The sequence below is a fragment of the Collinsella sp. AM38-1BH genome (genome assembly GCF_003467545.1).
Taxonomy (GTDB): domain Bacteria; phylum Actinomycetota; class Coriobacteriia; order Coriobacteriales; family Coriobacteriaceae; genus Collinsella.
The window spans coordinates 41093-98763 of record NZ_QSHC01000004.1 but is presented as its reverse complement, the minus strand read 5'-3'; the positions used below and the strand labels follow the sequence as shown (position 1 = coordinate 98763).

At 60.1% G+C, this 57671-nt stretch carries 55 protein-coding genes and 1 tRNA gene (1 of these 56 cut by a window edge); 17 read left to right on the top strand and 39 right to left on the bottom strand.

The genetic code is table 11. The annotated features are described in order from the left end of the window. On the top strand, positions 1-485 hold the 3' end of the coding sequence (lacG, locus tag DW870_RS03285; protein WP_117735483.1) for a 6-phospho-beta-galactosidase. 955 nt of this gene lie to the left of the window's left edge; only the last 485 of its 1440 coding nucleotides appear in the window; its start codon lies beyond the left edge, outside the window; its stop codon occupies positions 483-485. A 344-nt stretch (positions 486-829) separates the two neighbouring features. Here lacG (DW870_RS03285) and DW870_RS03280 read toward each other — a convergent pair whose 3' ends face one another. Then, complete coding sequence (locus DW870_RS03280; RefSeq protein ID WP_158564795.1) at positions 830-1831, bottom strand: LacI family DNA-binding transcriptional regulator; 1002 nt, start codon at positions 1829-1831, stop codon at positions 830-832. A gap of 285 nt (positions 1832-2116) precedes the next feature. Between DW870_RS03280 and DW870_RS03275 the strand changes: the two genes are divergently transcribed. The 5 genes from DW870_RS03275 to DW870_RS03255 all read left to right on the top strand — a co-directional run bounded on the left by DW870_RS03275 (position 2117) and on the right by DW870_RS03255 (position 7673). Further along, a complete protein-coding gene (locus DW870_RS03275) occupies positions 2117-3895 on the top strand; it encodes a PTS lactose transporter subunit IIBC (protein WP_117876860.1) in 1779 nt (592 codons plus the stop codon). 75 nt (positions 3896-3970) lie between these two features. Beyond that, positions 3971-5392 (top strand): 6-phospho-beta-galactosidase, encoded by a 1422-nt coding sequence (lacG, locus tag DW870_RS03270; RefSeq protein WP_199573584.1) that lies wholly within the window; start codon positions 3971-3973, stop codon positions 5390-5392. A 293-nt stretch (positions 5393-5685) separates the two neighbouring features. After that, entirely contained in the window at positions 5686-5952 is a 267-nt protein-coding gene (locus DW870_RS03265) for a type II toxin-antitoxin system Phd/YefM family antitoxin (RefSeq protein WP_117735487.1), read from the top strand. Beyond that, positions 5942-6247, top strand: a complete 306-nt coding sequence (locus DW870_RS03260; RefSeq protein WP_117735488.1) for a type II toxin-antitoxin system RelE/ParE family toxin — start codon at positions 5942-5944, stop codon at positions 6245-6247. Before DW870_RS03265 ends, DW870_RS03260 begins: the two co-directional genes overlap by 11 nt. A 169-nt stretch (positions 6248-6416) precedes the next feature. Further along, positions 6417-7673 carry an ATP-binding protein gene (locus DW870_RS03255; protein ID WP_117735489.1) on the top strand — a complete coding sequence of 419 codons (1257 nt, stop codon included), beginning with the start codon at positions 6417-6419 and terminating at the stop codon, positions 7671-7673. Here DW870_RS03255 and DW870_RS03250 read toward each other — a convergent pair whose 3' ends face one another. Then, complete coding sequence (locus DW870_RS03250; protein ID WP_233502252.1) at positions 7674-8438, bottom strand: DeoR/GlpR family DNA-binding transcription regulator; 765 nt, start codon at positions 8436-8438, stop codon at positions 7674-7676. A gap of 206 nt (positions 8439-8644) precedes the next feature. On the opposite strand from DW870_RS03250, the gene DW870_RS03245 reads away from it, so the two are divergent. Continuing rightward, complete coding sequence (locus tag DW870_RS03245; RefSeq protein WP_117876858.1) at positions 8645-9697, top strand: aldose epimerase family protein; 1053 nt, start codon at positions 8645-8647, stop codon at positions 9695-9697. Positions 9698-9885: 188 nt separating this feature from the next. Here the strand turns inward: DW870_RS03245 and DW870_RS03240 are convergent, their stop codons facing one another. Continuing rightward, positions 9886-10368 (bottom strand): PTS sugar transporter subunit IIB, encoded by a 483-nt coding sequence (locus DW870_RS03240; protein ID WP_117876856.1) that lies wholly within the window; start codon positions 10366-10368, stop codon positions 9886-9888. A gap of 157 nt (positions 10369-10525) precedes the next feature. Here DW870_RS03240 and DW870_RS03235 point away from each other — a divergent pair. Then, positions 10526-10601: transfer RNA gene (locus tag DW870_RS03235), tRNA-Thr, on the top strand. A 209-nt stretch (positions 10602-10810) separates the two neighbouring features. Here the strand turns inward: DW870_RS03235 and DW870_RS03230 are convergent. From DW870_RS03230 to DW870_RS03215, 3 genes are all read right to left on the bottom strand, one after another. Continuing rightward, positions 10811-11284 carry a YhcH/YjgK/YiaL family protein gene (locus DW870_RS03230; protein ID WP_117743267.1) on the bottom strand — a complete coding sequence of 158 codons (474 nt, stop codon included), beginning with the start codon at positions 11282-11284 and terminating at the stop codon, positions 10811-10813. 197 nt (positions 11285-11481) lie between these two features. After that, entirely contained in the window at positions 11482-12417 is a 936-nt protein-coding gene (locus DW870_RS03220) for a hexose kinase (protein WP_117763430.1), read from the bottom strand. 59 nt (positions 12418-12476) lie between these two features. Continuing rightward, positions 12477-13358: an aldose 1-epimerase family protein gene (locus tag DW870_RS03215; protein ID WP_117763429.1), complete on the bottom strand. Its 882-nt coding sequence runs from the start codon at positions 13356-13358 to the stop codon at positions 12477-12479. 157 nt (positions 13359-13515) lie between these two features. Between DW870_RS03215 and DW870_RS03210 the strand changes: the two genes are divergently transcribed. After that, a complete protein-coding gene (locus tag DW870_RS03210; RefSeq protein ID WP_233505087.1) occupies positions 13516-14100 on the top strand; it encodes a flavodoxin domain-containing protein in 585 nt (194 codons plus the stop codon). A gap of 75 nt (positions 14101-14175) precedes the next feature. On the opposite strand, the gene nagA is transcribed toward DW870_RS03210, so the two are convergent. The 8 genes from nagA to DW870_RS03170 all read right to left on the bottom strand — a co-directional run bounded on the left by nagA (position 14176) and on the right by DW870_RS03170 (position 20869). Then, the gene (gene nagA, locus DW870_RS03205) at positions 14176-15345 is read right to left on the bottom strand and encodes an N-acetylglucosamine-6-phosphate deacetylase (protein ID WP_117735494.1); all 1170 of its coding nucleotides are present in this window, start codon (positions 15343-15345) and stop codon (positions 14176-14178) included. Between the two features lie 119 nt (positions 15346-15464). Then, a complete protein-coding gene (locus DW870_RS03200; RefSeq protein WP_117743270.1) occupies positions 15465-16631 on the bottom strand; it encodes an SIS domain-containing protein in 1167 nt (388 codons plus the stop codon). A gap of 114 nt (positions 16632-16745) precedes the next feature. Continuing rightward, positions 16746-17477, bottom strand: a complete 732-nt coding sequence (locus DW870_RS03195; protein ID WP_117735495.1) for a GntR family transcriptional regulator — start codon at positions 17475-17477, stop codon at positions 16746-16748. Between the two features lie 185 nt (positions 17478-17662). After that, a complete protein-coding gene (locus tag DW870_RS03190; RefSeq protein ID WP_055251210.1) occupies positions 17663-18745 on the bottom strand; it encodes a PTS system mannose/fructose/sorbose family transporter subunit IID in 1083 nt (360 codons plus the stop codon). After that, positions 18735-19535, bottom strand: a complete 801-nt coding sequence (locus tag DW870_RS03185; RefSeq protein ID WP_117735496.1) for a PTS sugar transporter subunit IIC — start codon at positions 19533-19535, stop codon at positions 18735-18737. The genes DW870_RS03190 and DW870_RS03185 overlap by 11 nt, the downstream gene beginning before the upstream one ends. A 90-nt stretch (positions 19536-19625) precedes the next feature. Next, entirely contained in the window at positions 19626-20108 is a 483-nt protein-coding gene (gene agaV, locus DW870_RS03180; protein WP_089572404.1) for a PTS N-acetylgalactosamine transporter subunit IIB, read from the bottom strand. 36 nt (positions 20109-20144) lie between these two features. Then, the gene (gene yajC / locus DW870_RS03175) at positions 20145-20426 is read right to left on the bottom strand and encodes a preprotein translocase subunit YajC (protein ID WP_117735497.1); all 282 of its coding nucleotides are present in this window, start codon (positions 20424-20426) and stop codon (positions 20145-20147) included. Continuing rightward, positions 20426-20869 (bottom strand): PTS fructose transporter subunit IIA, encoded by a 444-nt coding sequence (locus tag DW870_RS03170; protein WP_117735498.1) that lies wholly within the window; start codon positions 20867-20869, stop codon positions 20426-20428. Before DW870_RS03170 ends, yajC begins: the two co-directional genes overlap by 1 nt. A gap of 821 nt (positions 20870-21690) precedes the next feature. Here DW870_RS03170 and DW870_RS03165 point away from each other — a divergent pair. The 3 genes from DW870_RS03165 (at position 21691) to DW870_RS03155 (ending at position 23996) form a co-directional block, all read left to right on the top strand. Beyond that, positions 21691-22848 (top strand): IS110 family transposase, encoded by a 1158-nt coding sequence (locus DW870_RS03165; RefSeq protein WP_233547384.1) that lies wholly within the window; start codon positions 21691-21693, stop codon positions 22846-22848. A 263-nt stretch (positions 22849-23111) separates the two neighbouring features. Next, positions 23112-23750 carry a DUF2975 domain-containing protein gene (locus tag DW870_RS03160; protein WP_117735499.1) on the top strand — a complete coding sequence of 213 codons (639 nt, stop codon included), beginning with the start codon at positions 23112-23114 and terminating at the stop codon, positions 23748-23750. Positions 23751-23759: 9 nt separating this feature from the next. Continuing rightward, a complete protein-coding gene (locus DW870_RS03155) occupies positions 23760-23996 on the top strand; it encodes a helix-turn-helix transcriptional regulator (protein ID WP_117564746.1) in 237 nt (78 codons plus the stop codon). Positions 23997-24107: 111 nt separating this feature from the next. Here the strand turns inward: DW870_RS03155 and DW870_RS03150 are convergent, their stop codons facing one another. From DW870_RS03150 to tmk, 13 genes are all read right to left on the bottom strand, one after another. Beyond that, entirely contained in the window at positions 24108-25190 is a 1083-nt protein-coding gene (locus DW870_RS03150; RefSeq protein ID WP_117735500.1) for a hypothetical protein, read from the bottom strand. 126 nt (positions 25191-25316) lie between these two features. Next, complete coding sequence (locus tag DW870_RS03145; protein WP_117876852.1) at positions 25317-26402, bottom strand: isocitrate/isopropylmalate dehydrogenase family protein; 1086 nt, start codon at positions 26400-26402, stop codon at positions 25317-25319. Positions 26403-26408: 6 nt separating this feature from the next. Continuing rightward, complete coding sequence (locus DW870_RS03140) at positions 26409-27107, bottom strand: hypothetical protein (protein WP_006236252.1); 699 nt, start codon at positions 27105-27107, stop codon at positions 26409-26411. Between the two features lie 15 nt (positions 27108-27122). Beyond that, the gene (locus tag DW870_RS03135) at positions 27123-27551 is read right to left on the bottom strand and encodes a hypothetical protein (RefSeq protein ID WP_055310425.1); all 429 of its coding nucleotides are present in this window, start codon (positions 27549-27551) and stop codon (positions 27123-27125) included. A gap of 5 nt (positions 27552-27556) precedes the next feature. Further along, positions 27557-28636: an NAD(P)-dependent oxidoreductase gene (locus tag DW870_RS03130; RefSeq protein ID WP_117847901.1), complete on the bottom strand. Its 1080-nt coding sequence runs from the start codon at positions 28634-28636 to the stop codon at positions 27557-27559. Between the two features lie 98 nt (positions 28637-28734). Then, entirely contained in the window at positions 28735-29688 is a 954-nt protein-coding gene (locus tag DW870_RS03125) for a DegV family protein (protein WP_055310423.1), read from the bottom strand. A gap of 79 nt (positions 29689-29767) precedes the next feature. Then, positions 29768-30352 carry a ribosome hibernation-promoting factor, HPF/YfiA family gene (gene hpf / locus DW870_RS03120; RefSeq protein WP_035137685.1) on the bottom strand — a complete coding sequence of 195 codons (585 nt, stop codon included), beginning with the start codon at positions 30350-30352 and terminating at the stop codon, positions 29768-29770. 317 nt (positions 30353-30669) lie between these two features. Next, a complete protein-coding gene (locus DW870_RS03115) occupies positions 30670-31677 on the bottom strand; it encodes an ABC transporter substrate-binding protein (protein WP_158556900.1) in 1008 nt (335 codons plus the stop codon). Between the two features lie 751 nt (positions 31678-32428). Then, positions 32429-33538 (bottom strand): hypothetical protein, encoded by a 1110-nt coding sequence (locus DW870_RS03110; RefSeq protein WP_117769912.1) that lies wholly within the window; start codon positions 33536-33538, stop codon positions 32429-32431. A 10-nt stretch (positions 33539-33548) separates the two neighbouring features. Further along, positions 33549-34355 (bottom strand): ComF family protein, encoded by an 807-nt coding sequence (locus DW870_RS03105; protein ID WP_233504615.1) that lies wholly within the window; start codon positions 34353-34355, stop codon positions 33549-33551. A gap of 102 nt (positions 34356-34457) precedes the next feature. Beyond that, entirely contained in the window at positions 34458-36158 is a 1701-nt protein-coding gene (locus DW870_RS03100) for a regulatory iron-sulfur-containing complex subunit RicT (protein ID WP_117769913.1), read from the bottom strand. Beyond that, positions 36149-37276: an ATP-binding protein gene (locus tag DW870_RS03095; RefSeq protein WP_117769914.1), complete on the bottom strand. Its 1128-nt coding sequence runs from the start codon at positions 37274-37276 to the stop codon at positions 36149-36151. The genes DW870_RS03100 and DW870_RS03095 overlap by 10 nt, the downstream gene beginning before the upstream one ends. A gap of 1 nt (position 37277) precedes the next feature. Next, on the bottom strand, positions 37278-37961 hold the full coding sequence (gene tmk / locus DW870_RS03090) for a dTMP kinase (RefSeq protein ID WP_117769915.1): 684 nt from the start codon (positions 37959-37961) through the stop codon (positions 37278-37280). Between the two features lie 225 nt (positions 37962-38186). On the opposite strand from tmk, the gene DW870_RS03085 reads away from it, so the two are divergent. Next, complete coding sequence (locus DW870_RS03085; protein ID WP_117769916.1) at positions 38187-39170, top strand: zinc-ribbon domain-containing protein; 984 nt, start codon at positions 38187-38189, stop codon at positions 39168-39170. 141 nt (positions 39171-39311) lie between these two features. Here DW870_RS03085 and DW870_RS03080 read toward each other — a convergent pair whose 3' ends face one another. The 7 genes from DW870_RS03080 to DW870_RS03050 form a co-directional block, all read right to left on the bottom strand. After that, positions 39312-41906, bottom strand: a complete 2595-nt coding sequence (locus tag DW870_RS03080) for a DNA topoisomerase I (protein ID WP_117847898.1) — start codon at positions 41904-41906, stop codon at positions 39312-39314. A gap of 54 nt (positions 41907-41960) precedes the next feature. Continuing rightward, complete coding sequence (hypB, locus tag DW870_RS03075; protein ID WP_006235936.1) at positions 41961-42644, bottom strand: hydrogenase nickel incorporation protein HypB; 684 nt, start codon at positions 42642-42644, stop codon at positions 41961-41963. A 55-nt stretch (positions 42645-42699) separates the two neighbouring features. After that, complete coding sequence (locus tag DW870_RS03070) at positions 42700-43056, bottom strand: hydrogenase maturation nickel metallochaperone HypA (protein ID WP_117847896.1); 357 nt, start codon at positions 43054-43056, stop codon at positions 42700-42702. Between the two features lie 6 nt (positions 43057-43062). Next, a complete protein-coding gene (tatC, locus tag DW870_RS03065) occupies positions 43063-43854 on the bottom strand; it encodes a twin-arginine translocase subunit TatC (RefSeq protein ID WP_022093860.1) in 792 nt (263 codons plus the stop codon). Beyond that, positions 43854-44441, bottom strand: a complete 588-nt coding sequence (locus tag DW870_RS03060) for a twin-arginine translocase TatA/TatE family subunit (protein ID WP_158556976.1) — start codon at positions 44439-44441, stop codon at positions 43854-43856. Before DW870_RS03060 ends, tatC begins: the two co-directional genes overlap by 1 nt. Before the next feature lie 153 nt (positions 44442-44594). Next, positions 44595-44909, bottom strand: a complete 315-nt coding sequence (locus DW870_RS03055) for an STAS domain-containing protein (RefSeq protein ID WP_117769921.1) — start codon at positions 44907-44909, stop codon at positions 44595-44597. 51 nt (positions 44910-44960) lie between these two features. Next, positions 44961-46265 carry an aminotransferase class I/II-fold pyridoxal phosphate-dependent enzyme gene (locus tag DW870_RS03050; RefSeq protein ID WP_117847893.1) on the bottom strand — a complete coding sequence of 435 codons (1305 nt, stop codon included), beginning with the start codon at positions 46263-46265 and terminating at the stop codon, positions 44961-44963. A 149-nt stretch (positions 46266-46414) separates the two neighbouring features. On the opposite strand from DW870_RS03050, the gene DW870_RS03045 reads away from it, so the two are divergent. Beyond that, entirely contained in the window at positions 46415-46669 is a 255-nt protein-coding gene (locus DW870_RS03045; protein ID WP_117847892.1) for a hypothetical protein, read from the top strand. An 86-nt stretch (positions 46670-46755) separates the two neighbouring features. On the opposite strand, the gene nhaA is transcribed toward DW870_RS03045, so the two are convergent. From nhaA to DW870_RS03030, 3 genes are all read right to left on the bottom strand, one after another. Next, positions 46756-48114 carry a Na+/H+ antiporter NhaA gene (gene nhaA / locus DW870_RS03040; RefSeq protein WP_117847890.1) on the bottom strand — a complete coding sequence of 453 codons (1359 nt, stop codon included), beginning with the start codon at positions 48112-48114 and terminating at the stop codon, positions 46756-46758. A 267-nt stretch (positions 48115-48381) separates the two neighbouring features. After that, entirely contained in the window at positions 48382-49305 is a 924-nt protein-coding gene (locus tag DW870_RS03035; RefSeq protein ID WP_117840131.1) for a manganese-dependent inorganic pyrophosphatase, read from the bottom strand. Between the two features lie 121 nt (positions 49306-49426). Further along, complete coding sequence (locus DW870_RS03030; RefSeq protein WP_231500764.1) at positions 49427-50380, bottom strand: ROK family protein; 954 nt, start codon at positions 50378-50380, stop codon at positions 49427-49429. Positions 50381-50662: 282 nt separating this feature from the next. Here DW870_RS03030 and DW870_RS03025 point away from each other — a divergent pair, with 282 nt between their 5' ends. Both DW870_RS03025 and DW870_RS03020 read left to right on the top strand, forming a co-directional pair. Continuing rightward, entirely contained in the window at positions 50663-51382 is a 720-nt protein-coding gene (locus DW870_RS03025; protein WP_117840133.1) for a GntR family transcriptional regulator, read from the top strand. Between the two features lie 68 nt (positions 51383-51450). Then, entirely contained in the window at positions 51451-52389 is a 939-nt protein-coding gene (locus DW870_RS03020) for a type I phosphomannose isomerase catalytic subunit (RefSeq protein WP_117840134.1), read from the top strand. Positions 52390-52667: 278 nt separating this feature from the next. Here the strand turns inward: DW870_RS03020 and DW870_RS03015 are convergent, their stop codons facing one another. After that, a complete protein-coding gene (locus DW870_RS03015; RefSeq protein ID WP_117847888.1) occupies positions 52668-55568 on the bottom strand; it encodes an ATP-dependent helicase in 2901 nt (966 codons plus the stop codon). Positions 55569-55863: 295 nt separating this feature from the next. Further along, complete coding sequence (locus tag DW870_RS03010; protein ID WP_117847886.1) at positions 55864-56844, bottom strand: undecaprenyl-diphosphate phosphatase; 981 nt, start codon at positions 56842-56844, stop codon at positions 55864-55866. A 247-nt stretch (positions 56845-57091) separates the two neighbouring features. Between DW870_RS03010 and DW870_RS03005 the strand changes: the two genes are divergently transcribed. Further along, positions 57092-57529 carry a universal stress protein gene (locus DW870_RS03005; RefSeq protein ID WP_006235921.1) on the top strand — a complete coding sequence of 146 codons (438 nt, stop codon included), beginning with the start codon at positions 57092-57094 and terminating at the stop codon, positions 57527-57529. Positions 57530-57671 lie beyond the last annotated feature (142 nt).

Below are 57671 nucleotides of genomic sequence, written 5' to 3'. Positions count from 1 at the left end.
ATGGCGAGAACGACCTGCACCACAACGGTACGGGCGAGAAGGGCACCGGTCGCTGGCGCGTCAAGGGCATTGGCGAGCATGTGAACAAGCCCGGCATCCCCACCACCGACTGGGACTGGATCATCTATCCCGAGGGTCTGTTCGATCTGCTCGTCTACATTAAGCAGCGCTACCCCAACTACAAGCAGATCTTCATCACCGAGAACGGCATGGGCTACAAGGACCCCTACAAGGACGGTTTTGTGGACGACCAGCCGCGCATCGACTACATCGAGCAGCACCTGCGCTGGCTGCTTAAGGCCATGGAGGTGGGCGTCAACGTGGGTGGCTACTTCCTGTGGAGCCTGCAGGATCAGTTCTCCTGGACCAATGGCTACAACAAGCGCTATGGCTTCTTCTACGTTGACTTTGAAACCCAGAAGCGCACGCCCAAGGCAAGCGCCTACTGGTACAAGCACGTAGCGCAGACCCGCCGTCTGGACTAGCGGCTGACGGGGTTACCCGCCCACATAACCTGTCCCCATTTCTCAGCCGGGGGCGGCACGTCACACGACGCGCTGCCCCCGGCCCTTTTGTGCAGGTCGAAAGCCGTTTATCTCAATCTGTAACATCTAACCGAGTTTTTGGTCCCTAGCTGTTACAAATCAAGACAAACCGGGGAGACCGGGTCGAATTGTCTAAATCTGTAACACTAGAACCGGTTTTGGACGTCTAGTTGTTACAAATTGAGATAAACGCACAGGACAATCCTCTCAATCTCAACCTGTAACATCTAGCCGAGTATTTCGGCCCTAACTGTTACAGGTTGAGATGAACGAGCCGAGCACGTCTACGCCCGCAGATCCCGCACGCTCGCGCGCTCGACCAACACGCCCGAGACGAGCGTACGGCTTCTGGAGCTCGGGGCTTCCAGACCTGCGACGACCTCATTGAGCGCACGGATGCCCAGCTCGCGGTGACGAAACTTCACCGACGTCAGAATCGAGTTGGGAATCGTCTTATAAAGCTCATCGTCGAAGCCGATCACGGACACGTCGTCGGGCACACCGAGCCCTTTGTCACGTAGAGCCATCATCACGCCGTTTGCCATGCAGTCGTTAGCAGCGAGGACCGCCGTGCAATCGGGCTTATCGGCAAGCACAAGGCCCGCGGCATAGCCACTATCCGCATTCCAATCGCCTTGCAGAGGCTCGGGCGGCTCAATGCCACGCGCCTCGAGTGCCGCTCGCCAACCTTTCATACGGCACTGGCTCGACAGTGACTCTTTTTTACCAGAAACGAAGTACACGCTCTTGTGCCCGTGATTCAAGAAGTACTCGCACGCCATGCGCGCGCCGCCCTCTTGGTCGTCACTGACGGTGGAGCAGGTAGGATGCTCCATCGGCGTAATAATCACCGTCTTGAGGTCCTTCGGTGCCTCAAAGGCATCAAAGTCATCGACCATCTGACGCAGGTTGAAAATCATGCCGTCGACGGGAAGCTGCGACATTCTGTGCGCCGCATCGGCAAGGGTCATCTTCTCCCCCGCCCGCTTTTTGATCATCGTGAGAGCAAAGCCCCGCTCTTCGGCGGCATCGGCAATACCGTCAATCATGTCCACGGCGCCGCCCGACAAGTGAAACAGCACCACGCCGATACACCCGTAACGGCCCAACTTGAGCGAACGCGCGGCAAAGTTGGTTCGAAACCCGAGCGCCTCCATTGCGGAATGGACCTTATCGCGTGTCGACTCTCGCACGCTATCGGGCTCGTTGATCACGCGCGACACCGTCTTGAGAGAAACACCCGCGGCAATCGCCACATCGTTCATCGAGACGTTTTTCTTGTCCATCGTTGCCACTGCTTCTCCACTCGGTTCTCTATCGCTTGTTTTTTTGCGTTCTAGCATACACTACCTGCCTGACTGATAAATCAACCATTCACCGGACAATATCGACCGCTCGCCCGTATATCCTTGTTGCTCTTCCAAAAATGTCTTACGTTGTCATTAACGAAATGACAACGTTGTCATTTCGCAATGCCTTCCTTAAGCAGGAAGGTTTCCGGGCAGTCCTGACCATCCATCGACGACCAGTTCCATCCACATGCATCGCGCATCAAGTAGCAAAGGAGCTTTATGGACGCCATCGTAAAGATGCTCGAAAAGCATCAACCGTTCTTCGAGAAGATCTCGAGAAACATCTACCTCCAGGCCATCAAAGACGGATTCCTTGGGTGCATGCCCATCGTCCTTACCTCTTCGATCTTTCTGCTGATCGCCACGCTTCCCGGCGTAGTTGGCATTACGCTGCCCCAGCCGCTCATCGACTGGTGCAACAAGCTGTATAACTTCACCATGGGCGTCATGGGCATCATGGTCGCCGGCACCACTGCCAAGAACTTTACGGCTTCCATGAACCGTCGCATGCCCGCCGGCAAGGTGCTCAACGACGGTTCCACCATGGTGGCCGCCCAGTGCAGCATGCTGCTGCTCGCAGTCACGCAGTTCACCACCAAGCTCAACGGCTCCGAACTTTCGGTCTTCGACTGCACCAGCATGGGCACGCGTGGTCTGTTCTCGGCCTATATCGCCGCGTTCATTACCGTTTGGGTCTATAAGTTCTGTGTCTCGCGCGATCTGACCATTAAGCTGCCCAAGGAGGTCCCGGGCGCCATCGCTCAGAACTTCCGCGACATCATCCCCTTTGGCGGCGCCGTCATCATCTGCGGCATCATCGATGTTGTCGTGCGCAACCTCATGGGCGTTCCGTTCTCCGAGCTGCTTATCAAACTGCTCTCCCCGCTCTTTACCGCCGCAGAAACCTATCCTGGCCTTATCCTTATCCAGGCAGCCACCGCGTTCTTCTGGTTCATCGGCGTCCACGGCCCCTCGATTGTCCAGCCGGGCATCGACCCCATCCGTCTTGCCAACCAGGCCGAGAACCTGCAGGTTCTGCTGGCAGGCGGCCACCCCGCCCACTCCCTCACCTTTAACATGTCGCTCGTGGGTGAGTTCGGCGGCACCGGCGCCACGTTCATCGTGCCGCTTCTGCTGATTCTCTTTATGAAGTCCAAGCAGCTCAAAGCCGTCGGTAAGGCCTCGATTGTTCCTGTTGCCTTCGCCGTCAACGAGCCGCTGCTCTTTGGCGCGCCGATGATCCTTAACCCCTACATGCTCATCCCCTTTGTTGCCGCCGGCTGCGTCAACGTGAGTGTTGCCAAGTTCTTTATCGATAACGTGGGCATGAACGGCTTCTCCTTCGTGGTGCCTTGGGCCACCCCCGCCCCCATCGGCATCTTCATCACCACGAACTTCCAGCTTATCGCCCTGGTATTTGTCGCGATTATCATCTTGCTGGACGCCATCATCTACCTGCCGTTCTTGAAGGCATACGATAAGCTGCTCTGCGACCAGGAGGCCGAGCGCGCCGCCGAGCTGGGTCTCGAGTCCGATGGTGCCGCTGCCATCGCCGCCAACGCCTCTGCGCCCGCTGTCGAGCAGACTACCGCTTCCGTCGAGCCGACCGCCGCTGCCGCCGACAGCAAGCCTGTTGCCGACCAGTCCGAGCCCGCTGCCGATGCATCCGCCAAGAAGGATGTCGACGGTCTGAAGGTCCTCGTCCTGTGCGCCGGCGCCGGCACCTCTGCCATGCTTGCCAACGCCATCAAGGAAGGTGCTGCGCAGACCGGAGAGAACATCGCCTCCTCCGCAGGCGCCTATGGTCAGCACACTGCCATCATGGATCAGTACGACGTCATCGTGCTCGCCCCGCAGGTTCGTAGCTACTACAACGACATGAAGGCCGACACCGATCGCCTGGGCATTAAGCTGCTCGCTCCCCGCGGTAAGGAATATATCGACCTTACTCGCGACCCCGCTGGCGCCATCAAGTGGCTCCGCGAGAACCTCGACTAGTTCCTCCCTCTGTTGGTGCCCGGATTCCCGGTTCGGGCACCTCTCCCTATTCGTATCCCACAGAAAGGATGACTCATGACCAACCCCATGCAGTTCCCCGACGGCTTTGTGTTTGGCGGCGCCACCGCTGCTTACCAGGTTGAGGGCGAGACCCGTACACACGGCAAGGGCAAAGTGCCCTGGGACGATTTCCTGGCTGCTCAGGGCCGGTTCTCCCCCGACCCCGCAAGCGATTTCTACAACAAGTACCCGGTCGATATCGACCTGTGCCAGCGCTTCGGCATCAACGGCATTCGTGTCTCCATCGCTTGGAGCCGTATCTTCCCCAGCGGCACTGGTGAGATTAACCCCGAGGGTGTTGCCTTCTATCACGAGCTCTTTGCCACCTGCAATAAAGCCGGCGTTATCCCCTATGTCACGCTCGATCACTTTGATACGCCCGAGGCCTTTTACCAGAACGGCGGCGAGGGCTTCCTGACGCGCACGACGATCGACGCCTTTGTCGAGTACGCCAAGTTCTGCTTTGCCGAGTTCACCGAGGTCAAGCACTGGTTTACCTTTAACGAGATTCCCGCGACCGCCGAGGGCAGCTTTATCGTCGGCAACTGGCCGCACGGCGAGAAGTATCGCCTGGATAAGGCCTTCCAGCTCATGCACAACATGATGGTGGCCCATGCCAAGGCCGTCGTCGCCTTCCACGAGGGCGGCTTTGAGGGCGAGATCGGCATTGTCCAGAACTTGGAGCCCAAGTATCCCCTCGACCCCAACAACGCCACCGACTGCGAGGCAGCTCGCATGGCCGACGTCATCAACAACCGCTGGGTACTCGACGCCACCTTCCGCGGCCACTATGCAGCCGACACCATGGAGGCTGCGACCAAGCTGGCCCATATCGCCGGCGGCGAGCTCGACGTCCGCGACGAGGACATCGCCGCGCTGACCGCCGCGCTCCCCTACAACGATTGCCTGGGCGTCAACACCTACAAGTGCCAGTTCCTGCGTGCCGCCGAGGGCGAAAACGACATCAACCACAATGGCACCGGTGACAAGGGCTCCTCGCGCTGGTTCCTCAAGGGCGTGGGCGAGTCATGCGTGCGCGAAGGCGTACCCACCACCGATTGGGACTGGATTATCTATCCCGAAGGCCTCTACGACCTGCTGCTCCGCATTAAGAACGATTACCCCAACTACAAGAAAATCTACATCACCGAGAACGGCATGGGCTATAAGGACGACTTCGAGGACGGCTTTATCGACGACGCCCCTCGCATCGACTACATGCGTCAGCATCTCGCATGGATCCTCAAGGCGATTGACGGCGGCGTGAACGTCGACGGCTACTTTGTGTGGTCGCTGCAGGACCAGTTCTCCTGGACCAACGGCTATAACAAGCGCTATGGCCTGTTCTACGTCGACTTTGAGACCCAGAAGCGCTATCCCAAGGCGAGCGCGTACTGGTACAAGAACGTCGCGGAGACCGGCCTGCTCATGGCCTAACTTTTGCCGCATCCCCCCTGTCGGCCGCATACGAATCCCTCCATGGGTTCGCATGCGGCCTTTTTCGTTTTGAGCGGCCCGAACTTGAAGATCTCGATCTGTAACACGTAACCGAGTATTCCGGCCCTACCTGTTACAGATCGAGACAAACGGGTAGCCCGAAGCAGAATATCTCGATCTGTAACATCTAACCCGGTTTTCTACTTCCAACTGTTATAGATTGAGATAATTCGACGAAGCCGATGTTTTATTATACCGTGGTACAATTGTGTCCCAACGCAAAGGAGGTACCCATGTCCGCTTGTGTGCCCGTCCGAGACATGAAGGACACCGCCACATTCACCGCACTTGTTGAGTCTGAGCGCGACGTTACCGTAACCAAGAACGGCTACGAGGCCATGCACTGCATCAGCAGCGACCAGTATCGCCTCATGCAAGAAGAAATCGCCAAGGCAAAACTGCTGTCTCGTATGATGTTGGCAGAAGACGAAATATCGCAAGGCGACTACAGCGATTACGAATCCTTCGCGGCTTCGATACGAGACAAATATGACCTATAACGTCGTCATACTCAAAAGCGCGCGATATGAGTACGAGAGTATCGTCGGATACCTTGCCCAAATCCTCAAGAATCCGCGCGCAGCAGGCAATTTTGTCGCTGAGTTTGAATATCAGCTTGATCTGCTTCGCGAGCAGCCGCTCCTACGTCCCCTTTCGCACATGCAAGAGCTGGCGGCACGTAATTACCAATCGTTTCCCGTCAACAACTACGTGTGCCTCTACAAGTTTGAGCACGAAACAATCTATATCGCCCACATCTTTCATCAATCACAGGACTACGCCCGCCTGATCTAATTTGCAAGCTGAACGGTTGGCCCGAGCGCATTTGCGCGTCATTTCGCGTCACGTTGACGCGTAAAATGGCGCGCAAATTTTTTCGTGTCATAATTTTGACGTGCAAAATGCCATGTAAAATTTTACGTGTCATTTTGCACGTCAAGTTAAAGCGAAACGGAGCACTACGATGCAAGAGACAAAGGATCTTGAGTTCAAGGAAAGCGTCACCAATTCGTTCCTCAAAACCGTCTCCGCTTATGCAAACAACACGGGTGGGCGTGTCCTATTTGGAATTAACGACGCCGGAAAAATCGTTGGCCTCGATGACCCCAAGCAGACCTGCTTGGATATCGAAAACAAGATTAACGATTCGATCATCCCCCAGCCCGATTACTCCCTAAAAATCAACGAGCCCGATGCAACCGTTGAGCTTACGGTCTTTCCCGGCAGATCGAAGCCTTATCTATACCGCTCGAAGGCGTACAAGCGCAATGACACAGCGACTATACCAGTTGATACCCTAGGTCTTTCGCGCCTTGTGCTCGAGGGCCAGAATCTCTCCTTTGAACAGCTCCCGGCAAGCAAGCAAGATCTATCTTTCACCGTTTTAGAGAATCGTCTAACTGCAAAGTTAGCGCTTCAGTCGTTCACAACCGACACTCTCAAAACCCTCGGCCTGCTCGATGAGACCGGGACCTACAATAATGCAGCAGAGCTGCTCGCGGACGAGAACGGCTTCCCAGGCATCGACATTGCAGTGTTTGGTGACACTATCAACCTCATTAAGCAGCGCAAGACCCTTGAGCATGCATCAGTTTTAACTGAAATTGACAGTGCTCTTGAGCTATTCGAAGCTCAGTACTGCTACGAAGAGATCAAGGGAATGGAACGAATCCGCAAGGAGCCCATTCCACTTGAGGCGTTCCGTGAGGCAATAACCAACGCAATCGTTCATAGGACCTGGGATGTACCAGCGCACATCCGCATCTCGATGTTCGACGACCGGGTAGAAGTCGCCTCACCCGGCGGATTACCGGCAAGCATGACTGTCGATGAGTACCTGTCCGATATGCTGTCCGTTAGGCGTAACCGCATTCTTGCCGAAGTCTTTTTGCGCCTGGGCCTTATCGAGGCATTCGGTACGGGCATTATGCGAATTCGAGACACCTATAAAGACAGCATCAAAAAGCCTCGTTTTCAAGTTTCGGACAACGCTATTGTGGTCACACTTCCCCTACTCATGGATAACCCCGGGCTCGAAGGCGACGATCTTACCGTATTTGAACTGCTGAGTGAAGTGCATCCCCAATCGACAAGTGCGCTTGCGGCCAAAGTTACCTTTAGCCGCTCGAAGCTACTTCGCATCCTCAAAAAACTCGTTGAGACGGGCCTGGCTACAGTTGAAGGCGCCGGCAGGGGGCAGAAGTATCGCCTGCTGCGTTAGCTAGCAAATGATCTGCGTGTGCTCCTCGATGGCGGCACGATTCTCGGCGGTAATACCCGGTTCGCACACCACGGCGTCCAAATTGTCCAGGCGGCAGAAGGTGTAGAAGTCGCGCTTGCCGATCTTGCTGGAGTCGGCGATCAGATAGCGCGAGTCGGCCTTGCTAAAGGCGAGCTGCTGGATACGGCCCTCGTCCATGTTGGACGTAGATACGTCACCGTCCAAGATGCCGTTGGCACCGATAAACGCCGCGTCGATGCCCAGCGCACGCAGGGTATCCTCGGCCGTCGGCCCCACAAAAGCGGCGGTGCGGCGACGGTACATGCCGCCCACGAGACACAGGTCGCAGTCTTCGCGCGCCTCGAGCAGGTTAAACACCGAAAGCGAATTGGTCACAATGCGCAGGCGGCACGCCGGCAGCATCGAGGCCATCTGCTCAACCGTGGTGCCCGTACCCAAAAAGATGGTCGAGCCTTCCTCGATAAGCTCCACAGCGCGGCGCGCGATCTGCAGCTTTTCCTCGGCATGCTTAGTGCGCTTTTCGCTGTGCGAATACTCGTGGCGCAACATAGCGTGAGGGCGGCCCTGTGCACTGCGGGCTCCGCCGTGCACGCGCTCGATCTCGCCCAGGCTCGCAAGCTCCTCAAGGTCACGACGAATCGTCATATCCGAGACACCTAACGCATCTGAGATCTCCTTAACCGAGACCGTGCCCTGCTCTTCGAGCAGCTGACGAACCCTATCCTGTCGCTCTGCCTTAATCACGATGAATCCTCGCCGTTCTTTGCGCGCATATCATTCAAACAGTAACGAACAAATTGTATCAGACTCGTGCGCGTCAAAAATGAACGCCCGCACAGCTCCAATCATCACTTTTTTGAGAAAAATACCCCCTGCTTTAGTGGGGTGTAGTGATAATCTCGCCTGTTCGCGCTACAGTTTGTCCGAAATATCTCGATGTTAGGAACCAAATGATCACTTCCGAGCTTTTCGGCACCGCGCCGTGCGGTACCCCCGTTCATCGTTACACCCTCAACGGGCCCGAGATCTGCGTTCGCATTATGGACTATGGCGCCACCGTGTTGGGCATCGACGTGCCCGACATCCCCGGCAACGTGCGCGATGTGGTGCTGGGCTTCGATAAGCTCGAGGATTACTTTGACAACCCCGCTTGCTTTGGCGCGACTATCGGCCCCGTGGCCAACCGCACCGCGGGCGCCACGATCACCATCGACGGCACGGACTGGCATATGCCCGCCAACGAGGGCGCCAACAACCTGCACAGCGATCTTGAGCATGGTCTGCACAAACGCGTATGGGATGTTGAACTCGACGAGGCCCACAATGCTGTGCGCATGACCACCTCGCTTAAGGATGGCGAGCTTGGCCTGCCCGGCAACCGAACCTTTACGGCCGTGTTTACCGTTACACGCACCGGCGTCTTTCGCATCGAGTATGGCTGCGAGAGCGACCGCGCCACCTACGTGTCCATGACCAACCACACGTACTTTAACCTTGCCGGCCATAACGCCGGCATGGACTGTGAGCACTTCTTTGTTGCCAACGCTGCCAACTACCTGCCCATCAACGAGCAGAACATCCCCACCGGCGAGATCACTCCGGTCGAGGGCACGCCGTTTGATTTCCGTGAGCTGCGCCCCGTCGCGCCCGGCATGGAAGCCGACGATCCGCAGATTAAGCAGGCACGCGGCTACGACCACTGCTTGTGTATCGATGGCTATCAGTACGGTCGCAACCTGCGCCGCGCGATGCACGTCGAGGAGATGTGGACCGGCCGCGAGCTGGACTACTACACCACCGCCCCGGGTGTGCAGCTCTACACCGGCAACTGGCTGGGCGACGAGCACGCCAAGGACGATGCCAACTATGGCTGGGGCGCCGGCTTTGCCCTCGAGGCAGAGATGTACCCCGACACGCCGCACCAGCCGCTGTTCCCGCAGGGCATTGTGGGCCCGGGTCACCCCTACAGCAATGTGATCGAATACCACTTTATGAGGCACTAAGCCCACAACGCTACATATCGCACACCAGCGCCCGCCGGCACCGCCGACGGGCGCTTTGCTACCTAGTCATTGGAGACAGTCTTCACTGCCAGACGAGAAGGACTGTCCCAATCTGCCGGCACTTGGGGACGTTCCTAAAAGGCCGGCACAAAAGGAACGTCCCCAAGTGCCAAGGGTGTCCCCACTGACTAGTTGAACAGATTGCCGATGGGGTCGGGGTCGGAGCTGGGGAGGTAGCGAATTTCTAGCTCTATGCCGACCTTTTGCAGCTCTTTGAAGGCAGCGACGTCCTCCTCGCCCACGGCAACTGCGGACGTCACGGGGCGTCTACCCTCCCCTGCCTGCATATGACCAATGCTGATCTTGCTGATCGGCACACCGCCCTTAACCAGCGCGAGCGCATCGGCGGGTGAGGCCACCATAATCAGAATCCATTGGCGCGGCGTTGCGGTATGAATGATGTCGATGGTCCTTTGCACCGAGAAAAACCGCGTCCACACACCCTCGGGCGCCGCGACCCTCATAGGCGCCCACTTGCGCGAATCAGCCGCAATCTCGTCGTTGACGATTAGGACGAGGTTGGAACCCACAGCCTCGTTCCACAGCTCAACGTCTTGCCCGTAAATAAACCGATCATCGATACGTGTAAGAAGGATCCTGGGTTGAGCCATGGCAGCCCCATTCTGTTTGAGACCCGTAAGAGCAAGACATCGCGTTTCCAATATTAGTGCATTTAAAGTGAGAAAAGCCGTCAGAACACTTGCGCGGATGTGCGATGTCCCGTATCATAGACAGCCGTTGACGCCTCAGTTGCGTCATCACATGGCCGCCAGCGTAGCTCAGTTGGTAGAGCACCGCTCTCGTAAAGCGGGGGTCACCGGTTCGAGCCCGGTCGCTGGCTCCATTGCACAAGATAGCCGCCTACGGGCGGCTTTTTTGTTGCCGATTTCGGACGCACATCCGCCAATCCAAGCACAACGCTGCCGGCAACTCCCCTACTCAACAAAAAGCCCCGCCAACCGCAATCCCCAAAGGAACCGCGATCAGCGGGGCTCAAGCGCGCTCCCCCAAGGGAGTCACGCCATCAGACGAACGGCTCAGCCGAACAGTTCGCTACTCCTCCCAGTAAGCATCTGCAAGCAGCTTAAAGCAGATCTTCTTGACCGGCTGTGCGCCATCGCCCGGGAACTCAAGCGTGGGCATGTGAGGCTCGCCGGCAACGAACAGCGCGAACTTGTCGTCGGCAAGATCGCCGGCGATCGAAGCGTCGGAATCGACCAGATCGTAGTCGTCCTTCTCGTCAAACTCCTGGACCAGCGTCAGGCTGCCCGTGGCAACCTTAAAGGCCTCGCGACCCTCGACATCGATCTGCAGGTCGTGATAGCGCTGATGCGTCTCGTAGTGAGCCTCGGCCTCGGGACGCGTCGTGGGAGCCATGACGTTCGCATAGACCTTGTCGCCCAGAATCGGATGGCTGCCGACCTCGAGCTGCGCCGGGTCGTTCTCCTCGAGCCAGTCGATCAGCACGTCGAGGCCCTTGAGCATTCCGCGATACTCCTCGATATCGCCCAATGCACCGTAAATCATCTAAATCCCCTCTCGGATCGTTTCCTTGGCGGCTACTCGGCAAACGCATTACCAAAGCTGTTGCCGCCCACATACGTCTCGACCAGGGTAAGGTCGGGACTGAACACGACAAAGTCGGAGTCGTGCCCCGGCATAATGCTACTGCACTTGTCGTCGACATGAGCTAGCAAGCGATGCCGGGGCCGCAGCACAAGCTCTTACAGCTCGGTCACCGTAACGCCGTTGTAGACCTCGTCCCAACGATCCATAACCAAGTGGCCAGTCATGGGATCCATGGCGTTGAGCTTGCCACAGGTATTGGCGGTACGCAGCACCGTCTCATCATCCGCGCCGGCTGCGATGGCGTGCGCGAAGCCGGCAATGGTAGAATCGCCAGAGCCCGTAGCGTTAACGGCGGGGATATCGGGGGTCTTGGCGCGGAACGCGCGGCCGTTATGGAAGCCCACGGAACCGGCGGCACCCATGGACACGACGACCCAGGGGATATCGGAGAAGCGGGCATCAGAGGCGAGCGCGGCGCGAAGCTCGTCCACATCGTCGGTGGTAAAGCTCGTGCCCAGAAGGCCGTTAATTTCGGTCAGGTTAGGCTTAACCAGCTCAGGCTTGACCTCGGACTTGAGCGCAGCCTCAAGCGAAGCACCCGAGGTATCGAGCAGCACCTTGGCGCCGGCGTTCTCGGCAATGCCCGTGATCTTGGCGTAGTAGTCCGCCTCGACACCACGGGGCAGCGAACCCGAGATGGTAACGACAGCGGCCTTGCTCGCAAGCTCGGCGAACTTGGCGGTAAAGGCATCAAGCTCCTCGGGGGCAATCGTCGGGCCGCTCTCGAGCAGCTCGGTCTGGTTGCCGGCGTGGAGGATGTTGAGGCAAATGCGAGTCTCGCCCTTGATGGGTACAAAATCATTCTTAATGCCGTTGGCATCCATGAGCTCGGCCATGTAGGCGCCCATGTGGCCGCCAAGCAAACCGGTTGCCACAACGTCGTCGCCCAGCTGACCCAGTACACGGGCCACGTTGAGACCCTTGCCGCCGGCGGTCTTTTCGGGCGTCACACGGTTAACGTCGTCGATAATGAGCTCATCGAGCTGATAGCGTGTATCGACGGACGGGTTCATCGTAACGGTGAGGATCATTTTTAGCTCCTTATCTCGCAGGCTCCTTGTGCCTCGCGATACGAGTCGACAAAACGGAATTACAGAATCTCAATCGTGAACGAGCGAACGACGGTCTCCTTGGGCTTGGCGATAAGGCAGCCGCGCTTATGCTCAAGCACGTCGTCCTCATCGGAACAGGTCGAAAGGCCACCCCAGGGCTCAACTGCCACAAAATCACCCTCGGGCTTACTCCACACAATAAGATACGGGAAGCCCTCAAAGCTCAGGCGAACACCCTTGTCCTCGCCCTTCTTGGAAAGCGTGACCTGACGGCTCTCGAGCACGTCAAAGATGGTCTCCGCAAAATCGAAGAGCTCATGCGACAGGGGTAGCGTCTTTCCCACCATAGGGTTCTTGGAGCGGTTAGCCACATCAATCAATCCGGTCGAGGGTACGGCGGTGCAAAGCTCCGCAGCCTCGTCCTTCTCAAAGCGCAGCTCGTAGTCCGTATAGGCCTCGCCCTCGTCGAGCGGGCACCTAAAGCCAGGATGTCCACCGATAAAGAACGGCATGTCCTCGGTGCCCTCATTGGTGACCTCATAGGAGACACGCACGGCAGCGTCCTCAAGCGTATAGCGGGCGACGAGCTTGAACGGATACGGATAATCTCTCAGCAATGCAGCGTTATCCTCGGATGCCAGACACACAGCCAGCTCGTTCGTGCTTTGGCTCAGCAGCTTCCACTCCTGCTTGCGCGCAAACCCGTGGCGGGCGAGCTTCACATGATGCCCGGCGAACGTCATGCCGCTGCCGTCGCGCAGACCTCCGCAAATCGGGAAGCAAATCGGCGCCTGGCCGGACCACACGGCAGGATCGCCCTGCCACAAATACTCGCGACCGTCGGCCTCAATCGAGGTAAACGAGCCGCCGGCTGTGGAAACCTTGATAGAGATCGAATCGTTTGAGAGAGCGTATTCCATTGCCCATCCTTTCGAACAACTGCTTTTTTGCTCGCAAGTACCCGTCTCGGCCCTAACCAAAGGACAAACCCGCATGTTCATCGATGCGTCCGGTATCCCAGCCATGCAACGGGGTACCATACAGACATTGACGTCATTACAGCTGAAAGGCCTTCTTATGCGAACCATCATCCTCTACGCCTCGCGTCACCACGGCAATACGAAAAAGCTCGTGGACGCCATCGTTGAGGCGCACCCCGAGATCGATACCCTCGATGTAAAAACGCTCGGAAAAAACGAGTATCCCGACCTGCACGAATATCATCTAATCGGTGTCGCTACGGGCATTTATTACTCCGAGATCGACAAAGATATGGCACGCGTGCTCACCAACGTGCTGCAGCCGCAGGACAAGGTGTTTGGCCTTATGACCTACGGTGGCAAAAACAAGTGGTACGGCAAGGATATCGATGGCATCTGCCGCATGAGACAGGCCATATTTATGGGCGTCTACGGCTGTCCCGGTTTTGACACGTGGGGACCGTTCAAGATTACCGGCGGCGTCCAAAAGGGACACCCAACCGCCGAGGAAATTAAGGGCGCCGTCGATTTCTTCGACAAAATCGAAGACGAGTACGGCGATATCATCGTCGAAGAGTATGCCAAGCGCGAGAAGCGTCTAGCCTACGAAAAGGAGCATCCTGCGGGAGGTCTTGTGGCCGGCGTCAAGCGCACAGCAAAGAAGATCGCTAACAAGCTGTAACTGTGAAGGTGCTTTTGAGCGTTTAACCCATACGGCGGGTCCGAGCAGATTCGGGCCCGCCGTCTTTTTCTATCGTTACTCGGTAAAGGCGTTGCCGACGCTCTGGCCGCCAACATACGTCTCGACGAGGGTGAGCTCGTGGTCGAATACGACAAAGTCAGCATCGCGACCCGGCATAATGCTGCCGCACTTATCCTCGATGTGCGCGGAGCGAGCCGGCACCTCGGTTGCCATGCGAATGGCGATATCGGCGCTGGCAATGCCCCAGTCGACAATGTTCTTGACGCCCTGGGCAAGCGTGAGCACCGAGCCGGCAATGCTCTTGCCGTCGGCGAGCCAGCACAGGTTGTCCTTCATGATAACGTCCATACCGCCACTGGTGTAGCTGCCCTCGGGCATGCCGCCGCAGCCCAAGCAGTCGGTGATGAGCACCGTATGCTGCCAGCCCTTAGCCTGCAGCAGTGCCTTGATAGCGGCGGGGTTCACATGCTTGCCGTCGCAGATAATCTCGGCGTAGGTCTCGGGGGTGGTCATAGCAGCGCCCACAACACCGGGCTCGCGGTGATGCAGACCGCGCTGGCCGTTATAGGTGTGCGTAAAGCAGCTAGCACCGGCATTGATGGCGGCGACGCACTCGTCATACGTGGCATCAGAGTGACCGATGCTGGTCACGACACCCTTAGCGTTCAGGGCGGCAGCATAGGCAGCAGCACCATCGCGCTCGGCGGCCATGGCGCTCTTAACGATACGTCCGCCGGCAGCCTCCTGCCACTGGTCGAAGACCTCCTCGGAGGGGTCGATCAGGTAAGCGGGGTTCTGTGCGCCCACGTGCTTCATGGTAAAGAAGGGGCCCTCCAGGTAGATGCCCTGAATGCGAGCACCGCAGAAGTCGGGGCCGCGGCCCTCGTCAGCCTGGGCAATAGCGGCACAGGCGTCCTTGATCTGCTCGACGCCATCGGTGAACGTCGTGGGCAGCCAGCTGGTGGTACCGCGACGGGCGAGCTCGGTCGAGCTGATATCGATACCCTCGGGATCGTTGTCAGTAGTTGAGTGGTTGTAGAAGCCATGGATGTGGGTATCGACCATACCCGGTGCGATCCACGATCCCGTGTAGTCCTTAATCTCGCAAGAGGGCTTGTCGGCCTGCCAGGCGCCAAAGACGCCATCCTCGACCATAAGATAGCCGCCCAGCTGCGGACCTGCCGGCAAGAAGAACTTGTCAGCCTTAATTGCGTACGTGCTCATATGCACTCCTTGCTTCTAAAGCAGTTGACTGTGGTGATGCTTATACCCGGTCCTAGTAAAAACAGAAAGCGCCCGCCCGCCGTTATGAGCGGACGGGCGCCCTTACAGGGGGGACGCGATTAAGCGGTGAAGGGGTGAATCGTCACGCCCTTAACCACGCGGTTGACCGTGCCAGTGGGGCTCGGCGTATCGGGCGTGTTGCCCACGCGCACGGAGTTGAGCAGGCTGATGGCCTGGGCAAACATCACGAACGGCAGGGCAAGGTAGCCCTCGGGGAGTGCCTCATAGCCCTTAAAGGTGAAGGACTCGCCCTCGTAGACGGTAGCGCCATCCTGCTGAACGGCAACGGTGTGCTGAGCGATCTCGTCGCCACCGATCTCGTTGAGGATGTCGATATCGTACTGACGGGTGTAGGCATCGTTGTTGACGAACACGAACACGAGGGTCTTGTCGTCGACGAAGGACTTGGGTCCGTGACGATAACCCATGGAGGTGTCGTAGGAAGTAGCGACCAGACCGTGAGCGAGCTCGAGGATCTTGAGCTGGCTCTCCTGGGCAAGGCCCCCGAAGGAGCCGGAACCCAAGTAGGTCACGCGGTTGAAGTCGCCAGCCAGGTAATCGGCGACCTCGGGCTCACGATCGATGACCTCCTCGCCCATCTTGGCGATGGTCTCGACCCACTCGGCCTTCTGCTCGTCGGAAGCCTCGTCAAAGATGAGGGTAGAGAGCAGGGTCATGCAGGTGTAAGAACCGGTCATGGCGAAGCCCTTGTCGTTGGCGCGCGGGATGAGCAGCGTCAGCGCATTGGGGTCATCAGCGGACTCGACGGCGAGCTTGCCCTCGGGAGCGCAGGTGATGTTAAGGAACTTGACGTTGTGGACGAGCTCCTTGGCAACGGCAACGGCGGCAAGGCTCTCGGGGCTGTTGCCAGAACGGGCAAAGGAAACCACGAGCGTGGGATCCTCGGCGCGCAGGAAGTCGCGCGGGGCGCTCACGATGTCGGTCGTGGCGATGGGCTTAAAGTCGTAGAGATCAGTGTTGCCAGCGTGACGCAGGTACGGGGCGCAGGTATCGCCAACATAGTCGGACGTACCGGCACCGGTAAAGACAACGGACAGACGGCCCTCGCCCATAGCGCGAGCCTCGGCCAGAAAGGCCTCGATGGCCTCCTTGTTCTCGCGATAGATGTTGAGCGTATCACGCCAGAGCTCGGGCTGCTGAGCAATCTCGGCCGTGGTGATCTGGGCGCCGAGCTCGGTGAGCTCCTCGACACTCTTCTCGAACATTTCTAATACCTCTCTCTAGAAGTAATCCTCTGACGTGCAATTATACACTTCAGTTGGTTATCTGGTAGTAACCAGTTAAATGCAAAGAATCATCACATGGAAACGATGTGAACACTAGTCGCCACGCTGGTGGTAAACCTTGTATTTAAACTGATCGGCACGAGCAACCGAGAGCGTATACTCCACAACCTCGTTTGACTCGTTATACGTAGTCCTGACCAAATCGAGCACAGGCGAACCCTCGACAATTCCCAAAAGATGGGCATCGGTGGGACGGGCTATGCTCGCATAAAACTCCTCTTCGGCCACGCGTATCTTTTGCTGAAAGTCCTGCTCAATCACATCGTAAAGCGGCTTACGCTCCAGCAGCGGTCGCTTTAGGGACAGAAATTGACGAACCGGTAGATAGCTACGTTCGACCATCATGGGCATGTTGTCGGCAGAACGAAGGCGCTTGAGCTTAAAAATGCGATCACCGATACGTAATCCCATATGCTCGGCCAGATTCTTATCGGCCTCCATCTCGCAAAACTCGAGAATCGTGGTCTCGGGGTCGCGACCCATCGCGCGCATCTGCTCGGTAAAACTGTAGGACTGCATAAGATTGGTTGCCTTTGCCGAACGGTCGGTCACAAAGGTACCGCGACCGTGCTGCCGAACCACCAGTCCCAAACGCTCCAGTTCCTGCAGAGCCAGGCGTACCGTAGTGCGCGAGAGGCCATAGCGTTCCGAAAGTTCGCGCTCGGAAGGAATCATGTCACCGGCGCGATATTCATGGTCAATCTTTTCGGTCAGAATATCGACCAGCTGATCGTACAGCGGTTGCTTACGCGCTCCGATCGCCATCCTATCCTCCCATTTTCTCAAACTCGGCTAACTACCTAGGGTGTTTAGCATTATCTGTCTGCCACACCCGAATCATCAAGAAAACAAAAGCCGCGCGCTCTTTCGAGCACGCGGCTTTTAACATACACATGGCTTAAGGGGTCGGGGTGTGAGCCGCGTAGGGACACACCCCTCAAGCTAGAGCCTTACCAGATGCTCGGCCAGAGACCAAGCGGGCCAGCGCCCAGGATGCCCAGGACGAAGAGCAGCAGAATGCCCTTGGTCGGGGTCCAGCTGTGCTTAGCGAACATGTAGTAAAGCAGCAGCGTAAGCATAAGCGGGACGAGCTTCGGGACGATGGTGTTGAGGGTGTCGGCAACGGAGAAGTTGACCGGATCCTCGGTGACGGTGCCGTAGGTAACGGACTCCATGCCGTTGCCCAGATCGGTGACGCCGCACTCGACAGCGTTGCCGTCGGCATCGGAAGCGGTAAGGGCGTTGCCGTCCTTATCGGTCATGGCGATGGTACCGGCCTCAGCGGTCTCGGTATCGATGCCCTCCATACCGGTGAAGTTCTCGGCCTCCTTCTCGGAGACGATCACGGTAGTAGCGGAGAGGCCACGGGTGGTGCCGTTGGGGATCTGGAGGTTGATCTGGGTGCCACCCATGGTGACGACCAGGCAACCGACGACGAAGACGCCCATGATGGAAGCGGCACGCGTGAAGGCCTGCATGTTGGCAGTCAGAGCGTCAATAGCGCTGGTGCCAAGCTTGTAGGACCAGTTCATGAGCCAGAAGCGCAGAGCGAACTGGACGACGTTGAAGATCACCAGGAAGATGATCGGCGCAGCGGCGTTGCCGTTGATGGCCATGTTGGAGGTGATGCCGGCCGTGATAGGCACGAGCGTCAGCCAGAACAGGGCGTCACCGATACCACCGAGCGGGCCCATTGCGGCGACGCGGACGGCGCGGATCGTGGGGATGTCAACCTTGTTCTGCTCGAGCGAAAGCACGATACCCATAACAAAGGTGACGAGGAACGGGTGGGTGTTGAAGAACTCCAGGTTGTGGCTCATGGAAGCCGCGAGGTCGTTCTTGTTGGTGTGGATCTTCTCCAGACCGGGGATGATGGAGTAAAGCCAGCCAGCGGCCTGCATGCGCTCGTAGTTGAACGATGCCTGCAGGAAGCAGGAGCGCCAAGCCATCTTGTTGAGGGTCTTCTGGTCGAGCTGCGGAGCAGGAGTGAGATCCTCGTAGTGCTCCGGGATCACATACTCATTAGATGCCATCTTCGAAGTCACCTCCGTCAGAAACAGCTGCACCCTTCAGCTCGGTCTGCTGCTGGAAGTCCCAGAAAGCGATGCCGAAGCCGATGAGAGCGAGGATGAGCAGAGCAGGGGTTGCCAGCGAATCGTTGGCAACGGTGATGAGCGCGAGGCCAAAGCCCATGAGGAAGAAGCCCCACATATCGCGGTTCATCATAACCTTGAGCAGGACGGCGAAGCCGACGAAGCGCATCATGCCGCCTGCAGCGGACAGACCGGTCTGCAGCCAAGTCGGGATGGCGGAAGCGATGGTCTGACCAATGGTAGCGCCAGCGATGAAGAACAGGGTGACGACGACAGCGAAGATCAGGCCGAGCAGAGCCATGGCGAAGTAGTTCAGGCGCTCGATGCCCTTGGTGTCCGCGTTATGAGCCATGTTATCGGCCGTGGACATAAGCGGGGACATAAGCGTGAAGACCAGGGTAACGCCGAGCTGACCAAGCAGAGCGAACGGAATGGCAAGGCCGACTGCCGCGTTGGGCTCGAGGCCCGTGGCGATAGCGAGAATGGCTGCCATGATGCCGCCAATGACGGCGTTAGGCGGCTGAGCGCCTCCGATCGGCATGTTGCCAATCGTCATGAGCTGATAGGTACCACCCACGAGAAGACCGGTGTTGAGGTCGCCAAGGATAAGACCGATGACGGCGCCGGTGACGATGGGCTGATAGAGAGACTCGAGGAAGTCAAACTGGTCGATTGCCGCGATGAACGTAACAACGAAGACCAAGGCGACCTGAATGATCGAGAATTCCATCTTGCTCCTCCTTTCAAAATGTATGTACGCACTTTGGATTTCACGTACAGAACGTCAGGGTTTCAATCCTGACAACGTGGATCACGAGGATTACGAGAAGAGCTTGCTCGTGTCCTCAACAGGCGTGCTCGGAACGCGCCTGATCTCCAACTCCACCCCCAATTCCTGCAGCTCTTTAAACGCAGCGACATCCTCGTCGTTAACTGCGACGGAGGTGGCGACTTGGCGCTTTCCTTCCGACATGTGCATGTTGCCGATGTTTACCTTCTTTATAGGCACACCGCCCTTGACGAGCGTAAGCACGTCTTCCGGTGTTTCGGCCACGATGAAGATCTTCTGGCGCGGGCTCGCCTTGCCAATGACGTCGATGGTCTTCTGCAGGGAGAAGAAACGCGTAGCGACGCCGGCGGGAGCGGCCATCTTCATGAGGTTCTGGCGCATGGTGTTGGTCGACACATCGTCGTTGGCGACGAGGATGAGGTTGGAGCCCAGGGTGGAGTTCCACTGGGTAGCGACCTGACCATGGACCAGTCGGTTATCGATGCGGGTAAGAAGAATGTTGGGTTCTGCCATGTTGATCAGCTTCCTTTCGTTATTTGCTGACGACAGTTACTTGATCTCCTGAATCGCGTAACGCGAAACATCTACGACGGCACCGGATCGGACTTTGATCTGGACCTTTTCGCCTTCGATGCCCTTGACGGTTCCGTAGATACCGCCGGCGAAAAGAACCTCCTGACCCGGCTTGAGCTCGGTGTGCAGCTCCTTGAAGTACTTCTGCTTCTTCTTCATGTTGATTTGCGACCAGATGGTGTAAATCACACCCATGATGGCAAGCAGGCCCAAAAGAGCTACCGAGGAACTCAGAACACTGGCTCCGAAATCGGCCATTAGATGCCGTCCTCGTCGCCGAAGATATCCTCTTCATCGGAGCCGGCAACGGATGCGACCGTCTGGGCGGTGATGCCCGTCTGGCCAACAGTCACGGCCTGCTCGCCAAGCTCGGCGAGCGTGGCGTTACCGCGGAGGAACAGAAGCTCAATAACCATGGGAAGGTTGGCGCCAGTCAGAACCTCGACGTTGTCGACATCCTGGGCAATCATCATCGACTGATTGAACGGAGTACCACCGAGCAGGTCGGTAAAGACGAGCACGCCATCGCACTCCTCGCGCATGGCGGTAATAGCGGCGCGGAGATCCTCACCGTAGGAAGCAGCCTGGTCGCCCTCAAAAGGAACGACGGTAAAAGCGGGCTGGTCGCCGGCAACCATAGCGATAGCACTTGCAAGGCCGGGTGCGAACTGTCCATGACCGGTAAGAATAAAGCCAACCATTCAAATTTCCCTTCCGAAGGTGTGTACGATCTGAGTCCGATGATGTTCGGAAGCCAGCGGGCGCTCGCCCTTAAAGCTTCTTAGAAAGCGTTCTTTGAAGACCAGTGGTCTCTCAACTGGTAGTAACCACGTGACGTGTTGTTGTCACTATATCACCACAGAAGAGGTCGCTTTCGTTGATTCATACAGTAAAACGTTTTTGCACCGTTCACGGTGATAAATCGACCGTTTACCGCTCGTTAACACTTCTACCTGCGGTTTTGAAACCGTTTCGAAATGCGTTGGCAAAAGATCGGATCTTTTTCTGTGTCTAAACAACGTAGGGCGGCTAAATATAGCGTGTAGGAAAAATGCAGGTCATTGTGAAGATTTGTGAATTGGTCTTTTTGACTTAATACCAGTTAGAACCAGTTTAGAAATTATCGGTGAACGGTAGTTTTTGACCGTTCACCGGTTATTTGCAATCGTTTGCAGCCGTTTTCCCATATGAATTAGGGAGACCCGATGAAGCATTTGCGCGATTGCAGGAAATATCGTTCTTTGTCCACCCATTACAGTCTGAAATAGGCCATCGATAAATTTCGATGGCGAGCATTCGGCGCATTGCCTACGATACGGGCAAGCCCCGAGGGGCCGCCGATCGGGCGCCTCCGGATGGCCGTCTGCCCCTGCCCCGTAGAGGGCCCGGGGGGTGTTGCCACCGGGGGCGCTCGCCGCTCCGGACGACTGATAGGAAACTGCCGGGCGCAAGCGCCACGGCCAGGTAATGTGGGTGTCGCGGGGAGGGGTTCCGATCGGCCTACCGATTGGAGGATACCACCGTGGCACCAATTAGAATGCCGGAAGCCGTCATCGGGCTCGATGTCGGGAAATCGTCCCACTGGGCATGCGTCGCGACTCGAGATGGCGAGGTGCTGTTGAGCACCCCCGTCGCGAACAGGGAGGACGACCTGGACTCGCTGTTCGGCCGCTTCCCCGATGCGCTCGTGGTCGTCGACCAGTCGCGCAACATAGGCGCCCTCGCGCTCGCCCGCGCCAGGGCGGCCGGGATGTCGGCGGCGTACCTGCCGGGACTCGCGGCGCACGGGGCCGCCAGGCTCTTCGCCGGCGACGCCAAGACCGACGAGCGAGACGCGATGGTCATCGCGAAGACGGCGCTTGGCATCCCCGACGCGCTCCTGCCGGTCGGAGACCCAGGTCCGACAATTGCGGCGGCGAGGGCGCTGGCCGCCCAGAGGAACTTCCTGACCTGCGAGAACACTAGGAATAAGAACCGGCTGCGCAGCATCCTGCTGGAATCGTGCCCCGCCTTCGAGGCACTGGTCGACCTGTCCGACGGGTGCCAGCTGAGGCTCATGGCATCCCTCGGCGGGGCCTGGTCGGTAGCCGACGCCGGGCCCCGCAGGGCGGCGGCGCTCACGCGTGGGGCGGCGCGCGGTAAGATCGAGGCCCTCGTCCGCTCGACAACCTCCTCGACAAGGCCGGATGCGTCGGTCGTCGCCGCCGAGGACCGGGCGGTGAAACTGCTCGCGCGCAGGATATCCGAGAACTCGACGGAGATCGAGGCGATCACGGCGGAGATCTCCGCCCTGCTCGAGGGCGACGATACCTACCGATGCCTCCTGACGGTGCCGGGCATCGGGCCCAAAACCGCTTCCGAGCTTGCGATCTCCATCGACATCGAAGACTTCCCCAGTCACGACAGGCTCGCGTCGTACTGCGGCTTGGCGCCGCGCAACCGCCAGTCGGGAACCTCGATCTCCTCGGTGACGGCATCGCGCCAAGGCAACAAGAGGCTGAAGAACCTGCTCATATTCTCATGCAACTGCCTTACCCGGACAGAGGGGAGATGGGGCGACTACTACACCAGGTGCCGAGAGCGGGGCATGTCGCACGGCAAGGCGCTCAAGGCGCTGGCGCGAAAGAGACTGAAGGTCATCTACGCGGTCATGCGAGACAGGGTGCCTTACGCAGCCTAGCCGAAACGCACCGAGCAGACTGAAGCCCACCGGCCTAATGGCTTGGCGTCAGCATGCCGCGATCCGGTCGCACGGAGAGCATTTCCCAGTTGACAAAACTATAGGAACACCCCCCGCATTCCAAACTCCCATTCCCTGAATATGCCATAGCTCTCACTATTCGTCTCACAAACATTACTTACTCTAATCTGTAATTGTTTATCGTTTATCATTAAGTATGATATAAGATACAAGTATCATCCAAGACATTGGTTGGAGGAGCTATGGTCCGCTGGAACGTATCCAAATCGAATGAAGCCATCGACCGTGAACAGGCAATCGCCAAGCTGAGGAAGCTCACTCGCTACTGCAAATGGGGCACAATCTGCACCATCGTGGCGCTCGCTCTGGCACTCCTCGCAGTCATTGCAATCGAACTTCTACTCATATTGCCTAGCCTCTCCCAAGGGTTCTGTCTCCAATCCGTAGAGCTTACGGCTGGCGAAGGGCCATTTCTCGCTCTCGTCGGCGCCAACGAACAGACCCCTCTTATGCTTGTCGCGCACGACGGTCATACTGCCATAGGGAGCGGCATGATGGCATGCCTCGCGCTTGCCATCGCGCTAAGCGCATACAGGTTTTTCTCCGCCATTGAAAAGGCGGGCAGGCCCTTTGACCTCGAATGCATCCGCATACTACGTCAAATAGGACATTTGTTCCTTATCGGCGGCGCCGCCGTGAAACTTTTTGGTGCCATAGTCACAGGGCTGATTCTCTCAGGATTTGGCGGTAGCTTTACGGATGCGCTTGGCGGCCAGCATCTCGACCTCTCCATGCTCTTTACAGGCCTGATTATTAGCCTGATTGCCAGCGTCTTCCAGTACGGGTGCATCCTGCAAAAACAAGATGACGAGTTGCTCTAGGGGGAATCCATGATTATTCTGCGGCTCGACCGCATGCTCGCCGAACGCAAGATCTCATCGAAAGAGCTTGCGGAACGCGTGGGCATCTCCCAGGTCAATATGTCGCGCATCAAGACGGGCAAGGTTTCCGCCGTGCGCTTTTCAACTCTTGACGCGATATGCCGAGCACTCGACTGCCAACCGGGCGATGTACTGGAATATATGCCTGACGATGAAGCCGATAACCTTTTTGGACTTAAAGATTAATAGGCATAATCTAACCACCAGTGTCTAAACGCAATAAGCCCGCTAGAACGACATCCGTTCTAGCGGGCTTATCAGTTTTTTTGGCTACGCACTCGGTGGCTCGGGCAGCCCTTACGCAAACAGGCCGTAGATGCTGATGTTGGCCTTGGCGTAGAGGCCGTTAGCATACTCGGTCCACTTGGAGCTGGCGCTCGAAGCCTGCGAGGAGTACTGCTGGTAGGCGGTGTAATAGGCGGTCATGGCCTGTTTATAGGTAGCGCTATCGGCAGTAAAGGCATCGTCGGCGAATGCCTTAGCGTAGGTGCCATCGGCGTCCTTCCAAGTGCCCTTTGAGCTATCCCACTCGTCGCCGGCAAGGTTGATGATGTAGTCGGCGTAGTCCTTGCTCGCGGTCTCCTCGTTGCCGTCAGCAGGCTCGGTCGGGGCGGTCGGCATGCTTGCGGAGCTGTCGCCGACCTTCTTCTTGTAGAGCTTCTGCAGCGTCGCGGACTGGCGGACGATCTGCTTGGCCTGGTCTTTGGAGACGCCATACTGCTTGGCCATGGTGTCGTAGTCAGAAGTGCCGATAGAATCCTCGGCGTACTTCTTCATCTCCTTAGAAGAGACGGTAATACCCTCGTCCTCGGCAGCATCGAGCAGAATCTTGTTGCGCACGTAGGACAGGATGACGTCGGCAGAAGGAGCCGTGTAGTTGCCGTCGCCGTCCTTGACGGTGTCGAGGCTGTACTGGCTCTCGATGGCCTCGCGCGCGGTGATGTCACTCTTCTTGCCGTTGTAGCTATAACTTGCCACGGTCGAATCGAGCTGGTCCTCGGTCAGGGTCGCCGAACCGACACCCTTGCCGCCAAAGCCGCCATTGCCAATAAAGAAGCCGACCACGGCAGCGATCACGACTGTAACCACGAAGGCGGCGATCATCGTCTTCTTGTGCTTGGATGCATGATCGTCCGCGTCGGAATCGTCCTCGTCCTGCTCCTCGGGCATGAGGTTCTCGTCAGCGGCATCTGCGGCGATCTGAGCTTCCAGACGGGCGTCCTCCTCCTCGGCCGTCGTGCCAGCTGCAATATACTCGGCAGACGTACCGGCGACCAGGTCGATCTTCTCGTCCTCGTCACCATTGGGGCCTTCGCCGCGCTCGATGATCTGGATGCCGTCGATCTCGTCCTTCTCGTCCTTCTTTTGAATCAAACCCATATCGGTTACTCCTTGTTAGGAAACATAGTCCCCAATAGAATACGCCCGACGGAGCGCCGGGCGTATTGATTCTTAGGTTATACGCAAACACTTAAGTACTATTTAGGCGTTTGCAGTCTGCATGCCTTAGGCCAGGTGCGCGATAACGGCATCGGCAAAGGCCTGCGTACCCACGGCACCCTCAACGGAACCGGTCTGGGCACGACGCACGTCACCGGTAACCTGCTCGCCCTCGTCGAGCGTGGCAGAAACGGCGGCGCGAATGCGATTGGCCGCATCGTTCTCGCCCAGATGATCGAGCATCATGGCAGCAGAGAGAATTTCTGCCGTGGGGTTAGCGATATCCTGGCCGGCGATATCGGGCGCGGAGCCGTGCGTAGCCTCGAAAATGGCGCAGTCGGCACCGATGTTGGAGCCGGGGGCCATCCCTAAACCGCCCACGAGGCCGGCGCACAGGTCGCTCACGATGTCGCCGTACAGGTTGGGCAGCACCAGGACATCGAAGTCGTTGGGGTTCTGGACCAGGCCCATGCAGGTGGCGTCGACGATCTTGTCGTTGAACTCGATATCGGGATAGTTGGCGGCCACCTCGCGCGCAACGCGCAGGAACAGACCATCGGTCGCCTTCATGATGTTGGCCTTATGCACGGCCGTCACCTTTTTGCGGCCGCAGCGGCGGGCGTACTCAAAGGCGTACTCCACAATACGGCGGCTCTTGGCGATGGAAATCGGCTTAATTGAGATGGCGGAATCCGCAGCGAAGGTCTTCTGACCCGAGCGCTCGACGAGCTGCGAGAGCTCCTCGACCTCGGCAGCGCCCTCATCGAACTCGATGCCGGCGTAGAGGTCCTCGGTGTTCTCGCGCACGATGACCAGGTCGACGTCGCGGAAGCGCGAGCCGTCGCCCGGCTGCGACAGGCAAGGGCGCACGCAGGCATACAGGTCGAAGTGCTTTCGCAGGGCCACATTGACGCTGCGGAAACCCGTACCGACCGGCGTGGTGATGGGGCCCTTGATAGCAACCTTGGTCTCGGCGACCGCGTCGAGCACGTGCTGAGGCAGTGGCGTGCCAAACTCGTCCATGACGCCGGCACCGGCCTCTTGGACGTTCCAATTGATCTGGACACCGGTGGCCTCGACCACGCGGCGCATGGCCTGCGTAGTCTCGGGACCGATACCGTCACCGGGGATCAGGACTACATCGTGCGCCATAATCTGTTACTCCTCGTCTTCGGCGTCGTCAGATTTTTTAACGCTAGCACGCTTCTTCTTTTTGGAGAGATCCAGGCCAAAACGTTTAACAAGCATTTCGCAAATCTCACTCGAACGGGCCTTGAGATAGCTGCCCTTGCCGTTCTCGGCGTCGAACTTAAGGCGCAGCGCGAGCTTCTCGGCGACCTCGGCGTCGATCTCGCCCTGGCCAAACTCGTACAGGCAACCGAGCATGTCGCGATACTCGAGGTCGCCGTGATAGCACTGGATGGCCTCGTCCAGGATGGGCCAAGCCTCGCGCGAACGCTCGACGCTCGTGGCACCCCACACGCACAGCAGGCGGAAGGCGGCATAGCGCAGCGTGGACGAAATCTCGTCGAACAGCGCGGTCTCGGCGCCCTCAAAGGCATCGCCCAGCTGCTCGGGGCAGGTGGTGGCGAGCGCCGCCAGGGCATCGAGAGCCTCCCAGCGGGTCTGAGCCTCGGGGCGGTCGAGCGCCTCGATCAGCGCGGGCACGCAGGGCACGACGCGCTGCGGATCGCGCTCGGCAAGCAGGTGCAGCACGCGGGCGGCAAACTGACGAATGCGGCGCGTGGGGCAGCCGAGCTCCTTGACCAGGCGGTCGACGGCGTTCTCGTTCTCCTCTGCCAGCTGAAGCTGTGCCAGCTCCTCGTCGGTGAGCTGTTCTTCCTTGTTTTCTGCCATAGTTACCTCTTCTTACTATTTCTTAGCGTGCTTGCCAGCACCCTTGCTGTCATCGGTGACCGAGATGAGCTGTCGGTCGGCCGCGCCATTGCGGCGTGCGCGGCGACGCTCCTCGGCATCGCCCGCGTCGGCGGCGGCGCGGTGAGCCTTGTTGACGTTAAAGACCTCGTCGTGCTTGCGCCACGGGCCGACGGACTCGCCAAAACTCATCTTAAGGCCGGCGATAAAGCCGCCGAGCCAGCCGATCGGCGCAAACTGCACCAGCGGGAACAGCGAAAACACCCAGGTTAGCAGGACGACTGCCGCCGCACCTGCAAAATTGGCGATCCAGTAGTCGCGCTTGGTGATGACGCGCTTTTCGCACGCCCACTGGCCGCATAAAAAGCCGATGTAGATCGCAAAGAGAAAGAGCACCAGCGCAAGCACCACGAACGTCCAGCTCATGGTCGCTACTCCTCGTGATGGTGGCCGCAGCAGCACTCGTGGCCGTCGTCATGGCCGTGGCCGCCGCAGCACTCGTGGTCCTCGCCGTGGTGGTGGCCGCAACCGCACTCGTGGTCGTCGCCGTGCTCGCCGCAACCGCAGCCGTCCTCGTGGGCACCATGCTCCTCGGGGCGATACTGCGACCAGTCCAGACCGGCGGCGATGGCGTCGGCCTCCTCCTTGTAGAGTACCGTGATGGCCTGGGTGCCCAGCTTGGCGCCGCCAATGGCGTCGAGCATATCGTAGAGCGTAAAGGCCACGTCGGCACCGGGCAGCGCGAGCTCGCGATCGTCGGCGTAAGCGAGCGCCAGGCGCAGGTCCTTAATGAAGTGCTCGACCATAAAGCCGGGCTTGTAGTCGCCGTCGAGCGCCTTGGGCGCCAGGCTCTCCATGGCGCCGGACTTGCCGGTACCGCCCAGGATCATCTGGCGGGTCTTCTCCAGGTCAAGGCCGCTCAGCTCGGCAAATGCCATGGCGTCCGCCATGCCGACCATGCAGGCGCCCAGCGACACCTGATTGGCGAGCTTGGCAGCCTGGCCCTTGCCGGCGCCGTCGAAGCAGCAGATGTTGGCCGCAAAGGTGGCAAGGATGTCGCGGACCGGCGCGATGTCGTTCTCGGTAGCGCCCACGATAGCCGTGAGCGTGCCGGCGATAGCGCCCGACTCGCCGCCGGTGACGGGGCAGTCAAACGCCATGCGACCAGAAACCTGGGCGGCCTCGGCAATGTCACGGGCGAGCTCGGGCGAGCTCGTAGTGAGGTCGATCAAGACCGCGCCCGGCTTAGTGCACGCGAGCAGGCCGTCGCCCGCCAGGTAGAGTTCCTCGACCTCGGAAGGATAACCCACCATGGTAAAGACGACATCGGCGTTCGCCGCGGCATCGGCCGGCGTATCGGCCCAGACGGCACCGCGCTCGATAAGCGCTGCAGCCTTGGACTCGGTACGGTTGTTGACCGTGACGGGATAGCCGGCATCCAGGATGTGGCCGGCGATGGGGGCACCCATGATTCCGGTGCCGATAAATGCGACAGAGAGCTTGTTTGCCATGAAACCTTTCCTTTTGGGTTGGGTGTTGTTACCAGGTTGAATACTCGGTGCCAGCGTTTGGGCTGTGACTTGAGGGCACTTGCAGCCGCAGCGCCTGTCTACTCACCGCGCACACGGCGCGCGATGCGGTCGGAAAGCGAGGCTTTCTCGGCACGGTTCTTGCCCCAAAACGCGCAGGCCACCATGCCGGGGCCCACGTGCGAGCCGATGGTGGGACCGACGGAACTACGGATGATGGTGACGTCGGCGCAGCCTTCCTCCTTGCGGATAGCGGCCTCGAGCCAATCACCGTCCTTCTCGGCATCGGCCGTCATGATGGCGATGGGCATGGTGCGATCGGGCACGTAGTTCTCGCGGAACGACTTGAGGATGGACTTGAGCGCCTTCTTGCGGCCGCGGTTGACGCCGATCAGCGACAGCGAGCCGGCAAGGTCGTAGGAGAGCTCGGGCTTGACATCGAGCTTTGCCGTGAGCTGTGCCGCCGCGGGCGGAATACGGCCGCCGGCGGCCAGTGCGTCAAAGCTCTCGAGCGTAAAGTAGCCGTGGACATAGGTCTTTGCCTCGTTTGCCCAATCGACCAGCTGTTTGGCGGTCAGTCCCGCCGAACGCTGGCGCACGGCCTCGAGCGCCAAGAGCGCGCCGGTCGCGCAGGGCAGAGCATTGTCGACCACGTAGAGCTCAAAATCGGGATACTCGGCGCGCACGGCGTCCGCCGCCTGGCACGCGGAGTTGTAGCTCGACGACAGCGCCGAGGTAAAGCACAGGTAGACCGTGGGCGTGCCCTCTTTGGCGCACTCGGTAAAGAACTCGATATAGCGACCGAGCGACACGGCGGAGGTAGACACGCGAGCGCCGGCGCGCATGCGGTCGTAGAACTCCTTAGGGCTCATGCTCGACCAGATATCGTCCGTGCGCTCCTCGCCATCGATAATGAAGGGGAAACCCAGGATATCGACATCGAGGTTCGCGGCGACCTCGGGGCTAAAGTCGCAGCAGGTATCGACGACGATGCGGCAGCGGTCAGAATGGCCGGTAGATGCAGCCTTGTCCATCAAAGCGACTCCTTACGTAAAAAGGCGGCCATCCGCATGGGATGGCCGCCAACCGTTAACTCATGCAAGTTAACGTATTTTACTCGTCAAGTGTTTCGATACGGGGCTTGATGATGCCATATCCACCATTCTTACGGTGATACACCACATTGATGAGGCCAGTCGTCGCGTTCTCGAACACGTAGAAGTCGTGGCCCAGCAGATCGGTCTGCACCAGCGCCTGCTCCTCAGTCATCGGGGTGACATCGATGACCTTCTCGCGGACGAGCAGGTCGTCCTCCTCCTCGGGCAGCAGCAGGTCGGCCAGATCCTCGACGCGCTCGACCGGCGCGACATCCGCTGCGCTGGCACCGCCCTGGCGGTTGTCCACGACCTTGGTCTTGAACTTGCGCAGCTGGCGGGTGACCTTATCGGCGGAGAGGTCGATGGCGGCGTACATATCCGCACCGTGCTCGGCAACGCGAATCACCGAACCGCGGGCACGAACCGTAACCTCGACGATTGCCGGGTTGGGGTTCGAGGGGTTCTTCTCATAGCGAAGTACAACGTCGACCGTCATGGGCTCGATATCGAAAACCTTGAGCGCCTCGCCGATCTTCTCATCCACATGCGCACGCAGAGCATCGGTTACCGTCGTCTTGCGTCCAGAAACCTTGATATCCATACGTGGCTCCAATCTGCCTCGGGGACTTACTGTACTGGCTATGTACCCATTGCCGTGCATTTAATCACGCGGATTCCTAAAGACCCGAATAACGATTGCTTGATACCGCATACCGAAGTCTCGCACTTTTCTGTGGCAAAGTGCGCTATAGGAGGGGGCCGGCGGCTTTGTATTTGGTCCCGAAAATTGGCTTTGACCTGCTGATTTTATTGGGATGAAAAAGCCGGGCTCCCCCATCGGGGAAGTCCGGCAGTGCGTGTTGAAACCGTGAAGAGGTGTCCTTTCCAACGTATAGGAGACACCACCCCTAGCAATAACTAGCTATTGAGTTTGTTAATGTCGTCGTCGGTGATGGTGCCTTCCTGGCTGGACGATTTGTCCTCGGAGGATGCGGTCTCATTGTTGGAATCGGAGGACTCGCTGCCGGAGGACGTGGTCTCACTGGACTCAGAGTCGCCCGGCTGCACGTTAGCGCCCGAAACCGTCTTAGTGGTGAGGTCGTAGGGCATCGTGCCATACCAGACAGAGTGGACCGCCTCGAGCGTGCCGTCGGCCGTAATACCGTCGAGGGCATCGCTCACGGCACGGCACAGTTCGTCATTGGACGAGAGGCCCGCAACACCAAGCGTCGAGGGCGCCTCGAGCGCACCGGCATAGGAGACCTCGCTCATCAGGCGTGCAAGGTAGCCGCCGGCCGTGGAGTCGCAGATCACATAGTCGACCTCGCCGGACTCGAGCGCCTCAAAGCACTCGTTGATGTTGGAGTAGGTCTTTTGGTTGGCGGTGATGCTCTGCTTAGCAAGCGCCTCCTGCGAGGCCGAGGACGTCTGAACGCCCAGGGTGGACGTGTTAAGGGTATCGGTGGAAACGCTTAGCGACCCACCATCGCTAGTTTTACCGAACACGGAAGTGGCATCGTACAGGCAGGTGCCGAGCGAGCTAATGTCCCCGTCCGTGGAGTTAATCTCGCCGATAAAGATATCGGCCTTTTTGTCGCCGAGCGCGGAATCTGCCGAAGACGCATCGACAAAGGCGACCTTAAGGCCCATGCGGCTTGCGAGAGCGCGGGCGGCGTCAACCGCATACCCCGTGAGCTCGCCATCGGCGTCCTGCATGGCCTGCGGCGCATCGGAAGTATCGAGGGCGACCGTCAGGGTTCCGGGAGTGACCAGGGCATCGTCCGACACCGCCGGCGTGACGGTCTCGTACTCGATCTGGTCGATCGTGGGAGTCGTGAACGTAGACAGCGGGTTGAACGCGCATCCGCTCAGGCCCAAAACGGCAATGACCGCTGCGGTCCCAGCACCCAACCGAGCCGCGTGCATCAAGCTGCCCCTCACCATGTCCACTACCCTGCCTTCTGTGTCGTATACAATCCGTGCGTTGCGCGGAATATCAGGTTGTTCCCACCAGCTGACCTGGTATTTGACCCCACACTTGCGCACCGGGGTGTTTGCTCGGGAGGCCGCAGCCACCTTCACGACTGACCCGCTCGCCCGCGAGGCGGTATTGCCCCAAAGAAAGTAGAACGGACGGTGCGGCTTACATCTAGGACGCGCCATGATCGCGCCGCGCGCACGCGGTCGCTTACGTGGATCCCTTTGACCGCGTCTGTCTTGGACTAGGACGGGCATTTCGTCCGTCCGCAACCACAGCCTGGTAGGAACGAAGCGCATTATAGCTAAGTTCAAGCTAAAGTTTAAGGTTAGGGGCGTCATTCGCATCTCGAGTACAGATTTTGCGGGTCGGAGCGGACCATTCGTGCCCCTATGAAGCCCGGAGCTCCCCTACGGGGAGCTCCGGGGCACCCGTCTCAGGGTGCCGTGTGCAAAAAACGGCAAATATGAGTACTGTTACCAATTTAGTAGCAGCGTATTACCGCCTCACGAGCCCTTTTTGAGTTCCGCACAGCCTGCTTGGCGCCAAGATATTCCACATTCGTTTATTATCTCTTCGCTGAATCCAGATTATCGGCCCAAGTTTCTTTGTTTTTGCTGTCACTAATCTAGTAACAGTACTCATATTTGCCGTTTTTTGCACAGAGCATATAAACAGACCCCCTATAAAGCCATAGTTTTACGCTGGTTTGAGCCCAAAGCACGCTCGGAGCGTATTCAGCAGAGCATCTTGCCTCTTTCGACGAGCCTCTACGCGATTCTGATATCGCTTACCCATACGCTGGTGGATGCGCCATGCGAGTGCTTCCATCGCTTCCATGTCACAGAGCATTTCGTTGTTGACCGTCGCGACCTCGATTCCCATAGTAATCAAGCCCGTGTTGCGCTTTTCATCATGGATACGTCCCCTCCGAGAAGAATGGCCCAGCTCACCGTTGTATTCCAGGTCAAACTGGGCTGCTTCCTGATACGCATCGCAAACTGCATGCGGCATCCCCGAGATTGCCTGCGCACGGTCATCGAACTCGATCTTGTAGTCGGTCTTAAAGGGACCGCAGGCAAATCCGCCATAGGAAAACGGAAGCGAAAACAGAGCGAGCATGATGCACTCCATGGGCGAGCGCAGATTTTCTGACAGGTAGGGACACAGGCGCAGCAGCTGTTTGGCCACATTCCCCTTGCATGCCGCGAGGTAATCTACCAGGCGATCGGGTGTCAGCACGGACTCGACCTCAAAGTAACCGACATCTGGCGGCTGGTCTTTGTCCTTTGCCAATTTGTTCACGACAGGCGAGGTGTAGGGAGGCAGATACTTCCCGCGGTCGCTCAGTGAAATCTTAGAGCACAGTTCCTGGGCCAGGGCAAACGCCTGGATGCAGCCGACCTCGCGCGCGATGGCAACACAAAGGGCCTCGGGAGATAGACTGTACACCCCCGGTTCCACCTCTAGAATCGAGCCGGCGGGCAACCCGGAACACACGGACCAGCTCACGCCAGGGATGCGGCGGCGCTGCGCCGCAGATCCCACCAGCAAGCACAGATCTTCTTGCACCTCGCCGCTTGCGGCCCCAATCCGCACCAAATCGGGAAGATAGATGTCCTCGGTCGAGGGCGACGACGTGCGCAGCACACGGCACTCCTCCTTGGGATCAAGGTCCTTCCAGCTTATGTAGCCCATCTGCCGGCGCTCGGCGCGCATCATGCGTAGCGCCGAGGCGCCTGTTAGGATTACGGAAGCCGCTAGCTGTTCGTCTGTCGGCTCGTTGCACCGCTCAATCTTTACTGCCACAAAACCACCCCTACCAAACGCGTGCGATAGCGAGGCCATCAACGGCCGTGGCGCCGGCGCGCTTGAGTTCCGCCGAAGCCGCGGCCATCGTCGCGCCCGTGGTGATAACGTCATCGATAAGCAGCAGGCGGCGGCCGTGCACGTCCTCAACCGTCTCATACATGCCTTGGGCACGCTCGCGGCGCTCCTCACGACCGAGTTCGCGCTGGTCGCCATGGCCGTACTTGACCAGGGCGTCCAGCAACGGCACGCCCGACAGCTCGCAAAATGGGCGCGCAATGGCCTCCATATGATCAAAACCACGCCGCCGAAACGCTACCGCCGTCGCAGGCACAAACACCACCGCATCCGCGCCGGACAGCACACCTCCTAAGCGTTCGGGCGCTACGACCTGGGCATGCAGGGCGGTGTCGTAGAGCAGCTCTGCCAGATACGGCGCCAGGCGTCGCTCACCCGCATCCTTGTACGCTTTAATGATGCGCGGCAGCGGATGCGCATAGACGGCGCACGCCAGGCAGCGGTCGAGCGCCTCCGCCATTGCCGAGGACGTGCCCTCGACCGAACACTCAGTGCACAGCAAATCCCCAAACGGGGCGCCGCATCGGGTGCAGCTATGACGTGGGTCGATGAGCGTGAGCGCGGCCAGGCAGTCTTGGCAAATAAGCGCACCGGCGCGCTCGCAGCCGGCACATCGTGTTGGCGACAATGCCTCGAGCGCCTCGCGTGCCGCCCACTCGGCAAACGGTAGTAATTCGTCCGCAAACGGTAGGGCACCGGCACCCTGCAGACAGCTCAATATGTTCAGATGGCTCTTCAAGACACAACCCTCCCTACGTTCGGTCGCAGGGAGGGTTGTTGATTCGGCGCTATGATACCCCGATGTGCTCGGGGCAAGGCGGGCTAAATCCGCTCGCGGGCGTTATTCGCCGGCGGGCGGTTGTGGTGTGGACGAAGACGGGGTCGAGCCCTCGCCACCATCCTGGCGCGGCTTGCGGGAACGGCGACGGCGACGGCGCTTTTGACCCTGGTCGGCCGAGCCCTCGCCACCGCGATCCTCGCGCGGCTCGCGCTCGTCGCGAGCGGCGCCACGCGAAGCCTTGGCAGCCGCTCCCCCGCCATCTCCGGGACGACGGCGCGTGACCTTGACCTCGCCATCCGAGACCTGATCGGCCACGGAGGGCACTGAGGGCTTCTGTTGCGCGCCCGAGGAATGGCGACGGCGCGGACGCGGCGCGCGCTCCTCCTCGCCACGTGACTTGCCGCCCTTGTCGGCAGGCGCATCGGAGGCCGAGGGGCCCTTGGAAGCGGCACCAGCCTCGCGAGCAGCTGCGGCGCGGAAGGCGTCCTCGCGCTCCTCGCTCGACAGATGACGGCGGCGGCGACGTGTGGGGTTCATGCCACCGCCGCGATTCTGCTGCTGGGGCTGCTGAACCTCGCGCTCGCGAGAGGCGTTCTTGCCCGCGGCTGCAGCCTCGGTAGCATCGCCCGAGCCCGCGCGCTTGCGGCGGCGACGGCCATCGGCCGCCCCCTCGGCCTCGGGCGCCTCGGCCTTGCCACGACCCTTTCCGCGGCCACGACCCTCGCCCTGGCCCTGAGCGGTGCGCGCATCGGATTCGGCATCGCGACGACGGCGCTTGGGCATCGAAGTGCCGGCCAGACGGTCGGCACTCGACAGGCCATCGCCCACGTCGACGCCGTTCTCGCGATCGAGCTCCATGAGCGCCAGGCGCATCTCGGGCGACTCAATACGCTCGAGCACGTCGCGCGTCACGCAATCGGGGCGGCAGTTGCAGCCCTGCTCGGCGGCCTTCTTTTTGCAGCCCTCCGAGCACGTCATATCGGCCAGGTTGACCTTAAAGACTTTGCCGTTCTCCAGGCGCAGCACCAGCTGCTCACGCGGCGTGTCATATTCCTGAATACGCGCCTTGCCAAGCGGCGTATCGATGAGCGTCTTCTTTTTAGGCGCACGGCTCTTAAAGTCCTTGTACGCCTCGAACTCATAACGCAGGCAGCACATCAGGCGGCCGCAAACGCCGCTAATCTTGGACGAGTTGAGCGGTAGGTCCTGCTCTTTTGCCATGCGGATCGAGACGGGCTCAAACTGTCCGCCAAAGCGCGTGCAACAGAGCTCCTGGCCGCACTGGGCATAGCCGCCCACCAGGCGGGTCTCGTCGCGCACGCCGATCTGGCGCATGTCGACGCGAATATGCAGCGTCGAGGACAGATCCTTGACGAGCTGGCGAAAATCGACGCGCTCCTCGGCCGCAAAGTAGAACACGGCCTTCTCGCCGCCAAACAGGTACTCGACGCCGACCGGCTTCATCTCGAGGTCGAGCTCCTTGACCAGGCGGCGGAAGTCGACCATGGCCTCGTCGCCCTGGATGGCCAGGTCGTCGGCAAGCTGCAGGTCGATGCCGCTCGCCACACGCAGCACGGGCTTGAGCGGCTGACCGATCTCATCTTGCGGCACCTCAAAGGGATCGGCAGTGACCAGGCCGATCTCGGTTCCGCGCTCGGTGGAGCAAATGGCATAATCGGCCTCGAGGATATCCAGATCCTGCGGATCGAACCACAGGTCGCGCGAGGCGTAGGTAAACTTAACGGGTACGACTAACGGCATTTCAGTGCCTTCCTGATATCGAACAGCATGACCTCGATGGCCAGCTGGGGAGTAACGTTTCTGGCGATGTTGCGCTCGGCGGTCGCGACTGCCTCGAGCGCCCGGGTGGCACCCGCAACATTGGTCGCGGCGGCAAGCCGACCGATCGTGTCGCGCACGTCTTCGTTCACCACGTCGGCCGCCTCGTCCTGAAGCGTCAGCAGCACGTCGCGCATGAGCGTCCGCGCGCTCGCCAGCGCTTCCATGATACCCGAACGCTCGCGCGCGTTGAGTTCGCGCTTGTTGCGGTCCTCAAGCTGCTTCAATGCTCCACGCGACAGGTAGTCGGCGTTTTGCTCGAGCACCTTTTCCTGCGTGGACTTGACCTCGGCGAGCGGCGCCTTAACGGCGACGATGAGCGACTTGGCGCGGCTGAGCACGTCGGCCTCGTCGGCGGCGATAAGCGAATCGATGGCGCGAACCATCTGACGGCGGGCGTCCTGGCGCTCAGCGCTCTTGAGGAACTCGATGCCACGCGTGGGGCTTCCCGCCACGGCGACGGCCATGCGGCAACGCGCAGGGTCCTGACCGGTGGCGCGGCTCACGGCCTGCGCGGCGACGGCGGGCGATACCAGCCGAAACGGCACGCACTGGCAGCGGCTCACGATAGTGGGCAACATCACGTCTGCCGAGGTGCCCAGCAAGATAAACATAACGCCCTCGGGCGGCTCCTCGAGCGTTTTGAGCAGTGCGTTGGCGGTGTTGGCGCGCAGCTGCTCGGCACGGTCGATGATGTAGACCTTGGCCTTGGCACGGATGGGCGCCAGCGGCACGTCGTCGAGCAGCTCGCGGGTCTGGGCGATGAGGTAGCCCGTGGCGCTCTCGGGCGTGTAATAGTGCACATCGGGGTGCGTATGGCGGGCGACGCGCACGCAGCCATCGCATGAGCCGCAGCCGTCCTGCTCGCACAGGAAGGCTTGGGCGAGCGCCCACGCGGCGTCGAGCTTGCCCGCGCCGAGCGCGCCCAAGAACAGGTAGGCGTGCGATGCGCGGCCGCTTGCGATGGCGTTGGTCAAAAAGTCGCGCACGCGCTGTTGGGTGTCGAGCTTGGCCAGCAGGCTTGCCTGAGCGGGGGCCATATTACTCGGCCTCCTGGGCTAGCGCGGCAGCGACGGCATCTTGCGGAATGTCGAGGCCGTAGACGCGAACCTGCTCGACCGTCTGCGCGAAGACGTCCTCGATGGACGCGGTCGCGTCGATGAGCTTTACGCGGTTTGGTTCCTCGGCGGCAATGGCGCAAAATCCCTGGTAGACGCGCTCTTGGAAGGCCATGCCCTTGGCCTCCATGCGGTCGGCCGCACCACGGGCGGCCATGCGCAGCGCCGCCTGCTCGGGCGTGATGCGATAGACGAGTGTGAGAGCCGGGTGCGTACCCGCGACGGCCAGGTTGTTGGCGTCGCGCACCATCTGGCGATCGAGGCCGTCGGCAAACGCCTGGTAGCAGGTCGTGGAATCGTAGAAGCGGTCGCACAGGACCACCTTGCCGGCCGCGAGGGCGGGAGCTATGACCTCGTGCACCAGCTGGGCGCGTGCGGCCTCGTAGAGCAGCAGCTCGCAGGTATCTCCCATGGCCGTGTTGGCGGGATCGAGCAGCAGGGCGCGGATCTTTTCGCTGATGGCGGTGCCGCCCGGCTCGCGCAGGCTCACAACCTGGTAGCCAGCGAGTTCGAGCGCGCGGGCAAGCAAGCGCGCCTGCGTGGACTTGCCGGCGCCATCAACGCCCTCGAGCGTGATAAAGCTATGTTGAGCGGGCTCAAAAGCCATGGGCGCAGCCCCTTCCTACAAGGCGCGTAAATGCGAGTTATAGCAACCAAGCCATGATACCCCAGTGCTCGGCGCGTCCCAAATCCCACCTAGCCAATGGCTACTCAGGCGGCAGTTAGGGACGTTCCTAAACTGCCGGCCGAAAAGGAACGTCCCAACTGCCGGCTTTTTGGGGTGCTGGGTATAATCGTCGTATTGCATTGAAATGTGGCGAAAGGAGTGGCAATGTCTCGGTATTGCGCCTCGTGCGGCAAGCTTCTTGCAGATAATGCCAAGTTCTGCACCTCGTGCGGTGCATCCGTTGAACAAACAACCGCGAGCGATAGCCAGCCCGCTTTTGAGCAGACCGGTTCCCTCGATACGCCGCAAGCCAAGGCGGACGACCCCCTCGCCTATCGCCCCGACCTCGCCGCAGGCCCCGCGGCCGTCGAGACCACGCAGCGCATACCCGTCGCGAGCGGCTCGCCCCAACAGCAGCCGGCTCCCGCATACGCGCCCGCTTCGCCACAGACCCCCGCTCCCAAAAAGAGCGGCACCGGGCCGCTTATCGCCGTTATCGTTGTGCTGGTGGCGATCATCATCGCCCTGGTCGTTTTCTTTGTGATCAAGCCTTTCGACAACGCCGCCACGCAGACGACTGCCGAGGTAGCTAAGCTGCACCATGACGTCGACGACGATGACCTAAAGCCTCTCGGCGATCCCAACAGCCTGTACGACGATGATGACGATGACGACGAGGATGGCGGCGAAGCAACGCTCTCCGAGCAGAACCTCTACCGCCGACTGAGCGAATACTACGACTTGCTCGAAGACCTCGACAACTACGTCCGTGGCTGCGCGCAGAACTTCAACGGCAGCTATCTGGAAGAAGATCGCACCACCCGTCAAAATCTCGCCGACGTCGCCGAGCGCACAGAGGACACCATCGAGCAGTATTACGACATCGTCGAGGACCTGGACGTCCCGACGAGCTCCAAGAACTACAGTTCCTGGAAGGACATCATCGCCCTGTACGACGACCTGGATCACCGCATTGACGCAATCTGTGATGCCTGGGAGATCAGCCTGAAATACGCCAAGCCTGCGGACCACAAGAATGAGATCGTGGCGCCGCTGTCGCGCGACAACGTGGCGGGCACCAATGACAATAAGTATCGCCTAGACTTTGAGGAGCGCTATCCCGGCGCCAAACCCGTCGAAGTGAACTAGCGCTTTGTCGTTCCCGAGCCGGCAGTTAGGGACGTTCCTAAACTGCCGGCAGAAAAGGAACGTCCCTAACTGCCGGTCAAAAAAACGAGCGAGGATCGTGGGGTCCTCGCTCGTTTTTTAGGCAATGTTTCGACCGCGCCGTTACTTGTCGGAGGCTACTTTCTTGGTAGTCGACTTCTTCGCGGTCGTCTTCTTGGCGGCAGTGGCTTTCTTAGCCGTCGTCTTCTTGGCCGCCGTCGTCTTCTTGGCCGTGCTCGCCTTAGTCGTGGTCTTGCGGCCGCGGGCGGGCTTCTTCTCCTTGGTCGGGCAGTCCATGTTGACGCAGATACGCCACGGGCCGCGCGCCGTGTTGACCACCACGATGGGGGCGCCGCACTCGGGGCAGGTCTCACCCGTCGCCTCGAGCTTACCGCGCGCCGGCAGAGGATAGCTCACGCCGCAGTCATCGTAGTTGGTGCAGCGGATAAAGCGCTTGCCGCTCTTCTCACTCTTGTGCGCGATCAGGTCGCCATGACGTCCGGCCTCGGCACACACCTTGCACTCGCCCACCTTAAGGTCGGGCTCGTAGTTGGTGGGGCACGTGGGGTTCACGCAGATCTCGAAAGCCTTCTGACGGAACGGCTGGCATTTAATGCGCGGCGCGCCGCACTCGGGGCACACGGCCGCCTCGCCCTCGAGCGGACTCACCTTGACGCCGCTCGGCACCGGATAGGTCACATCGCAGTCGGGCCAGCCCATGCAGCCAATGAAGCTGCCACGGGTCTTGGCGCTCGTCTTCATAACCAGGTCCTTGCCGCACTTGGGGCAAGCTCCCACGCGCGCATCGGCCGTGACGGCGTCGCTGATGGCGTCGCCCAGCTCCTGCGTGTGCTTGAGCAGCTCGTCGAGCACGCCAGCCAGCAGCGCGCGCGAGTGCATCACGACATGCTCTTCGGTATCCTCGCCGCGCTCCACACGGGTCATGTCGCCGTCGAGCTCGCTGGTCATATCGGGGCTCGTGATGCGCGGGGCAAACTGCGACAGCGCATCGATGATGGCGATACCCAGCTGGCTCGGCTCAACGGGATCATTTTTGAGATAGCGCACGGCGTACAGGCGCTCGATGATGCTCGCGCGCGTGGACTTGGTGCCCAGGCCGCGCTTCTCCATCTCCTGCACGAGCTTGCCCTGGCTGTAGCGCGCGGGCGGCTCGGTCTGCTTGGCCTCGAGCTTAATGTCGAATACGTCGACCGTATCGCCCTGCTCAAGCGGCGGCATCTGCTCGTCGCGTTTAAGGCCATACGGGTAGGCCTCGCGGAAACCCGGGGTCACGAGCACATCGCCCGAAGCCACGAACGGCTCACCGTTCACATCGAGCTCGAGCTTGGTGTTCTCGATGGTCGCGGGACCCATGAGCGTCGCCAGGAAGCGGCGGGCGATGAGGTCGTAGAGCTTGCGCTGGCCGCCGTCGAGCGTGGACGGATCGCCCTCGCCCGTGGGATAGATAGGCGGGTGGTCGGTGGTCTCGACTTTGCCGCGCGTAGGCTTCATGGGGCCGGCAAGCACCTTTTTGCATACGGGCGCCAGCGCCGGGTTGATCTTTGCCAGGTCGCTCACCACGGCGCCCAGATCGAGCGTCGCGGGGTACACGGTATTGTCGACACGCGGGTAGCTGATGAGACCGGCCATGTAGAGGGACTCAGCGATGCGCATGGTACGCGCAGGCGAGATGCCCTCGGCCGCGGCGGCAGCCTGCAGCGAGGTGGTCGCAAACGGCGTGGGCGGCTGCTGCTTGCGCGAGCGCTTGGTCACCGCGGCGACGGTTGCCGTCGCGACGCCGTCAACATGGCCGTACGCCGTCTCAGCAGCATCCTTGTCGGTAAAGCGCGCCGTCTTGTGCGCGATCTTAAAGCGATCGTCCTCGGCAGCGCCCTGCGCGGCACCCATGCCGCGAATCTGCCAATAGTCCTCGGGCACAAACGCCATGCGCTCGCGCTCGCGCTCGACCACCAGGGCAAGCGTCGGCGTCTGCACGCGGCCGGCGGAGCGCACGTTACCAAAGCCGCCAAACTTGGCGAGCGTCAGGTAGCGCGTCAGCACCGCACCCCAAATGAGGTCGATGTGCTGACGGCTCTCGCCTGCGTCGGCCAGGTTCTGGTCGAGCGAGACGAGATTATCGAAGGCCTGCGTGATCTCGGCCTTGGTAAACGAAGAATACTGGGCGCGGGCAACCGGCAAGTCCGGCGCCACCTCGCGCACCTTGTTGAGGGCGTCCGAACCGATCAGCTCGCCCTCGCGATCGAAGTCCGTAGCGATGATGACGCTGTCGGACTTCTTGGCAAGGTTCTTGAGCGAGCGAATGAGCTCTTTCTCGGCCGGCAGCTTAATGACGGGTGCCCAGGTGAGATAGGGCAGACTCTCGAGCTTCCAGCCCTTGATGGAGATGCCATCGGCAAGGAACGGCTTACGCTTGGTGTCGTAAGGCGGACGAGCCAGGCCATCGGGCATGTCGGCCGGCAGCATCTCGCCGTCCTCGGTGACCGAATACCAGCCCAGCTTTTTATCGAACAGCACGCTGTCGCAAAAATCGGGCGCAAGGATGTGACCGGCAAGACCGATCGTCACGCACTCCTCGCCCTTCCACTCAAAACGGTAGATGGCAGTGTTGTACACCTTGTCCTTTTTAGGCTTACCCGTGGACAGCCGCTCGGCGATCTGACGCGCGGCGTCGTTTTTCTCGGCGATGATGAGCTTCAAAAGAGGCTCCTATCTCGTATCTCTACGGCTACGCCCGCCCGTATGGCGGCCGATTTACGCCCTTGCTTGCTCGATCTGCCCGATGAGCCAATCGCACCAGGCGTCCATGCCCTCGCCCTTGCGCGCGCTCACGGCAAACCGCGGCGCCTGCGGATTGAGGTCATCGAGTGTCTTAGTATACCTATCCATGTCAAAATCGAAAGCCGGGGCCACGTCGACCTTATTGAGCAGCTGCGCGCCAGCGTGCTGGAAGATGCCCGGGTACTTGATGGGCTTGTCGTCGCCCTCGGGCACCGAGAGAATCATGATGGACAGGTTCTCGCCCAGGTCAAAGTCGACCGGGCAGACCAAGTTGCCCACGTTTTCGATAAAGATGACGTCGATGTTTTCCAGACCCACAGCCTGGTCAAACGCGTCAACGGCCTCCATGATCATGTTGCCCTCGAGGTGGCACAGGCCGCCCGTGTTGATCTGGATGGCGGGCATGCCGGCTTCCTTCATGGTGATGGCGTCGACATCCGAGGCGATATCGCCCTCGATGACGGCACAGCGCAGGCCGGCCTTGTCACGCAGGCGCTCGTTGGTGCCCAGGATCGTGGTGGTCTTGCCCGAACCGGGGCTCGACAAGACGTTGATCACATAGGTGTTTGTCTCATTAAATCGCTGACGCAGCTGATCTGCCAGGCGCTCGTTGCGCGACAGAATCGGCGACGCGATATCAATCGTTTTCTCAGCCATACTTAGCGCTCCTTACTTTGGCCCCTTTATACCCCATCACCAGATGGCTAGCGGGCTAATCGTCGGGGGTTTCGATTTCGATACTCGCGATATCGAGCTCGCGGCCGTGCAGTAGGCGCACGTTGGCACCACCACACTGGGGACAGCGACAGTGGAAGCGATCGTGGTCGAAGACCTCGCCGCAGTCCAGGCATTCACTTTGTGGGTGAATCTCCTCAACCGCGAGCTCGCAGCCCCGCGTGAGCGGGTCCTCATCGCGAAATGTCTCCCACGCAAAGTCCAGCGCCTCGCGCACAACTTCGGTCATATCCCCGATACGCAGCGTTACCAAAACGGCGCGCAAGGCCCCCGCCCCACGCGCCGCGCGAATCACTGTATCGAGTATGCCGTTGACAATGCCAACCTCGTGCATACCGATTTACTCCTCGTCGTCCTCATCGTCCGAGAACAGGTCCAGACGGCTCACAAACAAGCCCTCCTTGCCCTCGCGCGCGGTAATGACCACGCGGGCAATGGCGAGCGAAATCTCGTAGAGCGAGAGCAGGGCACCATACATGAGGCCCAGCGTAACGGGCGAGCCGTCGGGCGTAATCACAGCCGAGCCCACAAGCAGGCCAACGTATACATAACGCCAGGCACCGCGGAAAGCAGCGTAGGACACGATGTGGAAGACGGACAGATAGAAGATGATGAGCGGCAGCTCAAACGCCACGCCAAAGCCGATCATAAAGAGCAGCTCCATGTTGACGTAGTTCTCCAGATCGGGCAGCGCCGTAGCGACGGCCGAGGTCTCGCCGATGAGCCACTCAAAGCCCGCAGGAATGATGATGAAGTAGCAAAAGATGGCGCCCAGGAAGAACAGCACCGTCGAGGCGAGCACCGTGGGCACGACCCACTTGCGCTCGTTGGGGCGAAGCGCCGGCAAGAAAAACGCCAAGATCTGCCAGATGATCATGGGCGTGCACATGACAACGGCCATCTTGATGGCCAGCGAGAAGCGCAAGCCAAAGCCGCCGAGCGTGGTAGTGATGTAGAACTTACCGTCCGGCACAAAGGAGCGGATGGGATCTTCCAGGATGTCGAGCACAACAGGCGTGGCGAAATACAGCACGATAGCGGCGGCAAACACCGACACGACCACGATGGTCAGGCGGCGACGGAGCTCTCCCAGGTGATCGAAGAGCGGCATACGCGCAGGTCCGATAGGCATTACTCATCGCCTCCCTTCGGGGCGTCGGCGGCAGCAGCGTCGTCCTCGGCCTCGAGCTCGCGAGCGAGCTGGTCGACGACGGCCTTGCGCTTGCGGGGACGACGGGCGTAGAGGTCAGCCGTCGTGGGCTCTGCCGGCTCGGGCTCGGACTCCGGCTCTGCAGCAGGCTCGGGCTCGACGACAGGCTCGGCGGCAGCGGCAGGCTCGGCGCTCTCGGCCTCGGACTCCTCAGCAGCACCCTCGCCCTCGGCGGCAGCCTCGCTCGCGGCCTTCTCGGCGGCAAGGCGGGCACGGCGCTCGGCAAAGGTCTCCTTCTTTGCGGGCGCAGCCGTCTCGACGGCATCCTCGTCTGCATCGGAATCGTCATCGACGGCAGCCTTCTTGGGCTTGACCGGGGCCGACGCGGCCTCGCTCACCGGATCGATTATCTCGGACTGAACAACGGCCGTCATCTTTTCCTGCGTCTCGCGGAACTGACGGATGGCACGGCCGATCGTGCGGCCCATCTGTGGGAGCTTATCCGGGCCAAACAGCAAAAAGCCGAAGACCACGATGATCGCGAGCTCACCCTCTCCAATACCAAACACACATACCTCCAAGGCTCGATGTGAGTCGAGCCCGCACCGCGCCATTCGGCCGGAACTCGTCTATTCATTCGGTCAAGTATAGCGCCCGGACGCCAAAACGTCCGAGCGCATCACAAACATATGCCAAACGGCATGCCCCTTTGGGGGCAAAGATTATGCCGCCGTGATCGAAATCTCCTGGTCGACGCCCAGCAGCTGAACCACGCGCATCACCTGGGGCTGCACATTAGTGCAGCTAAAGCGCTTACCGTGGTCGACCGCGTGGTGCGCGGCGCCCACGAGCACGCCAATGCCCGTCGAATCGATGTAGCTCACCTGGGCAAAATCGAGCTCAACGGCCTCAGTGGGCTGCTCGAGCGCCAGGTCGATAGCATTGCGCAGGCTATCGGCGTTAGAGATATCGATCTCGCCGGTTACCTTAATGGTGTAGATCTCCGGCGTGGGGTTGGTGGAAATACCCAAATCCATGTATACGCTCCTTTACGTATCGAAAGTGCGGATAGTACGGGAAGCCGCGCGTTAGGCGCGCTCGGCACGCGCAAGCTCGGCAGCGACAAGCTTGACGGCCAGCACCAGCACATCGAGCGCGGCCTCCAGGTCCTCGACCGTGGGATAGCTCGGCGCGATGCGGATGTTGGTGTCGCGCGGGTCCTTGCCATAAGGCCAGGTGGCACCAGCCGGCGTGAGCTTGACGCCCAGGTCGGCGCAGAGCGCGGCGACCTTCTGGGCTGAACCCTCGGGACCATCGAAGCTTACAAAGTAGCCGCCGCGGGGGTGCGTCCAGGTGGCGCAGCCCGTCTCGCCCAGGCCCTCGGTGAGCTTGCGCTCAACGGCCTCAAAGCGCGGGCGCAGAAACTCGGCATGCTTTTTCATGTGCTCCTTGACCGCCTCGATGGTGGGAAGGAAACGCACGTGACGTAGCTGGTTGAGCTTGTCGGCGCTGATGAGGCCGGCCTTCAGGCGCTTGGAGAACTCGGCGATGACCGCGGGGCTCGCACCGATAAAGCCGATACCGGCGCCCGGGAAGGTGATCTTGGACGTCGAGGCAAATGCCACCACGCGGTCCTCGGTGCCCGCCGCGCGAGCGAGGTCAAAGATGTTTGCGAGCTCGTCGGTCTCGTCGTACAGGTCGTGCACGCAGTAGGCGTTGTCCCAGAAGATGCGGAAATCGGGTGCGGCCGTGGGCATCTCAACCAGGCGGCGCACAGTGTCCTCGCTAAAGGTGATGCCCGTGGGGTTGGAATACTTGGGCACGCACCAGATGCCCTTGATGGAATCGTCGGCGGCGACGAGGCGCTCGACCTCGTCCATGTCGGGGCCGTTGTCGGTCATCGCGACGGGGACGTTCTCGATACCCAGATCGGCGGTGATGCCAAAGTGGCGGTCGTAGCCGGGAACAGGGCACAGGAACTTGACCTTCTTGCCGTCGTGGGCAGCCTCGTAGGCATCCCAGGGCTCGCTGCCGCACGAGCCGCAGCGCCAGAACATACCGGCGATGTCGTGCTCGATCAGCAGGCTCGACGAACCCAGCACGAGCGTCTGCTCGGCGGGGCAGCCCAGGAACTCCCCCGCCAGCTTGCGTGCCGAGGGAATGCCCTCAAAGCAGCCGTAGTTGGAACAGTCGACGTTGCCGTCGTGCAGGTCGGCATCGGCATTGAGGATATCGAGCATGGGTCGAGAGATGTCCACCTGGGAGGGCGACGGCTTGCCGCGGGCCATGTCGAGCGCCAGGCCCTTGGCCTTGACCTCGGCGACCTCGGCTTTGAGCGCCTCGATGGCGGCATCGAGTTCGGTGGTTTCCATCTTCTGGTAGATCGTCTGCATGGGTGCGACCTTTCACGAAGCGGTACGTTGCAATTCTTCTAAGTATAGACCGCCACCGTCACAACGTTATGAAGCCGTGATAGATTAAGTCCATCGCAATAAATTACGAATCGCCGCGCATGCCGGCGTGAAGCGCCCAAGGAGGCACTATGGAGTACGGATCGTTCCAGGCCGAGGAATTCGGCGACCTGCAGCGCCTGGTCGACGGACTGTTTTACGACCGCCACACCATCGACCGCCTGGATCTCATCGTGCAGGCCGAGATCTTGGACCTCGCGCCCGATCTCATGGAAATCGTCAACCTGCTACCGCCCGGCTATTACGACCGCCAGTCACTTTGCGACCAGCTCAACTCCGCCTTGGCCGCCCACGGCTGGGGCGCCATCTACGGCACCGTGGAATAAGCCTAGTCATTTAAGAACGTCCCCAATGACTAAAACGCCGCTTGTGATGGTGTTCACAGGCGGCGTTTTCAAACTTGTATGTGCTCTTACTCGTCCTTGGGCGCGGGGTGTTTGCAGACCACGCTCATGTAGATCATGCCAAGCACGGCCGCGGTGACCGAACCGGCAAGGATGGCGGCCTTGGCAGCCAGAACCTCAAACTGGGCCGTCGGGAAAGCAAGACCGCTGATGAGAATCGACATCGTAAAGCCGATGCCGCCCAGAATGCCCACACCGGCAATCATGTGCCAGTTGACATTGCGCGGCAGCTCGGAAATCTTGAGCTTAACCAGGGCAAACGTCATGCCAAAGATTCCGATCGGCTTGCCCAGCAGCATGCCAAAGTACACGCCGAGCGTCACCGGGTCGGTGAGCAGCGTGCTCATGTCCACGCCCACTAGGCGAACCTGCGCGTTCACGAACGCAAAGATCGGCAGAATCACAAAGTTGACCGGCGTGGAGATCAGACGCTCCATGCGGATGAGCGGCGGGGTCACGCGGTGCATGACGCGCTCGACCTTGGTGGTCGAGACGGTAAAGTCATGCTGACCCAGGATGTGCGCCTCGTCATCGTAGCGGTCATCGAGCAGCGGCAGGCACTCCCCCAACCAATCGGTGAGGCTATCGAGCTTGACGCCGCACTTGGCCGGGATGGTGAAGGCCAGGATGACGCCGGCAAGCGTAGCGTGCACGCCGCTCTTGAACATGCAGAACCACAGCAGCAGGCCCAGCACCGAGTACGGGGCAAGGCGGTAATGCTGCGTCCTGTTGAGCCACACGAGCGCGCAGGTCACAAGCGCGGCGGCGCCCAACCAAAACGGATTGGGGCTCTGACCGTAGAAGATGGCGATGGCGGCGATGGAGATGAGGTCGTCGGCGATGGCGAGCGTCGAGAAGAACACACGCACGCCGTTGGGCACGCGATTGCCCAAAAGCGACAGCACGCCCAGCGCAAAGGCAATATCGGTTGCCATGGGAATGGCCCAGCCGTTGTGCGCGCCGGCATGGTTAAAGATCAGATAGATGCAGGCGGGAACGACGACGCCGCCCACGGCCGCCAGCATGGGAAGCATAGCCTGGCGCGGGTTTTTGAGCTCGCCGACCGTCATTTCATACTTGAGCTCAATGCCCACCAGCAAAAAGAAAATCGCCATGAGGAAGTCGTTGACGAAAAGCTCAACGGTGAGACCGGCCGTAAGGTTGCCCAGACCCACATACAGCGGGGTCTCCAAAAAGTGATGGATGGCCTCGTAGGCATCGGTATTGGCGCAAATGACGGCGGCGATGGCGGCGAAGACCATGACGGCGGCGGAAATCGTGCCGTTCTCGGCGATGCGCTCCCAGATGTCGTGGCGCTCAAAACGCTTGCGCTCACGAACGTTGAACAGCTGCTCAGTTGCTGCCATGGGCGGCTCCTTTCACGGGAAAGCTCCCGTCTTAAAAAAGCACGGCCCGCCCAAGTGGCGGCGCCGCGCTCTAACGTATTACGCTTGCATCTAGCCTACCCTGCACGACAAGCACGCAGGCGTGACCGAAAAGCGGAACCACAGGTTGAACATTATTTGCTCAACGGCACGGGCACGCCTGTCCAAGAGACAACGCGGCGCCGCGCACAAAAAACGACCGGAGCGCGGGGCGTCCGCGATCCGGTCGTGGCGTTTGGTCAACTAAACCTAGCAGGCGGCCATGATGGGGGCAGCGACCTGCTTCTTACGGGAGAGGACGCCCGGCATCCAGACGCCGTCGTGCTCGTCGGCAATGCCCAGACCCTTCTGAGCAGCCTCGGTCTCGCCCTCGAGCAGGACCTGCGAGCCCTCCTCCATGATGTCGGTAATGCACAGGACAATGCCGTCGGCACCCTTCTCGGCGGCGTAGGCGCGCATGGCCTCGCGGATCTCGTCAATCATGCCAAGCGCACGGCTCTTGTCGACGGTCTCGTACTGGCCGATGAGCAGCTTCTTGCCGGCGGGCTCGAACATCTTGATGTCGTTGCCGACCATCTCGGCTGCAGTGAAGGAGCCGGACGGACGGGTGAGGAAGACCTCCATGCCAAACTTGACCGGATCGACGCCCACCTGCTCGCCGAGCTTGGCGGCGACGGCGCGGTCGACATCGGTGGTGGTGGGGCTCTTGAGCATGAGCGTGTCGGTCATCATGGCCGAGAGCAGCAGCTTGGCCTGGACGTCGGAAAGCTCAACGCCGAGCACGCCGGCAAGCTTGGTGACGATGGTGCAGCTGGAGCCCCAGGGCAGGCAGATGTAGTGCAGCGGACCGGCGGTCTCGAAGTCGCCGATGCGGTGATGGTCGATGACGCCAAAGACCGTGGCGTCCTTAAGGCCGGCGACGGACTGGGCAGACTCGTTGTGGTCGGTGAGGACGACGAGCTGACCGGCCTCGACGGAATCAATCACGCGGGGCTCGGCAATGCCAGCGTCGGCGAGCAGCTTGGCGGACTCGGCCGGAAGCTGACCAAGGGCGCAGGCCTCGTAGGTGTTGCCGGCATACTCAACCTGGTTGAGCAACTGGGACAGGACGAGTGCGCTCATGATGGCGTCGTTATCGGGGTTCTGGTGACCAAAGACAAGAACGTTTGCCATGGATATCCTCCACTTGATATGTGTACTTGGACGTAGCTATGGTAGCACGCCGATGCCGAGCCTTCGCAGACGGAAGGGCCACGGCATATTTTGGGGCGCAGCCTTGGCCTCCTTGCACCAGCTATTTGCCGGCGGCGCGCAGGGCTACGTAGGCGGCACCGATGATGCCGGCGTCGTTTCCGAGCGAAGCGACCTTAATGGGCGTCTCGCGCGAGGCGGAAAGCGCGTACTGCTTAAAGTGCTCGCGAACCTTGTCGAGGTAGACATCGGCCGAGGCAGAGGCGCCGCCGCCGATGAGGAACATCTCGGGATCAACCACGTTGGCAATAAGCGCCAGTGCGCGACCGAGATAGTCGGCCATGGTATCGGCCGCGGCCAGCGCAAGCTTGTCGCCCTCGCGGCAGGCCTGGAACACGTCCTTGGAATCGGAGGGGCCGGTGAGCTCGATGGGGTCGACGCCCGCCTTCTTGCACTCGGCAAGGTAGTTGCTCACCACGCCGGTGGCGCTGGAATACTGCTCCAGGTGGCCATGGCCGCCGCAGCCGCAGGTGCGCTCCTCAGCCGGGTTCAGGCACATGTGGCCGATCTCGCCGCCAGCACCCACAACGCCCGATACCACATCGCCGTTAACGATAACGCCGCCGCCCACGCCGGTACCGATGGTGACCATAACTACGTTCTGCACGCCCTTGGCAGAACCGAGCCAGGCCTCGCCCATGGCAGCGGCGTTGGCATCGTTCTCATACTTAACGACCGCATCGGGGCAGTGCTCCTGAATGGCGACCCTCAGCTCGGGCAGGTTAATGGCAATGTTGGCCTTGACCTTGGCATCGCCCGACGCCGGGATGGGACACGGAACGGCCAGGCCAATGCCCGCCACAAAGGCACGCGGAATCTGTGCCTTGGCGACCACCTGGTCGATAGCCTCGGTCACCGCGGCAAAGCCCGCAGCGTCAACGATAGGAGGCGTGGGCACGCTGGCCTTGGCAAGCAGGTTGCCGTCCTCGTCGAACAGGCCCTCCTTAACCGAAGTGCCGCCGACGTCGATGCCGATGTAGTACTGCTTAGGTTCCATGGGAGCCCGCCTTTCTCGTTTAAACATTGCCTGTATGGTACCGCTCCCAAGGCAAAAACCTACCAAAAAGGGACAGGTTTGTTTTGGCAGGTTTTATCTGGGAAAACGCGAATGGCCGCTTAACACGACATTACTCAGATGTTTATCTATTTAGAGCGCTCTAATTTATATGCAAAGCGACTTTTAATTATATCTTTCTCGAACTTTTTAAATATATAATAGGGATGCTTAGGTGTTAACTATACTTTCTTTTATACTCAACCAAGTTGGAAAGGAGGTTCCATGATTCCCAAATACGAGGCGATAGCTGCAGATATTCGTCGCACTATCGAGGATGGCGCTCTTAAACCGGGCGACAAGCTTCCTACCGTCGTTGAGTTCTGCAAGCTCTATAACGTTTCCAAAATCACCGTCAAACGAGCTATTGAACAAATCACCGAAGAAGGTCTTATTACCAGCCGGCGTGGATCGGGTACCTACGTTAAGGACACGGCGGGGCTTCCCGGCCAGGCGTTTTTCCAGGGCAAAAACGACCGTGCCCAGGGTTTTTCGTATGAGCACCGCGGGGAGAAGGTGACCTCGGTGGTCTACGATTTCTCGATCGTTAATCCACCGGCGGACATCGCAGCCCAGCTGGGAATTGCCGAGGATGACTTTGCCTATCACGTTGTGCGCGTGCGCCAGGCCGATGAGAAGCCCATCGTTATCGAGTACACCTACATGCCCCTCGAGCTGATTCCGGGGCTGAAAAAGAAGGACCTGTACGGATCGGTCTACCGCTTCATCCGCGAGCAATGTGGGCTGAAGATTTCGAGCTTCCACCGTACCATTCGCGCCGTGGCAGCAACCGAGGAAGAAGCCGAGCGTCTGGACACCAAACTTGGCTCTCCCCTGCTCGAGCTCACCCAAATTGGCTTTTTGGACAGCGGCGCCGCCTTTGAGTATTCGATCTCGCGCAACGTTGGCGACCGCTTTGAGTTGCACAACGTAACGTTGGCATAGGTTTTTGTAGTCACGCGGGCGCTCGTTTTGAGCTGTTTTGTGCAACGCCCGCGCAACATAATGGGGGTATGAATATGTCCGATTTGATTAAACTGACGCCGATCTTCCACGAGAAGATCTGGGGTGGCCGCCAGCTCGAAACCGTATTTGGTTACGACATTCCCGAAGGTCCCATCGGTGAGTGCTGGGCCATCTCGGCCCATCCCAACGGTGACTGCCAGATTGCGGAGGGACCGTACGCCGGCCACACGCTTTCGTGGCTGTGGGCCGAGCACCGCGAGCTCTTTGGCAACTGCGAGGGCAAGGAGTTCCCGCTGCTCATCAAGATTCTGGACGCCAAGGACGACCTTTCGATCCAGATTCATCCCAACGACGAGTACGCCGCCGAGCACGAGAACGGCAGCCTGGGTAAAACCGAGTGCTGGTACGTGCTGGATTGCGAGCCCGGCGCCACGATCATCGTCGGCCAGCGTGCTAAAGACCGCACTGAGGCCGCACAGATGATCAAGGACGGCCGCTGGGACGACATGCTCAACGTACTACCGATCCACAAGGGCGACTTTTTCCAGATTGATTCCGGTACCGTTCACGCCATCAAGGCCGGCACGCTCATTTTGGAAACGCAGCAGTCGAGCGACGTGACGTATCGTCTGTACGACTATGATCGCCCGGGCACCGACGGCAAACTGCGCCCGCTGCACATTAAGCAGAGCCTCGACTGCATCGACTTTGACGTCCAGGCCCCGGTCGATGGTACCGTGACCGCGCCCGAGGTGGACGGCGTGACCGAGCTCGAGTCTAACCCCTGCTACACCGTCGATCGCGTGCGTGTCGACGGCAGCAAGATCCTCGACCAGCGCTGGCCCTTCATGTGCCTGTCGGTCATCGACGGCGAAGGCACCGTCTGCGGCGACCCCGTCCACAAGGGAAGCCACCTGCTGGCCCCGAACACCGTCAGCTCCATCGACCTCGAAGGCAAGATGGAACTGATCATCAGCCACCTCTAGGTCGCAGCAACAACCAAAACGCAACAAGGGGCTCCCCCGTCCACCAACGGAGGAGCCCCTTATCCATATATATCAGCCCACCCGGCTCTCCAGATCAAAAAAGCGGACGAGCAGAGCGACGTTCGCAAGCAACGTTATCTAAGGACCTGGGCGGGCGTATGGGGCAACATCGATCGCGAGTTCCGCACGAGCCGGAGAGCACTTAATGTGCTCTCCGTGCGAGCAGGACTGCCCGAGCAGGCGATGTTGCCCCATACGCCCGCCCAGGTCCGCCGGGATCACGACAGCTTGACGATCGGAGCAAAGCCCTTCATAAGCTTTTTGGTCTGGCCGGTCTTTTCGAATTGGACCTCGATCATGTCTCCGACGACCGAGAGCACGGTACCCGTGCCAAAAGTCTTGTGGCTCACGGTATCGCCCGCGGCAAAGTCCTGCGATGCGCTGGCACGATCGACCTTGCGCTCCACCGTCGGGGACACCTTGGACGACGGCTTTTTGGCTCGCGGCGCACCCGAACCAAAGGTCGAGGCAACACGGCCGGCATCGGGCGAAACCCCACGATGGCGCTCGGTCCCGTAGCTGCTGCCGCCAAAGAAATCGTCAAAGCTCGATCCACCACGTGAACCAGAACCGCCGGTCGAGCGCGTATGCGAACCAAACACCTTGCCGCCATACATGTCCGAGCCCATACCCGATCCAAAGGTGCCGTGTCGGTCGCCGCGTTTCTCCCAGCCCGTGCCCTCAAAACCGGCAGAACCGATGCCGCTAAACTCGATATCCTCAAACGGAATCTCGTTGAGGAAGCGCGAGCGCGGGTTGGCAGAGGTCGAGCCGTAGGTGCGACGCGTGGCCGCATAGGTCAGGAACAGGCGCTTGCGAGCACGCGTGATGGCGACGTAGGCCAAGCGACGCTCCTCCTCGAGCTTGCCCGGATCGTCACTACCGCCAAAGTCGTGCACGTGCGGGAAGATACCCTCCTCCATGCCGGCCACGAACACCGCCGGGAACTCCAGGCCCTTGGCGGAGTGGATGGTCATCATGGTAATGGCATGCGTCTCGCCGGCCAGGGAATCCAAGTCGGAGCGCAGGGCCAGCCACTCCATGAGCGCCGGCAGCGCCTTACAGGTGAGCGGACCGTAGGTGCGCTCGATCTCGTCGGCATGCACGGCACCCGCCGGCATCTCCGTCGGCGCGGCATACGCGTTGCCCGCGATGGCGGCGGCCAGGGCATCCTGCGGAGACAGCGCCGGAGCGGCCAAGCTATCGAGCGGATTGGAGCCCGCGGCGTCACGCGCGCCAACGAGCGCCTCAAACGAGGATACCGGGGCAGATGGCCCCGGTTCGGGCGCAGGCGCGCTCACCACGACAGGCTCGGGCTCGGCGCTAGCAGGCACATCGGCAACACCGGCAGCGCGCAGCTCTTCCAAGCTCTCGAGCGTACCTTCGATATCCTCGTGCGTCTCCTCAAATTCGGCGGCGACGCCCAGGAATTCCTGGATGTTCTCGGCGCGGCTCTCGGACTCCATGGTGCCCTCGGCGCGGAAAGCCTGCAGTAGGCCCGTCTTATCGACAATCATCTCGACAACGTCCTTGAGCTCGCCGTCCATGCGGCGACCCTCGCGCACCAGCGACACAAAGCTCGACAGGCCATTGCGCACCTTGGCGCTAAACATACCGGTCTCGGCGCACGCGATCTCGCAGGCCTGGAAGAACGAGCAGCGGTTGTCGCGCGCCAGCTGCTCGATCTTTTGGATCGAGGTGGAGCCGATACCACGGCGAGGTGTGTTGATGACGCGCTTGACGCTCATCTCGTCGGCCGGGTTCACGATCATCTTGAGGTAGGCCATGACGTCGCGGATCTCGGCACGGTCGAAGAATCGCGTGCCGCCCACAATCTTGTAGGGCACGCCCGCGCGCAGGAACATATCTTCGAGAATACGCGACTGGGCGTTGGTACGGTAGAACACGGCGATGTCGTCGTAGCTCGTGCCCTTGGAGTGCAGCTTCTCGATCTCACCGGCAATCCAGCGGCCCTCGTCGCGCTCATCGCTCGCCTGGAAGGCCTGGATCTTCTCGCCATCGCCCTCGGCCGTAAACAGGCGCTTGTCCTTGCGCTGCGAGTTGTGGCGCACCACGGCGTTGGCGGCGCTCAGGATGTGACCCGTGGAACGATAGTTCTGCTCCAGCTTGACGGTCTTGCAGTTTTTAAAGTCCTTCTCAAAGTCCAAGATGTTGGTGATGTCGGCGCCACGCCAGCTATAAATGGACTGGTCATCGTCGCCTACGACCATGAGGTTTTGGTACTTGGCGGCCAGCAGGTTGGCGATCTCGTACTGGACGTGGTTGGTGTCCTGATACTCGTCGACGCTAATGTAGCGGAAGCGCTCTTGGTACTTATCGAGCACCTCGGGACGGGTGCGCAGCAGCTCGAGCGCGCGCACGAGCAGGTCGTCGAAGTCCATCGCATTGGCGGCGCGCAGGCGGCGCTCCAGCTCTAGGTAGACCTGCGCGGCCTTTTTGTCGTTGGGGCTATCGGCGCTCTTGAGCATGTCCTCGGGGCCGATCATGGCGTTTTTGGCCGAGCTGATCTTGCTGCGGATCATGTTGATGGGGAACTGCTTTTGCTCGATGCCGAGCGCCTGCATAATGTCACGCACCATGCGCTTTGAGTCATCGTCATCGTAGATGGTGAACTGGCCGGTGTAGCCCAGCAGGTCGGCGTCCTCGCGCAGCATGCGCACACACATGGCATGGAAGGTGCACACCCACATACCGCGGGTGCCGCTGGGGATGAGCGCTGCCAGACGCTCGCGCATCTCTGCCGCGGCCTTGTTGGTAAACGTGATGGCAAGAACCTGCCAAGGCTTAACGCCCAGATCGCCGAGCATATGTGCGATGCGGAAGGTCAAGACGCGGGTCTTGCCCGAGCCGGCGCCGGCGAGCACCAGCAACGGGCCCTCGGTGGTCAGGACGGCCTCGCGCTGGGCGGGATTAAGGCTGTCGATGTCGACGAGCGGCTTGGCGGGCTTGGGCGACGGCACGGGAGCGTCGTAGATGTCGAGCGGAACGAGCTCGGGCTCCGGCGCAGCGGGGGCGGTGTATGCATCGAACGGCACGGGTTCCGGCGCGGGCGGAACGGGTACCGTGGCGTTCTTTTCCCAGGGCAGGGGCTGGGTCATGGGCGACTCCTCATCTGACGGACGGCGCGCCTGCGGGCGGCGCCATAGTTTGAGCCGTACCAGTATACCGAGCCGCGCGGACACCGACGCAAATCACACCACGACTCCGTGCGCCACCGTCAGGCCCGCCCCAGCGGATTTGGTGCAATGGAGCCACCGATGTCACGGCAACGGCAGCGAGCGGCGGCCAGAACGAACAAATTGGCATGAAAAGAGGGCGGCATAGACCTTTTGGTCATGCCACCCTCTTTGAATGACAAGTTGTCGTTCTGGCCGCCGCGCAGCGTCAACCAAGTTACAGGCCGAGCATAGGCTCCAAGACGAAGAAGTACGCAAGCACCACGATGCCCAGAATGATGCGGTAGACGCCGAAGCACTTGAAGTCGTGACGGCGGACGAAGCCCATAAGCCACTTGATGGCGATGAGCGAAACCACAAAGGCCACAACGCAGCCCACGCCCAGGATGGCGACCTCGTTGGCACCGAACGTACCGCCCTTGATGAAATACTTGACCAGCTTGAGCGCACTCGCGCCAAACATGACAGGGATGGCCAGGAAGAACGTAAACTTGGACGCCACCGAACGCGTGCAGCCCAAAAGCAGGCCGCCGATGATGGTGGAACCGGAGCGCGACGTGCCCGGAATCAGCGAGAGCACCTGGAAGCATCCGATGCCCAGTGCGGTCTTCCAACTCAGGTCCTCGAGCGTGGTGATGGAACCAAAGTCCAGATCCTCGTCATCGCCCTCATCCTCAGCGGTAGCCGCGGCGGGCGCCGCAAAGTGCGCACCGGCGGGACGTCCACCCGACACCACAGCACGCGAACCAAACGAACCGGCAACGGCCATTTCCTCGCGCTTGTTCGCGCGCCAGTTCTCGATCACGATAAACAGCACGCCGTACACAATGAGCGCCAGCGCCACGACGGGAGCATTGTAGAAATGCTCCTCCATCCAGTCGTTGAGCGGCAGGCCGATCGCCGCGGCGGGAATGCAGCCGAGCACAATCTTGCCCCACAGCACCCAGGTGTCGCGACGGCCCTCCTTACCCTTGCTGGGCGAGAACGGGTTGAGCTCATGGAAGAACAGCACACAGACGGCCAGAATGGCGCCGAGCTGAATCACAACCAGGAACATATTCCAGAACGTCTCGCTCACGTTCATCTTGACGAACTCGTCCACCAAGATCATGTGACCGGTCGACGAAACAGGCAGCCATTCGGTGATGCCCTCGACCAGGCCCATGAAGGCAGATTTTAGAAGCTCGATGATATCCAAAGGGACCCCCTCGTTAGACACCCGCCGATATTGTTCTGCGGACGGTGCGGGCGATGTCCCATTATCAACCGTTCGGGCGCGCCTGCGCCTACCCTTACCAAAAAACTCGTCCGTTCACAGAATTGCGAGCGGTCAAACCGAAATCCTTGGGTATAACTGCAACAAGATAAAGTGTCCGGCGGCCAACGCGCCCGCGCCCGCCCGACGCACGAGCCCCGCGCCCGTGCGATAGACCAAGGAGGAAACCATGAACGAGGGCTACACCAAGGTATTTGTTTCACTCGACGGTACTGAGCAGCAGGATTTTGTGCTCGCACGCGCCATCAAGGTCGCCGCGAACAACGGCGCCAAGCTAATCATCGGCCACGTTATCGATTCCACGGCACTCGAGAGCGCCGGTTCCTATCCGGTCGATCTGGTCAACGGCCTAGAGGAGGCGTTTAAGAACTCCATCGCCAAGCAGCTCGAAGAGGCTAAGGCCAATCCCGACATCCCCGAGGTCGAGGTCATGATTCGCGCCGGCCGCATTCGCGAGACGCTTAAGGACGAGATGCTCGACGTGGTTAAGCCCGACCTGGTGCTCTGCGGCGCCCGCGGCCTGTCCTCGATCAAGTATGCGCTGCTGGGTTCGATTTCGACGTTCCTGCTGCGCAATACGGACTGCGACATCTTGGTCGTGAAGTAGCGTTGCTCCCACCGGCCGCGGGGCCTGCGGGGTTTCCACGGGCACGTCCTCGCCGCGTTGCGGCTGCGGGATGTGCCCTTAGGAAACCCCTCCCGGCCCCGCGGCCTTACTTCAGCGAGTTGTCTGATAGAAAAATGGCGTG

Excerpts from the sequence above, each read along its gene's own strand:
- DW870_RS03280 (WP_158564795.1), bottom strand. The coding sequence starts at position 1,831 with ATGGACAAGAAAAACGTCTCGATGAACGATGTGGCGATTGCCGCGGGT.
- DW870_RS03275 (WP_117876860.1), top strand. The coding sequence starts at position 2,117 with ATGGACGCCATCGTAAAGATGCTCGAAAAGCATCAACCGTTCTTCGAG.
- lacG (WP_199573584.1), top strand. The coding sequence starts at position 3,971 with ATGACCAACCCCATGCAGTTCCCCGACGGCTTTGTGTTTGGCGGCGCC.
- DW870_RS03265 (WP_117735487.1), top strand. The coding sequence starts at position 5,686 with ATGTCCGCTTGTGTGCCCGTCCGAGACATGAAGGACACCGCCACATTC.
- DW870_RS03260 (WP_117735488.1), top strand. The coding sequence starts at position 5,942 with ATGACCTATAACGTCGTCATACTCAAAAGCGCGCGATATGAGTACGAG.
- DW870_RS03255 (WP_117735489.1), top strand. The coding sequence starts at position 6,417 with ATGCAAGAGACAAAGGATCTTGAGTTCAAGGAAAGCGTCACCAATTCG.
- DW870_RS03245 (WP_117876858.1), top strand. The coding sequence starts at position 8,645 with ATGATCACTTCCGAGCTTTTCGGCACCGCGCCGTGCGGTACCCCCGTT.
- DW870_RS03240 (WP_117876856.1), bottom strand. The coding sequence starts at position 10,368 with ATGGCTCAACCCAGGATCCTTCTTACACGTATCGATGATCGGTTTATT.
- DW870_RS03230 (WP_117743267.1), bottom strand. The coding sequence starts at position 11,284 with ATGATTTACGGTGCATTGGGCGATATCGAGGAGTATCGCGGAATGCTC.
- DW870_RS03220 (WP_117763430.1), bottom strand. The coding sequence starts at position 12,417 with ATGATCCTCACCGTTACGATGAACCCGTCCGTCGATACACGCTATCAG.
- DW870_RS03215 (WP_117763429.1), bottom strand. The coding sequence starts at position 13,358 with ATGGAATACGCTCTCTCAAACGATTCGATCTCTATCAAGGTTTCCACA.
- DW870_RS03210 (WP_233505087.1), top strand. The coding sequence starts at position 13,516 with ATGCGAACCATCATCCTCTACGCCTCGCGTCACCACGGCAATACGAAA.
- nagA (WP_117735494.1), bottom strand. The coding sequence starts at position 15,345 with ATGAGCACGTACGCAATTAAGGCTGACAAGTTCTTCTTGCCGGCAGGT.
- DW870_RS03200 (WP_117743270.1), bottom strand. The coding sequence starts at position 16,631 with ATGTTCGAGAAGAGTGTCGAGGAGCTCACCGAGCTCGGCGCCCAGATC.
- DW870_RS03195 (WP_117735495.1), bottom strand. The coding sequence starts at position 17,477 with ATGGCGATCGGAGCGCGTAAGCAACCGCTGTACGATCAGCTGGTCGAT.
- DW870_RS03190 (WP_055251210.1), bottom strand. The coding sequence starts at position 18,745 with ATGGCATCTAATGAGTATGTGATCCCGGAGCACTACGAGGATCTCACT.
- DW870_RS03185 (WP_117735496.1), bottom strand. The coding sequence starts at position 19,535 with ATGGAATTCTCGATCATTCAGGTCGCCTTGGTCTTCGTTGTTACGTTC.
- agaV (WP_089572404.1), bottom strand. The coding sequence starts at position 20,108 with ATGGCAGAACCCAACATTCTTCTTACCCGCATCGATAACCGACTGGTC.
- yajC (WP_117735497.1), bottom strand. The coding sequence starts at position 20,426 with ATGGCCGATTTCGGAGCCAGTGTTCTGAGTTCCTCGGTAGCTCTTTTG.
- DW870_RS03170 (WP_117735498.1), bottom strand. The coding sequence starts at position 20,869 with ATGGTTGGCTTTATTCTTACCGGTCATGGACAGTTCGCACCCGGCCTT.
- DW870_RS03160 (WP_117735499.1), top strand. The coding sequence starts at position 23,112 with ATGGTCCGCTGGAACGTATCCAAATCGAATGAAGCCATCGACCGTGAA.
- DW870_RS03155 (WP_117564746.1), top strand. The coding sequence starts at position 23,760 with ATGATTATTCTGCGGCTCGACCGCATGCTCGCCGAACGCAAGATCTCA.
- DW870_RS03150 (WP_117735500.1), bottom strand. The coding sequence starts at position 25,190 with ATGGGTTTGATTCAAAAGAAGGACGAGAAGGACGAGATCGACGGCATC.
- DW870_RS03145 (WP_117876852.1), bottom strand. The coding sequence starts at position 26,402 with ATGGCGCACGATGTAGTCCTGATCCCCGGTGACGGTATCGGTCCCGAG.
- DW870_RS03140 (WP_006236252.1), bottom strand. The coding sequence starts at position 27,107 with ATGGCAGAAAACAAGGAAGAACAGCTCACCGACGAGGAGCTGGCACAG.
- DW870_RS03135 (WP_055310425.1), bottom strand. The coding sequence starts at position 27,551 with ATGAGCTGGACGTTCGTGGTGCTTGCGCTGGTGCTCTTTCTCTTTGCG.
- DW870_RS03130 (WP_117847901.1), bottom strand. The coding sequence starts at position 28,636 with ATGGCAAACAAGCTCTCTGTCGCATTTATCGGCACCGGAATCATGGGT.
- DW870_RS03125 (WP_055310423.1), bottom strand. The coding sequence starts at position 29,688 with ATGGACAAGGCTGCATCTACCGGCCATTCTGACCGCTGCCGCATCGTC.
- hpf (WP_035137685.1), bottom strand. The coding sequence starts at position 30,352 with ATGGATATCAAGGTTTCTGGACGCAAGACGACGGTAACCGATGCTCTG.
- DW870_RS03115 (WP_158556900.1), bottom strand. The coding sequence starts at position 31,677 with ATGCACGCGGCTCGGTTGGGTGCTGGGACCGCAGCGGTCATTGCCGTT.
- DW870_RS03100 (WP_117769913.1), bottom strand. The coding sequence starts at position 36,158 with ATGCCGTTAGTCGTACCCGTTAAGTTTACCTACGCCTCGCGCGACCTG.
- DW870_RS03095 (WP_117769914.1), bottom strand. The coding sequence starts at position 37,276 with ATGGCCCCCGCTCAGGCAAGCCTGCTGGCCAAGCTCGACACCCAACAG.
- tmk (WP_117769915.1), bottom strand. The coding sequence starts at position 37,961 with ATGGCTTTTGAGCCCGCTCAACATAGCTTTATCACGCTCGAGGGCGTT.
- DW870_RS03085 (WP_117769916.1), top strand. The coding sequence starts at position 38,187 with ATGTCTCGGTATTGCGCCTCGTGCGGCAAGCTTCTTGCAGATAATGCC.
- hypB (WP_006235936.1), bottom strand. The coding sequence starts at position 42,644 with ATGGCTGAGAAAACGATTGATATCGCGTCGCCGATTCTGTCGCGCAAC.
- DW870_RS03070 (WP_117847896.1), bottom strand. The coding sequence starts at position 43,056 with ATGCACGAGGTTGGCATTGTCAACGGCATACTCGATACAGTGATTCGC.
- tatC (WP_022093860.1), bottom strand. The coding sequence starts at position 43,854 with ATGCCTATCGGACCTGCGCGTATGCCGCTCTTCGATCACCTGGGAGAG.
- DW870_RS03055 (WP_117769921.1), bottom strand. The coding sequence starts at position 44,909 with ATGGATTTGGGTATTTCCACCAACCCCACGCCGGAGATCTACACCATT.
- DW870_RS03050 (WP_117847893.1), bottom strand. The coding sequence starts at position 46,265 with ATGCAGACGATCTACCAGAAGATGGAAACCACCGAACTCGATGCCGCC.
- DW870_RS03045 (WP_117847892.1), top strand. The coding sequence starts at position 46,415 with ATGGAGTACGGATCGTTCCAGGCCGAGGAATTCGGCGACCTGCAGCGC.
- nhaA (WP_117847890.1), bottom strand. The coding sequence starts at position 48,114 with ATGGCAGCAACTGAGCAGCTGTTCAACGTTCGTGAGCGCAAGCGTTTT.
- DW870_RS03035 (WP_117840131.1), bottom strand. The coding sequence starts at position 49,305 with ATGGCAAACGTTCTTGTCTTTGGTCACCAGAACCCCGATAACGACGCC.
- DW870_RS03030 (WP_231500764.1), bottom strand. The coding sequence starts at position 50,380 with ATGGAACCTAAGCAGTACTACATCGGCATCGACGTCGGCGGCACTTCG.
- DW870_RS03025 (WP_117840133.1), top strand. The coding sequence starts at position 50,663 with ATGATTCCCAAATACGAGGCGATAGCTGCAGATATTCGTCGCACTATC.
- DW870_RS03020 (WP_117840134.1), top strand. The coding sequence starts at position 51,451 with ATGAATATGTCCGATTTGATTAAACTGACGCCGATCTTCCACGAGAAG.
- DW870_RS03015 (WP_117847888.1), bottom strand. The coding sequence starts at position 55,568 with ATGACCCAGCCCCTGCCCTGGGAAAAGAACGCCACGGTACCCGTTCCG.
- DW870_RS03005 (WP_006235921.1), top strand. The coding sequence starts at position 57,092 with ATGAACGAGGGCTACACCAAGGTATTTGTTTCACTCGACGGTACTGAG.